Source organism: Herbaspirillum seropedicae (genome assembly GCF_001040945.1).
GTDB classification, from domain to species: domain Bacteria; phylum Pseudomonadota; class Gammaproteobacteria; order Burkholderiales; family Burkholderiaceae_D; genus Herbaspirillum; species Herbaspirillum seropedicae.
On sequence record NZ_CP011930.1, the window covers coordinates 1,817,991 to 1,873,909 of the forward strand.

Consider the following 55,919-nt stretch of genomic DNA (forward strand, 5'->3'; position numbering starts at 1 on the left):
CACCGTCCCCTTGCGCGCGAAGGGGGAGACCACCAGCGCCGGTACGCGCGTGCCCGGACCCCAGCGGTCGCCCTTGGGCGGGGCGACGTGATCCCACCAACCGCCGTTTTCGTCGAAGGTGACGACCACCACCATGTTCTTCCACTGCGGGCTGGCCTGCAGGCTCTTGATGATGTGGGCGATGTGACGGTCGCCGGAGGCGATGTCGGCATAGCCGGCATGCAGGTTGAGGTTGCCCTGCGGCTTGTAGAAGGTCACCGGCGGCAGGCGACCGGCCTCGACATCGGCCAGGAAGCGGTTGGTGCGGGCTTCATCACCCAGGCCGCCGTCGCGCAGGCGCTTGTTGCGCTCGGCGGGGTTTTCCGGACCCAGGTTCTTGAAGTAGTTGAAGGGCTGGTGGTGGTACTGGAAATTGGGGATCTTGGGGATGCCCTTGGAATCCTTGAATTCATCCAGCGTGGCCTGCCAGGCGCCGGCATACCAGGCCCAGTCGATTCCTTTCTTGTTGAGCTTGTCGCCGATGTGCTCGTGCGTCTGCGGCACCAGCACGCTGGGCTGGTTCGGTTCGGCATAGGCCGGGTTGTTGCGGTCGCGGCTCCAGGTCGGCCAGTACGGCGGGGCCATGGTGTTGACGGCGTAGCCGTCCGGGGTCAGCGCGCTGGGGCCGAACTTGGGCGGGCCTTGCAGGGCGCTGGTCGGGCTGCCTTCGGCGGGCACCAGTTCCGGCGAGAGTGGGTCATTGTTCTTGGTCTTGGCCACTTGCGTGCGCGAGACCGAATTCATCACGTTGGGATAGTAGGGCGCGGTGGCGCAGATCAGGTACTGGTGGTTGAGGAAGGAGCCCCCGAAAGCGCCCTGGAAGAAGTTGTCGCACAGTACGAACTCGCGCGCCACATCCCACAGGCGCAGGTGGTAGCGGGTGTCGGCATAGTGACCCATGGTGAGGCCGCCGGAATCGGCCCAGGCCACGAAGCCATCGTTCTTGCCGCCGTTGATCTGCATCTGGTTCTGGTAGAACACATGCCACAGGTCGCGCGTGACCAGGCCCAGCGGCAGGGCTTCGCCTTGCGGGCCCTTGAGGGCGTAGGGAGCGTTGGGCAGGTTGGTCTGGTACTGCTTGCCGGCCTCGTAGGTCACGCCTTCGACGGTCTGCTCCTGGTTCACCACGCCGCTCCAGGCCGGGGGCAGTTGCTTCAACAGGCTGCCATCGCGGTCACGCTGCTGGTAGTCCGAGGGCTTGAGCGCAGACAGCGGCTTTTCCAGGCCGGGGAAATCGGCGAAGAGGTTGTTGAAGCTGCGGTTCTCGGCGTAGATCACCACGATGGTCTTGACCTGTTCGCGCAGGGCGCGGTCCAGCGCGGCGGCCTCGGCCGGATTGCCGCTGGGCGGCGGTGCGCTGCCCTGGCCCTCGGTGGCGCAGCCGGCCAGCGCGCTGCCAGCGCCCAGGGCCGCCATGCCGCCCAGGAAGCGGCGGCGGCTGGGTTGCTGCAAAGGCTGGGTAGGATCGGAAGACGCAGGCTGGCTGCCGGCGATATCGTCGTCGTGCTTGCTCATGGATGGATTCCTGTCGGATATTGTTGTGGGGTTTGGCGCGTAGCGGGAGGCAGCATAGCGCGACCGTATGACAAGGATGTGTCTTTTTGATCAGTTGAGCAAGGTGCAAAGGCGAACAATCCTGCACCAAGAGACACTCAAACTGCGCCAGCTCCAGCGCTAGGATAGGTCATCCACATCGATGGGGGCCATCATGCTGATCAAAACGCTGGGTATCCTGCTCGTCTGCGCAGGCTTCATGAGCAGTACGTTTTTCTTCCTGGTGATGGCGTTGACGGCGCCCCTGCAATGAGCCGCAAGCAATGAGCAAGCCGCTCAATCCTGCTTGCGCAGCAGGACCGGCTTGCCCGAGCGGTTCACCGCGATGAACAGGGCCATGAGTCCCAGGAAGCCGACCAGCAACAGGCTGGCATTGACCGCCACGCGCAGGTAGCCCAGCGCATTGACGTCGATGAAGGGGTAGGGGTAGAAGCCCGACAGCGCCCCGCGCCACAGCGTGATGAACAGGTAGCCCAGCGGATAGGCCAGCCATAGCAGCGCCTTGCGCCACGAGGCCTGGAACACTGGCACGAAGAAAATCCAATAGACAATGGCCAGCAGCGGCACCACCGTATGCAGGCTTTCATTGACCAGCGCCCGGAAGCCGGTGGGCGTCCACAGCTGTCGCAGCAGCAGGTTGTAGGCGATGCCGACGAAGGCCAGGTAGGTCACCACCGCCGTGATCACTGCTGGCTGACGGAAGAAGCGGCTCAGCGGCGTCTTCAGCGACAGGGCCAGCGAGGTAAAGCACAGGGCGCTCATCAGGATGGTCAGGTTGGTGAGGTACATCGTCAGCCGGTCCAGCCCATCCAGCACACCGCCGCCGCGCGCCAGCAGGCGTGAGATGGTGATATCGGTCTGCGCCACGAAGGCGAACCAGCTGATGGAAGCGATCAGACATGCCAGGGCGCGCGCCGCGCTGGACTGGCGGCGCTCGGGATAGAGGCGCTCGGCAAAGGAATCCAGCGATTCCGGATCGGGGAACTGTTCGTGGTTCATGGTCAAGACATGGATGGCTGGAAGACCCCTGCTCACGCGCAGCAGCAAGGGCGGCGGCGGGGCGATAGCGCACATCATAAATCGGCTGGCGCGGATGTGCTTGGCCAATGACATTCCTTTTCATTGCTTACATTGCGTCACATGCTGTGACGCGAGCGCGTGTGCTCGCGTCTGTGTCGGCATGTGCCTGCCGCGGAGTGTGCGCATGCTCTTCCGTGCGGGGAAATAAGAGCTTGCGGGCATCCTCGCTTGATGAGAATGGAAGGGGGATTCGCGCTTCTCAAAGTCTAACTTTTATGCGCTCCGATCTCGGTGATGAAGTCAGCGAAAATAAAATGAAGAAGCGCTGGAATCCTTGTGGCGAGCGGCTTGCAGTCTGGTGGATGTCGCCATATGGCGACGCCATGGTGCGATCAACTGTTACATTTTTTTTAGTTACAAGCCTCGTAGAAATATAAATAATTTCGCATGGTTTCAACGCAGGAAAATGGTCCTTCGCAGAGTGCGTCACAGAGGCGCTGCGCTGTTACAAATTTCTGGTGAACTTTAGAAAAGGCATCCTGCCGAATCGCACAGGTTTCTTCGGAGACAATCTTTCCTTGTCTCCATGCGTCGCTCATCTGCGACGCCTTGAGCCTGTCGACGTAGCGACGCGCCGCTGAACATCCGGACCCACCCAGAAGGTCTTTCGGATCTGCACGGCAGCGCCAGCGGTACACGCATGCGCACCACATGCATGTGCCTGCTGGTCTGCCTGCGGCAGTTCCGATTCAAGCGCGCCGCCGTTTTCGTGCTTTCCGTTTTGCACGCTTATTTTTCGCGCGTAGTGATACGCACACGCACCCTCAATTTCAGGAGATCACATGCTTCGTTCAGAATCCCTCTTCGGCAAACGCGAAACCACTTCGACCAATTCTCCTTTCAGCAGCGCTTCCAGCAACGGCAGCACCTCTACTCCTACAGGTGGCAATGTGACCAGCGTGAACAAACCAGCCCAGTATCCCTCGTCGGTCTCCACTCCCGCTCCTGCGCAGGCGGCAGCGGAGGAGAGCGGCAGCAAGCTCACCGTGGGACCCAACATCAAGGTCAAGGGTGAGATCGAGGACTGCGACACCCTGGTGGTGGAAGGCAAGGTGCAGGCCACCATCAATTGCCGCGTCGTGCAGATCGCCGAGCGCGGCGCCTTCAAGGGTTCGGCCGAGATCGACCTGGCCGAGATCCGTGGCGAGTTCGATGGCGAGCTGACGGTGCGCCAGAAGCTGGTGATCTATGCCAGCGGCAAGGTCACGGGCAAGATCCGTTATGGCAAGCTGGTCATCGAAGAGGGTGGTCAACTGGCGGGCGACCTGCAGGTGGGCGGCGGTCACGAGCAGAAGGAGCTGCTGCAGAAGACGGCCTGAATCCTCCACCAGGGTGGGCGTTGAGGGCGGTGCGGTGCGCTGCCCTCAGGGTGTTTCCTGTCTGAAACTATGGGTGCGGCGTTGGAAACAGCGGGGAAGTTGCCGTTATCTGTCGTGATCATGGCGGCTTTGTTGCCTTGCTGGCATAGCTGCTGTTGCAGGCTCGGGAGGTGGATTTGTCCGCATCGCCCGGGCGTGCGACAATAGCGCCTTTCGTCCTCTTGACGGCCCGCGCGGGTCGGCGGCGGCGTCCTTGGTCGGCGCGGTCCCTGGGGACGCTGGCGTTTCTCAGTTCACTCTCATGGCTCACCCGGAATATATCCTTACCTTGTCCTGCCTGGACCAGCGCGGCATCGTGCATCGCGTCTCGGGCTTCCTGGCCGATCACGGCTGCAACATCATCGACTCGGCGCAGTTTGGTGATGCGCAGTCCAAGCTGTTCTTCATGCGGGTGCATTTCTCTTCGGAGGATGCGTCGGTGAGTGACGCTGCCTTGCGTGCCGATTTTGGTGTGCTGGGTGATGCGTTGCAGATGAACTGGCAGTTGCATGATGCTGGCAAGAAGCCGCGTGTGATGCTGATGGTGTCCAAGATCGGTCACTGTCTGAACGATCTGCTGTTCCGTTACAAGAGCGGTCTGCTGCCGGTGGAGATTCCGGCGATCGTGTCCAATCATACGGATTTCTACCAACTGGCGGCGAGCTACAACATTCCCTTCCATCATCTGCCGCTGGCAACGGGCGCGCCGATGGAGGTCAAGCGGGCGCAGGAGCAGCGCATCATGGAAATCGTGGAGGCCAACCAGATCGATCTGGTGGTGCTGGCGCGTTATATGCAGATCCTGTCGCCTGAGATGTGCGAGGCTTTGCGCGGGCGGGCGATCAATATCCACCATTCCTTCCTGCCTAGCTTCAAGGGCGCCAAGCCTTATTACCAGGCGCATGATCGGGGGGTGAAACTCATCGGGGCGACTGCGCACTTTGTTACGGGCGACCTGGATGAAGGTCCGATCATCGAGCAAGGGGTGGAACGCGTGGATCATTCCATGGGGCCGGATACCTTGACTGCTATCGGGCGGGATATCGAGTGTGTTGTGCTGGCTCGGGCTGTTAAGTGGTTTACTGAGCATCGCATTCTGTTGAATGGACATAAGACTGTGATCTTTAACTGATCCTTTCTGGTTTTTGCTTTTGGTTTTCGTTTTCGTTGTGTGGACGCCGTCTGGCCTTTTTGGGGTTGGGCGGCGTTTTGCGTTTTTGGGTCGTCTGCACGGGATTTCTTCCTGCGCTCTAGCTTAATGCTTATCTTTCTCCGGTCGTGAGGACGCGCCGGGAGCGGCCCGGCAGCCGCTCACTTTTCTTGTCTCGCCAAGAAAAGTAAGCAAAAGAAGGCGACCCCTAAGATCCAGCCCTCCTTCGGAGGGTTCCCGCCGCAGTGGAGCGAAAAGTGGGAAAAATAGAGTCGCTTCGCTCCGACTATTTTTCTGATCCACTTTTCGCTCCACTGCGGCGGCTGGCTCTAAGGGGAAAAACCTGAACGGGCTCGCCTTCGGCCTCGCACTTCTCCTACTCGCCTTCGGCTTTGGCTGGGGACGGTGCGCCTTCGATACGTCGCTTCGCGACTACTCAGTCCGAACGGGGGGAAATAATTTAGAAGAAAAACAAAGGCTGGAAAGCGAAAGAGAAAGAGAAGAGGAAGAGGAAGAGGAAGAGGAAGAGGAAGAAAAACTAAAAAGTACGGAAAGTATGTGATCGAAGAGAGTCGATGCGTCAGCGAGCCCCCGGCGATGCCGAAGGCGAGCCGGACCGGCCGTCCGCTTCTGACCCGCCGCGTCAGCGCGCATAAAAACGGATCAGAAAAATAGTCGGAGCGAAGCGACTCTATTTTTCCCGTTTTTATGCGCGCTGACGCGGGGACCCTCCGAAGGAGGGCGGGGCAGTAGCGGTCGCCTTCTTTTGCTTACTTTTCTTGGCGAGACAAGAAAAGTGAGCGGCTGCCGGGCCGCTCCCGGCGCGTTCTCCCGACCGGAGAAAGATAAACATTAAGCTAGAGCGCAGGAAGAAATTCCGTGCAGACTACCCAGGAGGGCAGCATCAAAAGAACCGCCAGCCAAGCCCCCCAGCAAGCAGCAAGCAAGCAGCAAGCAGAAATCAGCAAGCAGAAATCAGCAAGCAGAAATCAGGAAGAAGGATACTGCTCCCGCATCACCCGCTTGTTAAGCTTACCCACACTGGTCCGCGCCAACTCAGCCACAAACCGCACCCGATCCGGCACCCCATAACGCGAAATAGCCCCCGCCTCAGCAGCCGCCCGAACATGTTCCCGGATATCGTCCTCGCTGACCGCAGCAGCATCTTTCTTGAGCACCACCAGCGCCACAGGCCGCTCGCCCCACTTGCCATCCTGTATCCCGATGACCGCCGTTTCCGCCACCGCAGGATGGCGCGCAATGATGTCCTCGATCTGCAACGAAGAGACCCATTCGCCACCAGTCTTGATTACATCCTTGATGCGATCGGTCACCTGCAGATAGCCTTCGGCATCCAGATGCCCGATATCCTGCGTATGCAGCCATCCTCCCCGCCATAGCTCTTCAGAAGCCTCAGCCTGATGCAGGTAGCCCTGCGTGAGCCAAGGCGCCCGCACCACCACCTCACCGGTCGTGCTGCCGTCGCGCGGACAATCCTGCATCTCGCCATCGACCGTACGCAAGTCCACCAGCGGCAAGGGCCGTCCCGTCTTCACCCGGATCGCCGCTTCGCGCTCCCCGCCCAGCTCCTCGGTTGGCACCTGCGCCAGCGTCAGCACCGGGCAGGTCTCCGACATGCCATAGCCGGTGAAGACATCAATGCCGCGATCACGCGCCATCTTCGCCAGGCTGCCCGTCATCGCCGAGCCGCCGATGATCATCTTCCAGCCCGACAGGTCCGCCTCGCGCGCCTGTTCGGAGGTCAGCACCATCTGCAGGATGGTCGGCACGCAATGCGAGAAGGTGACCTTCTCCTCGCGGATCAGCCTGCAGATCGTGTCCGGGACATAGCGGCCCGGATAGACCTGCTTGACCCCGGCCATGGTGGCCACATACGGCAACCCCCAGGCGTGGACGTGGAACATGGGCGTCAATGGCATGTACACGTCGTCGCGATGGAAGCGCCCCTGCTGCGGCGCCAGCGCCAGGCCGGCGGTGGTGGCCAGGGTGTGCAGCACCAGTTGACGGTGGCTGAAGTACACCCCCTTGGGCAGGCCCGTGGTGCCGGTGGTGTAGAAGGTGGTGGCGCGGGCGTTCTCGTCGAAGTCGGGGAAGTCGCAGGCTGGCTCGGCCTGGGCCAGCAGTTCCTCATACTCGCCAGCAAAGCCAGGACCGCGCGGGCAGGGCGTGGCGTCGTCGGTGAGCCAGACACAGCGCGTGAGCGTGGTCAGCTCGCCGCGGATCTGCTTCAACAACGGCAGGAAGTCGGAATTGACCAGCAAGACGTCGGCCTGCGCATGATTGAGGGTATAGGCGATCTGCTCGGGAGAAAGACGCACGTTGACCGTCTGCAGCACGCATCCCATCATCGGCACGGCAAAGAAGCATTCGAGGTAACGGTTGCTGTCCCAATCCATCACAGCCACCGTGTTGCCCGGCTGCAGACCCATTTCCTTGAGCGCATTGGCCAGACGCTGCACGCGCTCGTAGAAGCCGGCATAGCTCAGGCGGCGCTGGCCGTAAATGATTTCCTGTCCGGAGGCGGTGGCCAGGGCGCTGTGCAGCAATTGCTTGATCAGCAGCGGATAGCCATAGGCGGACGGGGTCTGGTGGATGGCTTGGGGCATGCCGGGTCTCCTCTGTTGCGGCGTGGTCGCCTGTTGTCGGAATGAACCCCGATGATAACGCTAACGCTCCCAGAGGATGGTGGTCGGGACGACGAAATGTGCCAGGCCTGCCTGCGGCAAATCGTCGCCCCGCCGATGCGGCAGGCTCAGCGCTTCTCTTCCAGCGAGGTGACCGTCAGCGCGCCATCGATGCGGTCGGCCGTGAAGCGGACCTGCTCGCCTTCACGCGCCTGGCCGACGATCTCGGGCGCAGCCCGGAACACCATGGTCATGGCCGGCATCTGCAGGTTGGCAATCTCGCCGTGGCGGATGGTGAGCTTGCCGGCGGCGGCGTCGATCTTGCGGATCTGGCCGTCGACCTTGGGGGCGCTGTCTTGCGCCTGGGCCGCCGGCATGCTGAGGAACAGGGCGGCCAGAAGGGGAAAGAGGCGTAACATGGATTTTCCTTTTCGATGAAGTTAACGTAATTAATGATGACTCAGTGATGACTCAGTGATGACCCTGGTGGCCGCCCTGCATGCCGGGCTTGACGACTTCCAGCGTGGGCTTGCCATCGTCGCGGTCGGGTGCGCGGGCGGCGCTGGGAGCGGGGCCGTTCCAGGGGCGGGCGACCGTGCCGGCGGGGGCGCGGTACCAGCCTGGATCGCGGTAGTCGTCGCGCGCCAGCTGCTTGCGCACCTTGACGGTGCTGAACATGCCGCCCATCTCGATGGGGCCATACGGGCCGCGCCCGGTCATCATGGGCAGGGTGTTCTCGGGCAGGGGCATTTCCATCTCGCCCATGGAACCGCCCTTGTCGCCCATGGCCATGTAGTCGGGGATGAGCCGGGTGATCTTGTCGAGGACCTTGGATTGGTCCACCCCGATCATGGTCGGCAGGTCATGGCCCATGGCGTTCATGGTGTGATGGGCCTTGTGGCAATGCAGCGCCCAGTCGCCTTCTTCGGTGGCGTCGAATTCGATGGCGCGCATCTGGCCTACGGCAATATCGGTGGTCACTTCCGGCCAGCGCGCTGCGGGCGGCACCCAGCCGCCATCGGTGCCGGTGACGCTGAACTCATGGCCGTGCAGGTGCAGCGGATGATTGGTCATGGTGAGATTGCCCACGCGGATGCGCACGCGGTCGTTCTGCCGCACCACCAGCGGATCGATACCGGGGAAGGCGCGGCTGTTCCAGGTCCACAGGTTGAAGTCCAGCATGGTGCTGACCTTGGGGACCGATGCCCCGGGCGCGATGTCGTAGGCATTCATCAGGAAGACGAAGTCGCGGTCCACCCGCATGAAGCCAGGGTCTTTCGGATGCGTGACCCAGAAGCCCATCATGCCCATGGCCATCTGCACCATCTCGTCCGCATGTGGGTGATACATGAAGGTGCCGGCGCGCCTGGCGGTGAATTCATAGACGTAGGTCTTGCCCGGCGGGATGGCCGGCTGCGTCAGGCCCGATACGCCATCCATGCCATTGGGCAGGCGCTGTCCGTGCCAGTGCACCGAGGTGGCTTCGGGCAGCTTGTTGGTGACGAAGATGCGCACCCGGTCGCCTTCCACGACTTCGATGGTGGGACCGGGACTCTGGCCGTTGTAGCCCCACAGCCTGGCCTTCATGCCAGGCGCAATCTCGCGCACCACCGGTTCGGCCACCAGGTGGAATTCCTTGACGCCATTGTTCATGCGCCAGGGCAGGCTCCAGCCATTGAGGGTGACCACCGGCTGGTATGGACGGCCATTGGCGGGATGCAGCGGCGGCTGGGTGGCGGGGCTGGCCTGTAGCGGCGCTTCCGGCAGGGCGGCCGCGCCGGCGCGGCTGACCGCGCCTGCCGTCACCGCCAGGGCTGCGCCTTGCAGGAAACTGCGGCGTTGCTTGTCGGGTGTGCTCATGGTTGTTTTCCTTGTGTGGGACGGCCGCCCAGGGCCAGTTGCAGGCTGGCGTCGGCAATCCAGAAGTCGCGCTGGGCCTCGATGGCGGCGTTGACGGTGGCGGCTTGTTCGCGGGCATCGGCCAACAGGATGAAGACGCTGACGAGCATGCCGTTGTAGCGCAGCACGTTTTCATCAGCGATGCGCTGGCGCAGGGGCAGCCATTCATCCTGATAGCGCCGCGCCAGGGTGTAGGCATCCTGCCGCTCGCGCCAGGCCAGGCGCGCCTGGGCGCGCGCATCGAGGACGGCGGCGGCCAGCTTGTGGGCGCCTTGCAGGTAGATGGCTTCGGCCTTGGCCACGCGCGCCTCGCCCCAGTCGAACAGCGGGATCTCCAGCGAGATCTCGTAGCCGTTCTCGACCGGCTTGCCGCTTTCGGTGGTGCGCAGCGCGCCCAGGTCCAGTACGTTGACCAGGCGCGTGGCGCGGGTCAGACCCAGCGAGGTTTGCAAGCCCTCCAGTTCGGTGCGGGCGGCCTCGACGTCGAGGCGCTGTTGCAGGGCTTGCTGCTCGATGTCGTCCACGGCTTCCAACTGCCGGGGCAGGGCGGGCAATTGGGCCGGCAGCGAGAAGTCCGGGGCCAGGCCCAGCAGGCGGGCCAGGCTTTCCTTGTGCTGCGCAGCCAGGCGGCGGGCCTGTTGCAGGCTGGTTTGCGCCTGGCCGTAGAAGAACTGCTCGCGGGCGCTGTCAAGCTGGCTGATGTTGCCCAGCCGCGCCATTTGCGCCGCCAGCGCATGCGCTGCCTCGGCGGCGTCGGCCACTTGCTTCTGGTACTGCAAGCCCTGCTGCGCCGCCACCGCCTGGTAGTAGGCCTGCCGGGTCTGCGCGGCCACGCTCAGCACGCGTGAGGCCAGCGACAGACGCACTTGCTCGAAGCGCCGCTGTTCGATGCGCGACGCAGCCGGCAGGGTGAGCAGGCGCATCAGGCCCAGCGACAGGCTGCGTTCGATCTTGAGATCGTCACCGGCATGGCTGCGCTTGAAGGAAAAGCCGGGATTGGGCAGGCGGCCGGCCTGCACCAGGTCGGCCTCGGCCACGCCGAGTCCGGCGAAATCGGCTTGCAGGTCCGGATTGTTGATGAGTGCGATCTGCACAGCGTCATCGGCGCTGGCCAGTCGTGGCGTGCTGTTGGCGGGATCGTGCAGCAACTGGCGCACGTGCTCGCTGCTGGCCTGGGTTTGTTGCGGGGTGCGGTTCCAGGCCGGGGCCTGGCCCAGGCGCGTGCTGCTGGCCTGCTCGACCTGGCCGAAACCGCCGTCGGGCGACAGCTGGGCGCAGCCAGCCAGCAAGGCGCAGGCGGCCACGGCAGCGGCCCGCAAGGGACGTGAAACGTGGGGGATCATGGAATCCTCGTCTGATGGTGATCGTCATGCCATGCGCGCACTGTGGTCAGGGCGCGCAGGCTCAGGCGCACGCGGACGTGCGCAGGGCGATATCAGGCCAGGGCAGGGGGACGGTCGGGGTTTTCCGGCAGATAGCCGACGAAGCCGGAAGCCGGCAGCGCAATGAATTCGCGCGAGGGAAGATCGGGCGCAGGCGGCGCGCTCAGGGCCAGCGGCAGCAGGCCGCCGACGGTGCAGGCGGCGCAGAAGCTGCAGGAAGCTTGGGTGTGATGGGGCGGGTCTGGCTGGTGGGCGGTCTCGGCACTCTGGTCGGCAACGGTCTGAGCCGCCGCGCCATGATGTCCTTGCGGGGCATGATGCTCATGCTGCATCCCGGCGCTGTGCGCGGCGGGCGCGGCCGGTGCGGATGGTGCGTGATGCCGGGCCGACGACTGCACAGCCGGCGCGCAGGCCTGCAGCGCCGCGGCGAAACCCTGGACGGGAATGGCCAGCGCCAGCAAGCAGAGCAGGAAGAGTTTTGCGCGCAGCATTATGGGCGGCAGTATAGACCGTCCGGCTGGCGGCAATCAACCTGTCCCTCCATGCTCAAGCGGCGGCCTTGCGCTGGCGCAAGCCGCGCACCAGGCGCAGGCCGTTGAAGACCACGATCAGGCTGGCTCCCATGTCGGCAAACACCGCCATCCACAGCGAACTCATGCCCACCAGCGCCAAGCCCAGGAACACCGCCTTGATGCCCAGCGCGATGCTGATGTTCTGCACCAGCACGGCATGGGCCTTGCGGCTCAGGCGAATGAAGTCGGGAATCTTGCGCAGGTCGTCGTCCATCAAGGCCACGTCGGCCGTTTCCAGCGCCGTGTCGGTGCCGGCCGCGCCCATGGCGAACCCGATATCGGCCCGCGCCAGCGCCGGCGCATCGTTGATGCCGTCGCCCACCATGCCCACGCCGCGCACGCCGTGACGCTGGCTCAGTTCTTCGATGGCCTTGAGCTTGTCTTCCGGCAGCTGGTCGCCGCGGGCATCGCTGATGCCGGTCTGGGCGGCGATGGCCTGGGCGGTGTGGCTGTTGTCGCCGGTCAGCATGATGACCTCCACCCCCAGCGCGCGCAGCTCGGCCACGGCTTGCCTGCTGCTGGGGCGCACCGTATCGGCCACCGCCACCAGCAGTTGCGGCTGACCATCGAGGCACAGCACGGTGGTGGTCTTGCCTTGTTTCTCGAAGGCTTGCAGGCGCGCTTCCAGTTCCGGGCTGCACTGGCCCAGTTCGTGGACCAGGCGGTGATTGCCCAGGTGCAGCAACTGTCCGTTGATGCGTCCTTGCACGCCGCGTCCGGCCAGGGCGGCGAATTCGCTCACCTCCACGGTCGCGATCTCTTCCTGGGCGGCGATGGCGCGCGAGACCGGGTGGTCCGAACGGGCCGCCAGGGAGACCGCCAGTTGCAGCAGCGCCTGCTGGTCCGCCTGTGCCTGCAGCGAGACCACATCGGTCACGCGCGGCTTGCCGAAGGTGAGGGTGCCGGTCTTGTCCAGCGCCAGGGCGCGCAGCTGGCGGCCCTGCTCCAGATAGACGCCGCCCTTGACCAGGATGCCGTGGCGGGCCGCCGAGGCCAGGCCGCTGACGATGGTCACGGGAGTGGAGATGACCAGCGCGCAGGGACAGGCGATCACCAGCAGCACCAGCGCCTTGTACAGCCAGGGCTGGAAGGCCGCACCCGCCAGCAGCGGCGGCAGCAGCGCCACCAGCACGGCCATGACCACCACGGCAGGGATGTAGTAGCGGGCGAAGTTGTCCACGAAGCGCTGGGTCGGCGCGCGCTGGCCCTGCGCCTGCTGCACGCTCTTGACGATGCGCGCCAGCGTGGAGTCGCCTTGCGCCGCCGTCACGCGCATCTCGAAGGCGCCCTGTTCATTGATGGTGCCGGCAAAGACCGGATCACCGGCCTGCTTCTGTACCGGTATGCTTTCTCCGGTAATGGGCGCCTGGTTGATGCTGGTGCTGCCTGACAGCACCAGGCCATCCAGCGGTACACGTTCCCCAGGGGCGACCCGTACAGTGTCATCCACTGTCACGGTACGGGCCGGTACAGTTGACCAGACACCGTCCTCGCCGCGCCGCGTGGCCATGTCGGGCGTCATCGCCAGCAGGCCGGCAATGGCATTGCGGGCGCGGTCCAGCGACAGCGCTTCGATCATCTCGGCCAGGGTGAACAGCACGATCACCACCGCCGCTTCGGGCCACTGGCCGATGACGGCCGCACCGATGACGGCCAGCGACATCAGGAAGTTCATGTTCAGCGAGAAGTTGCGCAGGGCGATCCAGCCCTTCTTGAGCGTGCCCAGCCCACCCAGCAGGATGGCCGCGAGCGCCAGCCCGATCACCGGCAGCGAGCGCTCGTCGCCGCTGCTCCAGGCCAGCACTTCGGCGCCCAGCGCGGCTACGCCGGCCAGGCCCAGCAAGATCCAGCGCCGGGCCGGGATGCGGTAGGCAGCGGCTTGGTCAGGTGCGTCGCGGCCGGCCTCGGCGTCGAGCGAGTCGGATTTGACGGCGGGCAGCATGTCCAGCGCCTTGAGGGTCGCCACCAGCGGGGCGATGGAGGGCAACTGGTGTTGCACGGTCAGCTCGCGCTGGATCAGGTTGAATTCCAGCGTACCCACGCCGGACATCTGCGAGAGGCGTTCGCGGATCAGCTTTTCTTCGGTCGGGCAGTCCATCTTCTGGATGAAGAAGACCGCCTCTTCGGTTGCTCCCTCCAGGCGTGCGGCGGGGATGGGCGCGGACCTTTCCTGCTCGCTGGCGCATGCATGGCCGGCGCAGCAACTGGAGGTTGCGGGGGCGTGATGATGGTCGTGCTCATGTGCGTGCTCATGGCCATGGTCGTGATCATGCAGGTGATCGTGATCGTGCTTGTGCGAATGTTCCGCCATCCGGTGCTCCTTGTGCAGCCAATTGGGTTCAGGGGTATATTAAAAACCCTGAAGTAACTACAAGGTCAAGCGAGGATCATCATGGATACGCTCAAGATCGGCGAACTGGCCGCCAAGGCTGACTGCCCGGTAGAAACCGTCCGCTATTACGAGAAGGAAGCGCTCTTGCCCGAGCCCACGCGTTCCCAGGCGAACTACCGGCTCTATGGCGAGCGCCACGTCGAGCGCCTGCAGTTCATCCGTCACTGCCGTTCGCTGGACATGACCCTGGATGAGGTGCGGGAGTTGCTGCGCCTGCGCGATGCTCCCGAACAGGATTGCGGCGGCGTCAATGCCTTGCTGGACAAGCACATCGGCCATGTAGCGGAGCGTATTGCGCAATTGCAGGCGCTGCAGGCGCAATTGCGCCAGTTGCGCGCCCAATGCGAAGTGGCGCAGCCGGCGCGTGACTGCGGCATCCTGCAAGGCCTGGCCAGCCTGCCTGATGACCTCAAGCCGGCCAACCTGGGCAGCCATGGCGGCGGCTGCCACTAAAAACGCCGCGGCTCAGGCGGTCTGCGCCAGCCAGGCCATCACTTCCGTGATCACCTCGTCCGGTTTTTCCCGTTGCGGGAAATGGCCGGCGCCCGGGATCACCACACGCCGGTAGGCGTTGCTGAAGAGCTTTTCCTTGCCTTCGGAGGTGGCCGGATGGTTGGCGCCATCCTCGGCGCCATGCAGCACCAGCGTCGGCACCATGATGCGCGGAGTCTGCCGCAATTGTTCTTCCAGCGCCGCATAGGCCGGATCGCCCACGGCAAAGCCCCAGCGATGGCGATAGGAGTGCAGGCAGATGGCGACCCAGTCGGGATTGTCGAAGGACGCGGCGGTATTGTTGAACTCGCTCTCGGCAAACTTCCATGACGGCGACCAGGTATTCCACATGAAGCGGGCCAGGGCGCGCCGGTCCTGTTCCAGCTCGGCCGCGCCGCGTGGCGTGGCGAAGAACCAGTGATACCAGTAATTGCGCGATTGCTGCAGGCTCAACTGCTGCTCCGGCGTATTCGTGCCCCAGCCGACCGACAAGGTGATGCAGTGGCTGATGCGCTCCGGTGTTTGCGCGGCGGCGATGTAGGCGGCGCGCGCGCCCCAGTCGTGGCCGATGAGCGCGTATCGCTGCAGTCCCAATGCATCGACAAAGGCCATCAGGTCGCTGGCCAGCGCAGCCAACTGGCCGCTGCGCGGGGTGCTGTCGGACAGGAAGCGGGTCGGCCCGTAGCCGCGCAGGTAGGGGCGGATCACCTGGTACCCCGCCGCCCGCAGCGGGCGCAGGAAGGCGTCCCAGGTGCGCACATCATCTGGCCAGCCATGCAGCAACACCACCGGCGGCGCTTCGGGCGGGCCGCTGACTTCGAACCCTATGCGCAGCTTGTCGGTATCGATGAAGCTCAGATGATTGGTCTGGGGCATGGCAGGCGTTCTCCTTCGGATGGCGTGCGGACAAGTGCAACGGGCGAACTGACGTCGCCGCAGTTGGCATTCTGCCGTATTCCCGGCATACCTGTCTCGCAGGGCGGGAGTTCGCCTGCCGCCTTCAGTCGCCGTGCCTGCCGTGGACAGCACAACAGTCTGCATCCCCTCCCAGCGCCTCGAGGATGGGACAGTCGGGCCGGTTGTCGCCATGGCAACCCTGCACCAGCTGTTCCAGCGTGGCTTTCATACCCTGCAATTCACTGATGCGCTGCTCCAGTTCGGCGATGTGGGTCTGCGCCAGTTGCTTGACCTTGCGGCTGGGGCGCGACTGGTCCAGCCACAGGCCGATCAGGTCGCTCACCTGGGCCATGGAAAAGCCCAGCTGGCGGGCCTGCCGGATGAAGCGCAGCAAGTGCACATCGCGCTGCCCATAGACGCGATAGCCCGCATCGGTGCGGCTGGCGCGGGGGATGAGCCCGGTCTCTTCATAGTGGCGGATCATCTTGGCCGAGACGCCCGAGGCGCTGGCCGCTTCTCCGATATTCATGGATTCACTCCTTGGTGCTGACGGGCGCATGGGGCCGCCAGCGGCGCAGCAGCAGGGCGTTGCTGACGACGCTGACGCTGGAAAAGGCCATCGCTGCGCCCGCCAGCATGGGGTTGAGCAGGCCCAGCGCGGCCAGGGGGATGCCGACCAGGTTGTAGATGAAGGCCCAGAACAGGTTCTGGCGGATCTTGGCGTAGGTGCGCCGAGAGATGTCGATGGCGTCGGCCACCAGCCCGGGATCGCCGTGCATCAGCGTCACCCCGGCGGCCTGCATGGCCACGTCGGTGCCGGTGGACATGGCCATGCCGACATCGGCTGCCGCCAGCGCGGGCGCGTCGTTGACGCCATCGCCCACCATCGCCACCACCTGCGCGCCGCCTTGGCGCAGCGCCGTGACGGCCTCGGCCTTGTCGGCCGGCAGTACTTCGGCGCGCACTTCCTGGATGCCCAGTTCGCTGGCCACCTGTTGCGCCGCGCCGAGGTTGTCGCCGCTGAGCATGGCGCTGCGCACGCCCATGCGGTGCAGCGTGGCGATGGCGGCCTGCGCGCCGGGTTTGATCTGGTCGCCGAAGGCCAGCAGTCCCAGCACCTCGACCCCGCTGTCATTGCGCCGCGCCAGCCATGACAGGGTGCGCCCCTGGGCTTGCAACTGCTCGGCGCGCGCTTGCAGGGCCGGGGCGTGTGCCTGCAATTGCTGCATCCAGCGGCTGCTGCCCAGCATCAGTTGACGTCCCTCGACGACGCCTTCGATGCCCAGGCCGGCCACGCTGCGCACCTGTTCGGCCTGCCGGGCTGCCTGGGCCGACTGCGCAGCGGCTTCCCGCACGGCGCGTCCGAGCGGATGCTCGCTATGGGCTTGCAGCGCCGCCGCCAGCGCCAGCAGTTCATCGGGCTGCGTGGATGGAGTCGCTTCCAGCTCGAGCAGGCGCGGATGGCCGAGGGTGAGGGTGCCGGTCTTGTCGAAGGCCACCGCATTGACCCGGTGGGCGATCTCCAGTGCTTCGGCGTCCTTGATCAGGATACCGTGGCGCGCCGCCACGCCGGTGCCGGCCATGATGGCCGTGGGCGTGGCCAGGCCCAGTGCGCAGGGGCAGGCGATCACCATCACCGCCACGGCATTGAGCAGCGCCTGTTCCCAATTGCCCTGCACCAGGCCCCAGCCCAGCAGCGTCAGCAGTGACAGCAGCAGCACTGCTGGCACGAACACGGCGCTGACCTGGTCCACCAGGCGCTGGATCGGGGCCTTGGCCGCCTGGGCCTGCTCCACCATGCGCACGATGCGCGCCAGCACCGTCTCGGCGCCGATGGCCGTGGTCTCCATTACCAGCACCCCCTCGGCATTGATGGAACCCGCGGTCAGCGGGTCGCCGGCTTGCTTGGCTTGCGGGCGGCTCTCGCCGGTCAGCATGGCTTCGTCCAGATGGCTGCGGCCCTCGCGCACCACGCCATCGACCGGCACCCGCTCGCCGGGGCGTAGCACCACCAGATCACCTACGCGAACCTGGGCCAGCGGCACCTCGATGTCTTGCCCATCGCGGCGCACGCGGGCGTTCTCCGGACGCAAGGCGTTGAGCGCGGCGATGGCGTCGGCGGTCTGGCGCTTGGCGCGGCCTTCCAGCCATTTGCCCAGCAGCACCAGCGTGATCACCACGGCCGAGCTCTCGAAGTAGAGGTGGGGCATGGCCATCGCATGGCCGGGCATGGTGGGCAGGGTCAGCCATTGCCACAGCGACAGGCCATAGGCCGCGCTGGTGCCCAGCGCCACCAGCAGATCCATGTTGCCCGAGCGCGCGCGCAGCGCACCCCAGCCGGCGTGGTAGAAGCGCCAGCCCAGCCAGAACTGCACCGGCGTGGCCAAGAGCCATTGCCACAGCGGCGGCAGGCTCCAGTGCACGCCCAGCGGCGCCAGCAGCATGGGCAGCACCAGCGGCAGCGATAGCGCGGCAGATAGCGCTACCGGCCACCAGGAGGACAGGGCCGTTTTGGCGGTGGGGGCGGCCTCCTCGGGCAGGTGCGCGCGGGCGTGGTAGCCGGCCTTTTCGATGGCGGCGATGAGCTGCTCCGGCGCGACCGCGCCGGCAGTGACGATGCTGGCGCGCTCGGTGGCCAGGTTGACGCTGACCTCGGTGACGCCGGGGATCTTCTTGAGCACTTTCTCGACGCGCATCACGCAGGAGGCGCAGCTCATGCCTTCGATGTCGAGGCTGATGTCGGTGCGGGTGGCAGTGGAATCATTCATGCGAATTGTCCGGAAAGATGAAGTCGATGCCTGCATCATCATCCTTCCCATGAGGGTAAGGTCAAGCCCGATTGTCGCATGACGCATCCTGGCATGCAGTCGCGCTTGACCTTGCCATGGCGGGAAGGTTTAAGCTTCTGCCAATGTCATCTTCTCTTTTATGAAAGGAAACGCCATGAGCACCACCTTCACCGTCAACGACATGACCTGCAACCACTGCGCCGGTGTCATCACCAAGGCCGTCAAGGAGGTGGACGCCAATGCCAAGGTCGATATCACCGTGGCCGACAAGCGCGTGGTCATCGACAGCAGCCTGCCGGCGCAGCAGTTTGCCGAGGCCATCGAAGAAGCGGGTTATACCCCCGTTGCCGCCTGAATCATATCAATCCGTTCGGACTGAGTAGCCGCAACGCGGCGTATCGAAGGCGCTCCGGGAGGTGGCCGCAAGCGGCTACTCAGTCCGAACGGTAGGGAGGGGGAACGAAAACGCCGCTTACTTGCTCAGCAAGCGCATCGCCCCTTCCAGTCCATCCATGGTCAGCGGGAACATGCGGTCATTCATCAACTGGCGGATCAGGGCGATCGATTGGCGGTATTGCCACAGCCCTTCCGGTTCGGGATTGAGCCAGACGAAATGCGGGAAGGTGCTGGTAAAGCGCTGCAGCCATTCGGCGCCGGCCTCGGCATTGTTGTATTCCACCGCGCCGCCCGGCTGTACGATCTCGTAGGGGCTCATGGTGGCGTCGCCCACGAAGATGAGCTTGGTGTCGGGTGTGTACTTGCGCAGCACGTCCCAGGTCGGGAAGCGTTCGGCATGGCGGCGGCGGTTGTTCTTCCACAGGTAGTCATAGACGCAGTTGTGGAAGTAGAAGAACTCCATGTTCTTGAATTCGGTACGCGCCGCCGAGAACAGTTCTTCGGTGCGGGCGATATGGTCATCCATGGAGCCGCCCACGTCAAAGAGCATCAGCACCTTGATCTTGTTCTTGCGCTCGGGCTGCATGCGGATATCCAGGTAGCCGGCATTGCTGGCGGTGGCGCGGATGGTGTCGTCCAGCGCCAGCTCCTCGTCCAGTCCTTCACGCGCAAAGCGGCGCAGGCGGCGCAGCGCTACCTTGATGTTGCGCGTACCGAGCTCACGCTCGCCATCGTAATCCTGGTATTGGCGTTCTTCCCAGACCTTTACGGCGCTGCGCTGGCCGCCCTTGCCACCGATGCGGATGCCCTCGGGGTTGTAGCCGCCATGGCCGAACGGGGAGACGCCGCCGGTGCCGATCCACTTGCTGCCGCCTTCGTGGCGCTCCTTCTGTTCTTCCAGCAATTGCTTCAAGCGGTCCATCAGCTTGTCATAGCCGAACTTCTCGATGGCGGCCTTCTGCTCGGGCGTCAGATCGCGCTGCAACTGCTTGACCAGCCATTCCAGTGGAATCTCCGGGCGCTTCTCGAAGATCGTTTCGATGCCCTTGAAGTAGGCGCCAAAGGCGCGATCGAACTTGTCGAAGTGGGCCTCGTCCTTGACCAGCGTCAGCCGCGAGAGGAAGTAGAACTCGTCCAGCGAGGGCGAGATGACCTGCTTGTCCATCGCCTCCAGCAGGGTCAGGAATTCCTTGATCGAGACTGGCACGCCAGCCTGTTTCACGGTGTAGAAGAAATCGATCAGCATGGGTACGGCTTCAGCGGCCTAGCTTGAACTGCAGATGGCGGCGCACCGTGGGCCATTCCGATTCGATGATGGAAAACACCACCGTGTCACGATAGGAGCCATCCGGCATGCGCATGTGGTTGCGCAGCACGCCGTCCTGCTTGGCGCCCAGCCGGGCAATGGCGGCGCGCGATTGCTGGTTCATCCAGTGGGTGCGGAATTCCACGGCGATGCAGTGCATGTCTTCGAAGGCGTGGGTCAGCATCATCAGCTTGCACTCGGTATTGATGCCGGTGCGCTGGGCGCTGGCGGCGTACCAGGTGGAACCGATCTCCACGCGCCGATGCACCGAGTCGGCATTCATGTAGGTGGTCATGCCGCACAGCGCGCCGGTGTCGTTACGGCGGATCACGAAGGGCAGCATGCTGCCCTGCTGCTGCAGGTGCAGGCGGCGTTCGATCTCGGCGCGCATGTTCTCCGGCTTGGGGACGGCGGTGTACCAGAGCTTCCATAGCTTGCCGTCCGAGACGGCCGCGATGAGCGCATCGTGGTGCTCGGGATGCAGCGGTTCGATGGTGGCGAACTGGCCCTTGAGGGTGATCGGCGAGAGGAATTGCATGGCGGCTCCGGCAGGTAGGAGGGGGGGCAGGGTCAGCGATGGTTGCGCGACATGAAGACCAGGCGCTCGAACAGATGCACATCCTGCTCGTTCTTGAGCAGCGCACCGTGCAGCGGCGGCACTACCGCCTTGTTGTCCTGGCTGTGCAGGGCTTCGGGCGGGATGTCTTCGGCCATGAGCAGCTTGAGCCAGTCGATCAGTTCCGAGGTGGAGGGCTTCTTCTTGATGCCGGGCACGTCGCGCACCTGGTAGAAGGCGTCCAGCGCCCGCGCCAGCAGATCGCGCTTGATGTGCGGAAAGTGCACATCGACGATGCTCTGCATGGTCTCTTTGTCCGGGAACTTGATGTAGTGGAAGAAGCAGCGGCGCAGGAAGGCGTCCGGCAGTTCCTTCTCGTTGTTGGAGGTGATGACTACCAGCGGACGATGCCGGGCGCGCACCAGTTCGCGCGTCTCGTAGACGTAGAACTCCATGCGGTCGAGTTCGCGCAGCAGGTCATTGGGAAATTCGATGTCGGCCTTGTCGATCTCGTCGATCAGCAGCACCACCGGCTCGTCAGCGGTGAAGGCCTGCCACAGCACGCCCTTGACGATGTAGTTGTGGATGTCCTTGACGCGTTCTTCCCCCAGCTGCGAATCGCGCAGGCGCGAGACTGCATCGTATTCGTACAAGCCCTGCTGGGCCTTGGTGGTGGACTTGATATGCCATTGCAGCAAGGGCCGGCCCAGGGCCGCGGCCACTTCCTCGGCCAGCATGGTCTTGCCGGTGCCGGGTTCGCCCTTGATCAGCAGCGGACGTTGCAGGGTGAGGGCGGCGTTGACGGCCAGCTTGAGGTCATCGGTGGCGACGTAGTTTTCGCTGCCGGTGAATTTGATCGGGTTTGCAGGGGCGGTGGAATGATCTGGCATGGATGCTGTCCTTGTCAGTTGCTGGGGTCGGGGCGGCGTTTGGATGCGGCGTTGCAGCAGCAGGACCGCAGGTTTCCTCGAGTATAAGGGAAAACCCCGGCCCGCTGACTTCGCTTGAAATTGGCGAAACCGTTCCTATATACGGTTTTCCGCATGCAACAACTGACAGAACTGACAGCGCCCCGGCGCTCACTGCTCATGAAATTCCTTTTCTTCAAGATGCTGGTGGTGTGGAGACGAATGCGTCACGGCATGCAGGCGCGCTACATGGATCGCCAGGATGTCGGACGTCAGCTGGAGGTGTTGATGCGCCGCGCCGATCCGGCCTCCAGCTGGCATGAGCGGGCCAACTGGATGATAGACGTGGTCGAATGGCTGCGTCATCGCCCGGCGGTATCCTTCCTCGATCGCCGGGCCTGGCATCAGGTGCGCCGTGAGCGGCTGGCCATCCTGCTGGACTGGCTGGACCAGCACCGCGAGGTGCGCCGGGCGGTACAGAATGCGCTGCAAAAAACGTTGCGCGAAGCCACCGGCCCCGAACTCTTCTCTACCACCGGACTTCCCCACGAACCCGGCTTCTTCGGTGAACTGTCCGAACGCCTGGCGCGGCTGATCCTGCCCCGGCACCTGTCGCCCACCGACCTGTCTTCGCTCTTCACTGCCATGTTCCCCGACCCGGACGACGCCGTCTGGCTGCTGGAGCTGGACAATGACCTGCTGCAGCGCCTGTGGAAGCTCATGGCCGACGATGGCATCTCGCACATGTACTGGCAGCAGATCGAGGAAGCCATCACCTACCTGACCACGACGGTGGTGGCCGATGGCATCAGCCCGGCCTTCCGCCAGCGCCTGGAACCGAAGATGCCCATGCGCGCCACCCCCTTCCTGGCGTTGCGCCGCGAGATGGAAGCCTGGCTGCGCGCCCAGCCGGGCGACATGGGCGCCTTGCGCAGCGTGCGCATGCTGGTGGCGGTGTGCCATGCGCAGACCGACCGCATCTATGCCCACCTGGATGAATATGGCGTCTCGGTCAGCCTGGTCTACCGGGTCGAGCGCATGCGCGCGCATCTGCAGCGCATCGGGCGCCTGATCGACGTGCGCTCGGGCATGCCGGGGCCGGCGATCAGCCCGGCCGTGCCGGGGATGGCGGTCAAGCCGGGGGCGGGGCGGGTGCAACTGCTGCTGTGCGACCTGATCTCCGCCCACCATCATCGCGACTCGGTGCGCGGCCTGATGCGGCGCAGCTTTGCGCTGCTGGCGCGCAAGATGGTGGAGCGCAACGCCGACCACCGCGAGCAGGCCATTGCCCGCGATGCGGCGGGTTACCGCCGTGTGATGCGCGCCGGCCTGCTGGGCGGGGCGGTCATCGCCGCTACCGCGCTGCTCAAGCAAAGCCTCTCTACGCTGGGCGTGGTCCATTTCGTTGACGGGGCGCTAGCCTCCTTGAACTATGCCGCCAGTTTCCTCCTCATCGCCGCGCTCGGCGGCGTGCTGGCCACCCGTCAGCCTGCCGTGACCGCACCCGCGCTGGCCTCGCGCATGGGCGACCTGGATGCCGAGGGCATGCGCGATTTGATCGCCGAGTCGGGACGATTGCTGCGTTCGCAATCGGCGGGCATCTTTGGCAATTTGCTGGCGGTCGTGCCGGTGACGGCGGCGCTGTGTGCGCTGGGCTGGTTTGCGCTGGACCGCCGGCCCATGTCGCTGGAGGCCGCGCGCCAAAGCGTGGCCTCGCTGTCGCTGGTCGGCCCCACGCCCCTCTACGCCGCCTTGACCGGCGTGCTGCTGTGGCTGGCCAGCCTGGTGGCGGGCTTTGCCGACAACTGGTTTGCACTGCGCCGGGTGCGCGAGGTGGTCTCCAACCACCGGCGCCTGGTGCATGGCCTGGGGGCCTTGCGCGCCCAGCGTTGCGCGGCCTGGCTGGAACGCAATGTCGCCACCATTGCCGGCAGCTTTGCGCTGGCGCTGCTGCTGGGCATGGCGCCGGTGGTCGCGGCCTTCTTCAGCCTGCCGCTGGATATCCGCCATGTCACCCTGGCCGCCGGCACCTTGACGGCGGCCGCCTTCAGCCTGGGCTGGCAAGCGCTGACGACGCCGGCCTTCTGGCTGGCCGCCGGCGGGGTGGCCATCACCGGCTTGCTGTCGGTCGCCGTGGCGTTCGCCTGCGCGCTCGCGCTGGCCCTGCGTTCGCGCGATTTGCCACGACGCGCACGCAACGTGGCCATGCGGGCAGTGTTGCGCCGTTTCGTCGTGCGTCCCTTGTTCTTCATCTTGCCCGAGCGCGCGCATGCGGCAGTGCGGGATGAGTCCGACGAGGATGAGCAGGACGATGACGACGGCGGCGACGGTCCCGGCCCGGACCATCAGATGTCGCGCCTGGCTTCAGTTGAGCGTGATGACGAGGTGCAGTCTTCTGTACGTCGACATGTGGCCTGAAGTCGCCCCGGCGGCACTTTTCATCGCTTCGGATATTGCATTGCACACAACTGCGTCAGCAGGCCGCAGCCCGCGCCGGTTGGGCTGTTGCGGGCCATGGGCGCAGTTTTTTGACAGGGATGACGCTCGCGGTTTTATTGGTTAGAATCAAATCGTTTTTTGCGCAAGGCAGGGGGAGTGGAGAGACCAGCTTGAGCCGAAACATCGGTTGAGCCATAGCAGAACAGCCAAACCTGCAACACCAGGACAATCTAACAAGCACGATAAAGTTTGCCGCTGGTAGCAAAAGATGCGTTTCGTCGGGTGTCCGCCACGCAGCTGTCTGGGTGGGGCGGATGGCAAGTCCAATCACCTTACCCTGCTCACATGAAAAAACACCTCGTGTTTCTTGCCCTCGTCGGCGTAGTCGGCAGTGCGTCTGCGGCGGACATCGTCGGCAATGCCAAGGCTGCTGAAAACAAAGTCTCCATGTGCATCGGTTGCCATGGCATCCCTGGCTACAAGGCCAGCTATCCCGAGGTCTATCAGGTGCCGATGCTGGGCGGCCAGTCCGCCGCCTACATCGAAAGCGCCCTGCGCGCCTACCAGAAGGGGGAGCGCAAGCATCCCTCCATGATGGGGGTGGCCGCCAGCCTGTCGGACCAGGACATCGCCGACCTGGCCGCCTACTATTCGCAGCAGAAGTGAGGGGGAGCCACGAGATGAAGAAGAACCTGATCACCCTGTGCCTGCTGGCTGCGGCAACCCTGTGCACGCAGGCCGCCAATGCCGCTGACGTAGCCAATGGCCGCGCGCTGACCGAAAAGTACAACTGCGCTTCCTGCCATGGCAAGGACTACAACTCGCCCACCGAACCGGCCTATCCCAAGCTGGCCGGCCAGCATGCCGATTATCTCAAGCACGCCCTGACCGCCTACCGGCGCGGCAACACGGCCATGAACGGGCGCAACAACGCCATCATGTCAGCCCAGGCCAAGCCGCTCAGTGATCGCGATATCAACGATATCGCCGCTTATCTGCATAGCTTGCCGGGTAGCCTGGTGGTGCGTAAGTAGGCGCACCACCCAAGCACTGAAGCCACGCCGGCAGTTGTCTGCGGCGTGGCTTTTTTGCATGCGCGCCAGATTTATCCTTGCGCCCTGCGCTTGATATTCTCGATATAGGCCGCCCCATCCGGCGGCAGGCCGCTGCGCTGGGCATTCCAGATCATCTCGCCCAAGGCTTCCATGATCTCGTGATGCGCTTCGTGCTCGGAGCCGCGGCGCTGCGCCAGCAGCTGGAAGGCGGCGCGGATGCCCGGTGGCTGGTCGATCGAGATCTGCTCCGTGATCGACAGGTGCATCGACAGGTGCAGGAAGGGATTGGTCTGGCCGCGTTCGACCGAATAGTCCGCCGCCAGGGCTTCTTCCACGTCGCGCAGTCCCTCGTGGTATTCGGGGTGCTGCATGATCCAGTCGCGGGCGATGGCTTCCAGCGGGGTCAGGATCTCATTGCCCTGGTGCTTGCGGTAGGCTTCGCAGAAAAAACGACGGACATCGTGCTGGGACGGCGTGAACATGGCGGTGCAGAGGATCGGTGACAAAGCGGTATTGTACGCTGCAACGTCTGCCGCTTCAGGCATCCTGAAGCCTACCGCCACGTGAGAGCATTCCTGAAGTAATATTCTTGCCGTACAACAAGCATCCGAATAATCCATCCAGCCAGCACCGGCCGCACCGGGTCTACCGGTAGGGGGGGAAGAGGCCCGGTTTAGAGAAGGGATAGTGCATGCAATGTGTTGCAAGGCTGTTGGCTGCGCTGCTGGCGCTGGCCACACTGGGCGCGCCCGTCGGGGCGACAGCCCAGCCGCGCGCGCCGTTGCCGGACAGGCAAGAGACAGCGACGCTGGCCATCGGCTTTGCCGGCCCCTTGAGCGGACCTTCCGGGGGCGTCGGCAAGAGCATGCAGAATGGTGTGCAACTGGCGCTGGCCGAGGCCAACCGACGCGGCCTGCGCATCGGCGGCAAGTCCTGGCAGCTCAGGCTCATCGCCCAGGATGACCGCGCCGATCCGGCCACGGCCGAGTTCGTGGCGCGCTCCCTGGTGCAGCAGCAGGTCATCGCGGTGGTCGGCCACTGGACCAGCGGCACCAGCCTGGCGGCAGCCCCGGTCTATCATCGCGCGGGCGTGATCCAGGTCACGCCCTCGGCAATGAGCCGGCGACTCACGGCCATGTCCTATCCACGCATCTTTCGCACCATTCCCAATAACGAGAGCCTGGGCCGGCTGGCAGCCGGCTATGCGGTCGACAAGCTTGAGACCAGGACGATCGTGACCATCGATGACCGCACGCCCTTTGGCCAGGGACTGGCTGAGCAGTTTGCGCGCACGGCCAGCGAGCGCGGCGCCCAGGTGGTGGGGCGCTACTCGGTCAGCGACAAGACCTCGGACTTCAACGCTGCGCTGCTGGAGGCGCGCAAGCTGCAGCCAGACCTGATCTTCTTCGGCGGACTGGACTGGCAGGCCGGGGTGCTGGCCAAGTCCATCCGCCGCCTCAAGCTGCATGCGCGCCTGATGGCTTCACCCGGCACGCTGGGCCTGCCTTTCCTCATGCGCGCCGGGCCTGATGCCAATGGCGCGCTGGTGCTTGAGCCCGGCCCGCCGCAGGACAAGATGCCGGGCTGGAAGAGCTTCCGCCAGCGCTATAGCGAGAACTTCGATTCCGATATGGATCTGTACGCGGTATTTGCCTATGAAGCCGCGCAGGCCATCATCCAGGGCATCCGCCAAGCGGGCAGCGCCGATCCCGAACGCATTGCCGAGGCCATGCATCGCTTGCGTTTCGAAGGCGTCAGCGGGCCGGTGGCCTTCAATGAAGAGGGCGATCTCTTGCAGCCCAGCTTTACCATGTACGAGGTCAAGGACCAGCGCTGGCAACCGGTGGCGCGCTTCAACGGCTTGCCGCGCCAGTGAGGCGCGGGCTCAGACGCCCTTGCTCGGCAGCGGGGTCTTCTGCTTGAATTCGCAGAGGTCGGCAATGATGCAGTTCCAGCATTGCGGCTTGCGCGCGATGCAGGTATAGCGGCCATGCAGGATCAGCCAGTGATGGGCATCCTGGCGGAATTCGGGCGCGACGAACTTGATGAGCTTGCGCTCGACCTCGTCCACATCCTTGCCCGGCGCCAGCCCCGTGCGGTTGGACACGCGGAAGATATGCGTATCGACCGCGATGGTGGGATGGCCAAAGGCGGTATTCAAGACCACATTGGCCGTCTTGCGCCCCACGCCCGGCAGCGCTTCGAGCGCCTCGCGCGACTCCGGCACTTGGCCGCCGTGTTCTTCGATCAGGATGCGGCAGGTCTCGATGACATTCTTGGCCTTGGTGCGGTACAGGCCAATGGTCTGGATGTAGGGCATGAGCTGGTCCACGCCCATGCGGTAGATCGCCTCGGGCGTGTTGGCCACCGGGTAGAGCTTGCGCGTGGCCTTGTTGACCGAGACATCGGTGGCCTGCGCCGAGAGCAGCACGGCAATGAGCAGCTCGAAGGGCGTGGTGTATTCCAGCTCGGTGGTGGGGGTGGGATTGGCCTGGCGCAGGCGCTCGAAGATCTCGCGGCGTTTGGTGGGATTCATGCTTGCTCGCTGTCGGTCGGATGGCTGGCCTGTTCGGCCTGCAGTTTCTTCAGGCGCGCGCGCTCCATGGCGGCCTGGATGATGGCTTTCTTGCGGGCCAGTTCGGCCTGTTCCTCGGGCGTGCCGGCGGCGGCCGCTTCGACTTCCTTCAACTTGGCGGCGGCCTTGGCGGCCAGGCGGGCGTCGTTCTCTTCCTTGTCGCGACGCAGGCGCTGGGTGCGCCAGGCATGGCGCGCGCGGGCGGCGTCAGCCTGTTCCTGGCGCCAGGCCTGCCAGCCGGTACGGCCCGGCGTCACCTCGACCATGCTGATGCAATCGACCGGGCAGGGCGCCACGCACAGATCGCAACCGGTACAGAGTGCGTCGATCACGGTATGCATCTGCTTGGCCGCGCCGGCGATGGCGTCGACCGGGCAGGCCTGGATGCACAGGGTGCAGCCGATGCAGACGGCTTCATCGATCACGGCCAGGCGGCGCGGTTGTTCGCTGCCATGCTCCGGGTTCAGCGGGATCACTGGTCGCCCCAGCAGCTGCGCCAGCCGCGCCACCCCCTCCTGGCCGCCGGGCGGACATTGGTTGTACGAGGCGCGGCCTTCGGCGATGGCCTCGGCATAGGGGCGGCAGGCCGGATAGCCGCACTTGGTGCATTGGGTCTGCGGCAGCAGGTCTTCGAGTCGGTCGGCCAGCGAGGCGGACGAGGTGATGGCGGATGGCGGCACGTCGGTCAGGCAGTTCAGCAGAATAAGGGCGCTATTATCCGGCCAAACCGCCGCCAAGTCATGCCGGCTGCGCAAAGCAAAACGGCGCCGCCGTCGGAACGGGGCGCCGTCTGGCCGGGAACATCGCGCTTAGGCGTTGGCGCGGATGAATTCGCCGATCTTGGGACAGACGATCTCGCGCCAGCGGCGGCCCGAGAAGATGCCGTAGTGGCCGGCCTTGGGCACGGTGAAGTGCTGCTTGCGTGCCTTGGGAATGCTGCTGCACAGCTCCTGCGCGGCCTGGGTTTGGCCGGAGCCGGAGATGTCATCGAGCTCGCCTTCGATGGTGAACAGGGCGACCGACTTGATGTCTTGCGGGCGCACCAGCTGGCCTTCGATTTCCCAGGTGCCGCGGGCCAGGTTGAAGTCCTGGAAGACCACCTTGATGGTTTCGAGATAGAACTCGGCCGGCATGTCCAGCACGGCATTGTATTCGTCGTAGAACTTGCGGTGTTCTTCGGCCGAGGCGTCGTCGCCATCGCGCAGGTGCATGTAGAAATCCCAGTGGCTCTGGGCATGGCGGCGCGGGTTCATGGCCACGAAGCCGGCGTGCTGCAGGAAGCCCGGATAGACCTTGCGGCCAAAGCCGGGGTAGTTGGCCGGCACGCTGTAGATCACCGTGTTCTCGAACCAGGAGTAGGGCTTCTCGGTGGCCAGGTCATTGACCGCCGTGGGCGACTTGCGGGCGTCGATGGGGCCGCCCATCATGGTCATGCTCTTGGGCAGCATGGGGTCGTTGGCGCTGGCCATGAGCGAGATGGCCGCCAGCACCGGCACGGTGGGCTGGCAGACCGAGATCACATGCACATCCGGACCCAGCGTGCGGATGAAGTCTTGCACGTAATAGACGTAGTCATGCAGATGGAACGCTCCCTGCTCGACCGGCACCATGCGGGCATCGGTCCAGTCGGTGATGTAGACATCGTGTTCCTGCAGCAGGGCGCGCACGGTCTCGCGCAGCAGGGTGGAGTGGTGGCCCGACAGCGGCGCCACCACCAGCACGGTAGGCTGCTTGAGGGCCGTAGCCTGGCGCGCGCTGAGGTCCTTGCGGAAATGGATCAGGCGGCAGAAGGGCTTTTCTTCCACCACTTCCTCGACGATGCCCACACTCTTGCCATCGACCGGCACGGCGTCGATGTTGAACTGCGGCTTTTCGTATTCTTTGGACAAGCGGTACAACAGCTCATAGCCGGCTGCGATACGCTGGGAGAAGGGGGTGTGGGCAAGCGGCGAAACCGGGTCCGAGAAAAGCTTGGCTGAGGTCTCCGCCCATTGCATCATCGGGTTCAGAAACGCGCGATTGAGTTCATGCAGTTGATAAAGCATAGCTGACCTTTATACAAGCACCGGCTGGCTTTCCCTCCCGGACGACACGCCGGGCCAGGTGCGCAGCAAGCATGTGCCACAAACGTTTGGCGATGATCGTTGGCTGACAGAATTGTTTCGTTTTCATTCTGTCGATACTATCCTTGTTGCGACGCAATAGCATAGCACGCTTTGGCTGCGGTCCTGCTTGCTGGTAATACCACTCTCAAGCCCGCCAAAAAAAAGCCCCTGCACAGGGCAGGGGCTCTTCTGTAGGACGCGACCCAGTGGGTCGACCGCCCAGCTCAGTCGAAGACCGGGCTTTCCACGCCCAGGATCTTGTGCAGCTTGGGCGAGGTGGTGGTGTACTGCATGTGGATCTTCTTTTCCGGGAAGATGTAGGGCGCCGCGCCGAAGGCAGCCAGGGCGGCCTCGTGGAAGCCCGACAGGATCAGCTTCTTCTTGCCCGGATAGGTGTTGATGTCGCCCACGGCGAAGATGCCGGGGACATTGGTCTCGAACTTCTCGGTATCCATCACCTTCAGTTGCTTGCGCTCGATCTCCAGGCCCCACTCGGCGATCGGGCCCAGCTTGGGCGACAGGCCGAAGAACACCAGCAGCATGTCCAGCGGCAGGCGGCGGGTGACACCGTCAGCGCCGGTGACCTTGACCTCGGCCAGCTTGCCGTCCTTGATCTCGGTGCCGGTGACCTGGCCGATCAGCAGTTGCATTTCATACTGCTCGCACAATTCCTTCATCTTGGCCACCGATGCGGGTGCTGCGCGGAATTCTTCACGACGGTGCAGCAGGATCACCGATTCGGCCTTGCCCACGAAGTTCAGCGCCCAGTCCAGGGCGGAGTCGCCGCCGCCGCAGATGACGATGTTCTTGCCTTCGAACAGGGCCGGGTCCTTGACGCGGTAGAACACCTGCGAGCCTTCGAACTGCTCGATGCCCTCGACCTTCAGGGTGCGCGGCTGGAACGAGCCCACGCCAGCGGCGATGAAGATGGTCTTGGTGATGAACTTGGTGCCGGTGGAGGTTTCGACGTCGAAACGGCCGTCTTCGCGCTTGTTCACCAGGGTCACTTCCTGGCCCAGGTGGAAGGTGGGCGAGAAAGGCTCGATCTGCTTGAGCAGGTTGTCGGTCAGTTCCTGGCCGGTGCAGACCGGCACGGCCGGGATGTCATAGATGGGCTTGTCCGGATACAGCTCTACGCACTGGCCGCCGACGACCGGCAGGGAATCGATCACGTGCGCCTTGATTTCCAAGAGGCCAAGTTCGAACACCTGGAACAGGCCGACCGGGCCGGCGCCGATGATGACGGCGTCGGCATCGATGACACCGTTTGCTGCCGCAGTCTGGACATTGTTTTCCATGATTTCTTGATATTCCTGTTTCAGTAGATCAGATCAGTAGAGAGGCTTTTCACACTTGCGCGCTGCGCGAGGGGCTAACGGCGGTACCGTATGGCGGTGGGATCGGCCAATGAAGATGCAGCCGGCTGGCGCCGCAGGCGGCGCAGCCCATGTGGCCGGCAGGGTCTTTGCTGCCGGTCAAATACAAACGGCTGCGCATCTGGCTTGGGCAAGGACGCTGCCAGGCTGGATGCGCAACCGCAATTCTGGCCGGGTCCAGGCCCGGCCGGTTTGATCGACCGCAGCGATCAGCGCTGCAGGTATTGCAGCTTGTCGGTCTTGTCCTTCCATTCCTCGGCTTCGGGCAGCGGCGCCTTGGTCTTGGTGATGGAGGGCCAGCTGCGGGACAGTTCGGCGTTCAGGGCAATGTACTGCTGCTGGTCGGCCGGCACGTCTTCTTCCGCGTAGATCGCGTTGACCGGGCATTCGGCCACGCACACGGCGCAGTCGATGCATTCGTCAGGGTCAATCGCGAGGAAATTGGGGCCTTCGCGGAAGCAATCCACCGGGCAAACATCCACGCAATCCGTATAGCGGCAACGGACGCAGGAATCGGTGACAACGTGGGTCATAACTGTCCTATCTGTAAAATTTCTTCAAACCGATGGCTAACTGCGCCGCAATTGATGGCAATATGGCACGGTTAAAATCTTGTTGCGGCTGGTCAACCCACCCTCGACGTTCAGTCGACGAGCCGAGCGCCTGCATTTTTGGGCAATCCTCCGCCTTGTGGGCGCCGTCGGAATGCCGCTGTGCAACCCGCCGCAAAGCCTTGTATTTTAAGGTAATTCGATTTTTCCCACAAATGAGGCTTATACAGATTACGTATAAGTAAATAAACAAGCTCGCGATTAGGCCAGCCGCCGCCAGGGGCGTCCGAAGGGCCGGCGATCCCGCCGGCATGCCGCTTCGTGGAAGCGACGGTCTGGTCAGAGCGACAAGATGATAAGGATGTCCGGCGTGAACGCTGCCCATCGCAAGCAATCCCTTCATTCCCCGCGCTCCCGCTGGACACTCCTGCTGGGCCTGGCCGCCGCGCTGGCGCTGCCCTGGGGCCCGAGTCATGCCGCCGAGGCCATCCGCATCGGCGAGATCAACAGCCGTCACCGGCTGTCCACCGCCGGGCAAGCCTACCGCAATGGCCTGGCGCTGGCCCTGGAGCAGATCAATGCCGCCGGCGGCGTCGGCGGCCGCCCCTTGCAACTGGTCGTGCGCGAGGACGACGGCGATGCGGACCAGGCCGCCCGCAATGCGCGCGCACTGATCAGCCAGGACCATGTGGAAGTGCTGACCGGCTCCATGCTCTCCGACGTGGCCCTGGCCGTCTCGCGCGAGGCGGCCCGCGGCCGTACCGTGCTGGTGGTGGGCGATGCGCTCTCCGACGCCATCACCCTCGACAAGGGCAACCGCTACACCTTCCGCGTGCGCCCCTCGACCTATATGCAGGCCGCCATGCTGGCCGAGCAGGCCGCCCGCCTGCCGGGGCGGCGCTGGGCGGTGGTGGCGCCCAACTATGAATATGGCCAGAGCGCCGTGGCCAGCTTCAAGCTGTTGTTGAAGCAGGCGCGTCCGGATGTGGAATTCGTCAGCGACCAGTGGCCGGCCCTGGGCAAGATCAAGGCGGACGACGTCGCCCGGGCGATCCGCCAGTCACGTCCGGATGGCATCTTCAACGCCACCTTTGGCGAAGACCTGCAGAAGTTCGTGCAGGCCGGCAACCGCCAGCAGCTGTTCGAGGGCGTGCGGGTAGTCTCGATGGCCTCGGCCGGCGCGCCAAGCCTGGACCCTAGCCAGAGCGAAGCCATCCGTGACTGGCTGGCCATCGGCTATCCCTGGGACCAGGTCAGCCTGCCCGAGCACCAGCGCTTCCTCGAGGCTTACCTGAAGCGTTTCAGCGAACGCCCGCAATTGTCGGCCGTGTTCGGCTATACCACCATGATGGCCATTGCCGCCGGTCTGAAGAAGAGCGAGGGCGGCGATGGCGAGGTGCTGGTCGAGGCCATGCGCGGCCTGCAGTTCGGCTCGCCGCTGGGGCCGGTCAGTTTCCGCGCGCTGGACCAGCAGGCCTCGCTGGGCGCCTTTGTCGGCCTGGTCTCGCAGAAGGATGGGCGCAGCAGCATGCGCGACTGGCGCTATCTGGATGGCGCGGCCTACCTGCCGCCGCCGGCCTATGTGCGCAGCCGCCGTCCGGCCTCGGCCTCGAAATGACCCGCCCAGGCCGCAAAGCCCCCGCAGCAACCGGGGCTTTGGTCTGACCGATCTCGGTTAAGATAGCGGGCGCGACGCCCGGCGGCGTCGTCCCGGCATCGCGCGGTGCAGGTGGACTATCAACATGGCAGCATGCGGCCAGCCGCATCCGGATTTCATGATCATCACTTCCTTACTCGATACCGACCTGTACAAATTCACGATGATGCAGGTGGTGTTACACCATTTCCCTGGCGCGCAAGTCGAATACCGCTTCAAATGCCGCAACGAGAACGTCGACCTGCGGCCCTACGTCGATGAGATCCGCGCCGAGATCGCCGCCCTGTGCCGGTTGCGGTTCAAGGAAGACGAGCTGAACTACCTGCGCAGCCTGCGCTTCATCAAGAGCGATTTCGTCGATTTCCTCGACCTGTTCCATCTCAACGAAAAGTACATCACGGTCCAGCCCGACCCGGCCGGCAATGGCGAGATCGAGATCAGCGTCAAGGGACCGTGGCTGCACACCATCATGTTCGAAGTGCCAGTGCTGGCCATCGTCAATGAAGTGTATTTCCGCGCCACCCAGCGCTCGCCGGACCTGGAAGAGGGCAGGGCGCGGCTGCGCAAGAAGATGTCGGTCATCACCGACGACCCGGAACTGGCCGGCTGCAAGATCGCTGACTACGGCACCCGCCGCCGCTTCTCGCGCAGCTGGCATGCCGAAGTCATCGACGAGATGAAGCAGCACATGGGTGATCACTTCGCCGGCACCTCCAACGTGATGTACGCGATGCAGCACGACCTGACCCCGCTGGGCACGATGGCGCATGAATACCTGCAGGCCTGCCAGGCGCTGGGGCCGCGCCTGCGCGACTCGCAGACCTTTGCCTTCGAGATGTGGGCGCGCGAGTACCGGGGCGACCTGGGCATCACGCTCTCGGACGTCTATGGGATGGACGCCTTCCTGCGCGACTACGACATGTATTTCTGCAAGCTCTTCGATGGCGCACGCCACGATTCGGGCGACCCGTTCGAATGGGGCGAGCGGCTCATCCAGCATTACCGCGACAATCGCGTCGATCCCTCCAGCAAGGTGCTGGTGTTCTCCGACAGCCTGGACTTCGACAAGGTGCGCGCCTTGTACCTGCGCTTCAAGGACCGCGCCAAGGTGGCCTTCGGCGTGGGCACCAATCTCACCAATGACCTGGGCTACACGCCCCTGCAGGTGGTCATGAAGATGGTCCGCTGCAATGGCCAGCCAGTGGCCAAGCTGTCGGACACGCCGTCCAAGAACATGTGTGATGACCCGGCCTATGTGAATTATCTGCGGCAGGTGTTCCAGATCAAGGCTTGACCGGATTTGAACGATACCTGAAAGTTTTTCCACCCGGACGTTTTTGCGCCTGGGCGGCATGTCGGCTGCTATAGTGTGACTCCTCGTGATGGCCTGCTCCGGCAGATTGTCGCGAGGAGTTTCTCCATCTGCATGCCTTCAGGACGACATTTGCTGACCCGAATCCCTGCCCCTTTCCTGTTTGCCCTCTGTGCCTTGCTCCTGCCGCTGCCGGGGTGGAGCGCCGAACTCGACGGCGCAGGCCTCTCCCTGGCCTGGGCCATCCCCTTTGCCGGTGTGCTCTTGTCCATCGCCGTGCTGCCGCTGTTGATGCCGGCCCTCTGGCATCATCATTTCGGCAAGATCGCCGCCGCCTGGGCGCTGGCCTTCCTGCTGCCGTTCGCGGCCCTGCATGGCGCGCATGCGGCGCTGGCCATCAGCGTGCATGCGCTGGTGGCCGAATACCTGCCCTTCATCATCCTGCTGACCGCGCTCTTCACCGTGGCCGGCGGCATCTGCGTGCGCGGCAACCTGCATGGCACGCCCGGCCTCAATACCGGCTTGCTGGCGCTGGGCACGCTGCTGGCCAGCATCATGGGCACCACCGGCGCGGCCATGCTGCTGATCCGCCCCCTGATCCGCGCCAATGACGACCGCAAGCACACGGTGCATGTGGTGGTGTTCTTCATCTTCCTGGTCGCCAATGCGGGCGGTTCGCTCACGCCGCTGGGCGATCCGCCGCTGTTCCTGGGCTTCCTCAAGGGCGTCGATTTCTTCTGGACCGCGCGTCACCTGCTGGGGCCGATGGCCTTCCTGTGCGGTGCGCTGCTGCTCATCTTCTATGGGCTGGACCGCCACTTCTACCTCAACCGCGAAGAGCGCCGTCCCCTCGATCCCACGCCGGACTCGGCATGGCAACTGGAAGGGCGCGTCAATTTCCTGCTGCTGGGCGCAGTGGTCGGGCTGGTGCTCATGAGCGGGTTGTGGAAGCCGGGTGTGGCTACCGAACTGATGGGCGCGCCGCTGGAGTGGCAGAACCTGCTGCGTGACGGCGCCTTGCTGGGGGTGATCCTGGTCTCGCTGTGGCTGACGCCGAAGTCGGCGCGCTCCGGCAATGAATTCGGCTGGGGGCCGATGCTGGAAGTGGGCAAGCTCTTCGCCGCCATCTTCCTGACCATCGCTCCCGTGATCGCCATGCTGCGCGCAGGCGAGCAGGGCGCTTTCGCTGCCGTGGTGCGGGCCGTGACCGGGCCCGATGGCAAGCCCGACGATGTGATGTATTTCTGGATGACGGGTTTGCTGTCCTCCTTCCTGGACAATGCGCCGACCTACCTGGTGTTCTTCAATACCGCCTCCGGCGATGCGCGTGAGCTGATGGGGCCGCTGGCCTCGACCCTGGCGGCCATCTCCGCCGGCGCCGTCTTCATGGGAGCCAACAGCTATATCGGCAATGCCCCCAACATGATGGTCAAGGCCATCGCCGAGGAGCGCGGCATCCGCATGCCCAGCTTCTTCGGCTACATGGCATGGTCGGCGGGGATTCTGGCGCCGCTGTTCATTGTCATGAGTTTCCTGTTCTTCTGACTGATTCAGATTGATTCCGAGTGATGTTGTGCTGCACCTTTCCGACAACGAAACCTAGATAACGAGACCCGCATGAAACCCAAGATCTTCGTCGCCCGCGCCGTCTTCCCCGAAGTCCTGGCGCGCCTGGAGCAGCATTTCGAGGTCGAATCCAACCAGGACGACCGCATCTACAGCGCCGCTGAACTGCAGGCCAAGGCGCAGGGCAAGGATGGCCTCTTCACCACCCCCAGCGAGCCGGTGACGGCGGCGCTGTTTGCCGCCAACCCGCAGTTGAAGGCTGTCTGCAACATGGCCGTGGGTTACAACAACATCGACGTGGCCGCCGCCACCCAGGCCGGTGTGATGGCGACCAATACCCCCGACGTGCTCAACGAAACCACCGCCGACTTCGGCTGGGCGCTGATGATGGCCGCGGCGCGCCGCATCACCGAGTCGGAACACTTCCTGCGCGCCGGCAAGTGGAAGAAATGGAGCTATGACAGCTTCGTCGGTCCCGACATCCATGGCGCCACGCTGGGCATCATCGGCATGGGCCGCATCGGCCAGGCCATTGCCCGCCGCTCGCTGGGCTTCGATATGCAGGTGCTCTACCACAACCGCTCGCGCCTGGCGCCGGAGCTGGAAGCGCGCGCCAACCACGCCCGTTACGTCAGCAAGGAAGAGCTGCTGCGCCAGGCTGACCACGTGATCCTGGTGTTGCCCTACTCGAAAGACACCCACCACACCATCGCCGCAGCCGAACTGGCGCTGATGAAGCCGACCGCTACCCTCACCAACATCGCCCGCGGCGGCATCGTCGATGATGCGGCGTTGATTGCCGCGCTGCGCGAAGGCCGCATCGCTGCCGCCGGCGTGGATGTGTTCGAGAATGAACCAGCCTTCAAGCCGGAATTCCTGGATCTCAGCAATGTCGTGCTCACGCCCCACATCGCCAGCGCTTCCACGCCGACGCGCCTGGCCATGGCCAACTGCGCAGCCGATAACCTGATTGCGGCCCTGTCGGGCCAGCGTCCGCCCAACCTGCTCAATCCGGACGTCGTCAAGGGCTGATCCGGCGGCATCACCCGCAAAGAAAACGGGCGCACCCGCGTGGCAGGTGCGCCCGTATCTTGTTTCTCTATGCTCGTCTGGCGGGCGGCAGGATGGCGACCCACCCCGAGTGCATCAACCCTTCAGTTCATTGAAGATGTCGATGTATTCCTGTTGCGCTTCGGCCTGCGGCTTGCCCTTCAAGGCGGCCCAGGCGTCATACTTGGCGCGGGCCACGAAGTCGGTCATGCCGGGACGTTCGCCCTGCACGTCGCCGTTGCTGCCTTGCTTGTAGAGACCGTACATCTTCAGCAGGGTCATGTTGTCGGGACGCTCGGGCAGGCTCTTGGATTCGGCCACGGCCGCTTCGAACTGTTCTTGCAGGGTGCTCATCTCTCTCCTCCCCAGGGCTCAGACGGCCAGCAGTTCGACTTCGAAGATCAGCGTGGCGTTGGGTGGGATCACGCCGCCGGCGCCGCGTGCGCCATAACCGAGGCTGGCCGGGATGATCAGCTTGCGGGTGCCGCCGACCTTCATGCCCTGCACACCTTCGTCCCAGCCCTTGATCACGTGGCCTGCGCCCAGCGGGAAGGCGAACGGGTCATTGCGGTCCTTGCTGGAGTCGAACTTGCTGCCGGCGCTGCCGTCATCGTTCTGCAGCCAGCCGGTGTAATGCACCGTGACATGGCTGCCGGCCTTGGCTTCGTCGCCTGCGCCAATGTTGATTTCTTCATATTGCAGCCCGGAAGCTGTCGTGATCGTGGACATCATGTTCCTTTCGGTGAGGGGATTGCGTGGGTGCGGCCGGTGCTGCCCTGGTGTGTGCTGACCATTCCTGACAGCGCAGGATGTTGCTCCCGGGCATTGTCCGCAAACGCAGGCGTGACGCGGACTGAGCCGGGCTGTCAGGCCTGCGGTGGCGGCTTGCGACCGGAACGGCAGGCAGTGTAAACCAAAAAACTAGAAATTTTTCATATTGCGTCAGTGGGCTGTCAGCGGGAAGCACACGGGCCGCGTTAACCGCCGAGGACGTGCCTCGTGCACGATGAGATCAGGCATTTTTGTGTAAAGTTCGTCATGTTGCGTAGAATCCGCCAATATTTTTCCCTTACCCTTCGCGCAGCATGCGTCTCGGCCGTCCTGGCCGTCTCGGCACACGCCAACGTGGTCGTGGTCCTCAATTCGGGCGATGCCTCGGTCTCCTTGCTGGACGAGACCGGCGAAAAGGAGCTTTCGACCTTCTCGGTGGGCAAGGAACCGCACCACCTGATGGCCACGCCCGACAACAAATCGCTGATCGTGGCCAGCGCCACCGGCAACCAGCTGCTGTTCCTGGACCCCAAGACCGGCGCGGTGCAACGCAAGATCCGCGACATCATCGATCCCTACCAGATCGGCTTCACCCCTGACCAGAAATGGTTCGTCGCCACCGGCCTGCGCCTGGACCGCGTCGATGTCTACAGCTATGACGGCCAGGATCTGAAGCTGTCCAAGCGCATCCCGCTGCCCAAGACGCCCAGCCATATCGCCTTCGACAACGCCAGCACCACCGCCTTCATCACCCAGCAGGGCAGCGACCAGATCAGCGCCATCGACCTGGCCACCCAGCAGGTCAAATGGACGATGCCGGTGGGCAAGCTGCCGGCCGGGATCATCATGACGCCGGACAACAAGTATCTGATGGTCGGCATCATGGGGGCCGACTATGTCGAGGTGATCGACTGGCGCACCCAGAAGATCGTCAAGAAGATCAAGACCGGCGTCGGCGCGCACAATTTCCGTGGACAAGGCGACAAGCGCTTCGTCTACGTCTCCAACCGCGTCGCCAACACCATCAGCGTCGTCGACATGACCACGCTGGAAAACGTCGGCACCATCAAGGTGCCGGGTGGTCCGGACTGCATGGAAGTGACTTCCGACGGCAAGACCATGTGGGCCACGCTGCGCTGGGTCAAGAAAGTGGCGGTGATCGACCTGGCCAGCCGTTCGGTGACCAAGGTGATCCCGGTGGGCCGCTCGCCGCACGGCATCTATCTCCATAACCGCGCGCCCGATCTCTGATCCCTCTCCATGAAGCAGCGATGAAGCAGCGATGAAGCAGCCTCTCCCCAGAAAGTCCCTGCGCGGCCTGTGCCTGTTCGCCCTGCTGGCGGCAGGCCAGGTCCTTGCGCAACCGGCCACGCCGCAAGAGTCGGCCTGCAAGGGCAGGATCTACCTGACCTTCGATACCGGCAGCCAGTCCCAGGCCGAACTGATCGAGCAGACCCTGCAGCGCCACCACATCAAGGCCACCTTCTTCCTCGCCAACGAAAAGACCATCCACGGCGACTATTCCCTCGATCCGGGCTGGGCGCCGCTGTGGAAGCGGCTGGCCGGCGAAGGGCATGCCTTTGGTACGCATACCTTCGACCATGTCTATGTGATCCGCGACCTGCCCGAGGGCAAGATCGAAGTGCGTCCGCAGTTCGGCGCGCAGGCCGGCAAGAAGCTGCAATGGACACCGGCCCAGTATTGCGAAGAGATGAAGCGGGTCGACCAGCGCTTCCAGGAGCTGACCGGGCGCAAGCTCGATCCGCTGTGGCGCGCGCCGGGCGGACGCCTGACACCCAATCTGCTCAAGGCCGGCCAGGCCTGCGGCTATGCCCATGTGGCCTGGGCGCCGGCGGGATTCTCGGGCGACGAACTGCCCAGCGACAAATTCCCCAACGAGATGTTGCTGAAAAAGGCGCTCGATGGCCTCAAGGATGGTGATATCTTCCTGGCCCATATGGGCATCTGGTCGCGCCAGGACCCGTGGGCGCCGGCTGTGCTGGAACCCCTGATCACCGGGCTGGAGCACAAGGGCTTCTGCTTTGCCACCTTGCGCGATCATCCGGCCTACCGCCACCTGTTCACCGTCGGCAAGGAACGCTGAGGAGCGCCCCGGGTCCAAGCGGCGCAGGCCGCCAGGGGAGGGCGCCAGCGTATCATTGCAGTACCGCAGCACTGCACCATCGTCTCTGAGCTATCCATGATCCAGACCATTTCCGATCTTTTTGCCGCCGTCCAGGGCTGGCTATTCCAGACTCTCGTGCAACCGCTGGTGTTCTTCATCGGCATGGGGGAATTCGTCGAAGAAGCCTTTACCGGCACCGAATTCGTCCTGGTGGGCCTGTGCGAGCTGGTGATCCTCTTCCTCATCCTGCGTCCGCTGGAGTCGGCCATCCCGGTGCATCCCATCACCGATCCGCGCGCGCGCTGGAACGATTTCATCTATACCGTGCTGCAGCGGCTGGGCGTGATCCCCATCGTGGCCTTCCTGCTGCTCGATCCGGCGCTGTCCTACCTGTCCGAGGCGCTGCACCTGGAAGGCTGGGGCAGCTTCAACCTCGACCAGATCTGGCCGGGCGTGACCGACCAGGCGCTGGTGAGCTTCTTGCTCTACATGGTGGTGCTGGACCTGTGTGAATATGTCTATCACTGGGCGCAGCACAATGTGCGCTGGATGTGGGCGCTGCACAGCCTGCACCATAGCCAGCAGAACATGAACCTGTGGAGCGATGACCGCAACCACATGCTGGACAACCTGTTCCACGACATCATCTTCGGCCTGATCGCCGTCTTCATCGGCGTGGAACCCTCGCAGTACATCCTGCTGGTGTCGCTCTCGCGCATGCTGCAGAGCCTGCAGCACGCCAACGTACGCATCCACTTCGGCCGCATCGGCGAATACCTGCTGGTGTCGCCGCGCTTCCATCGCACGCACCACGCCGTCGGCCTGGGCCATGAAAGCCGGGGCCGCAACTCGCTGGGCGGGCACAATTTTGCCGTGCTGTTCCCGATCTGGGATGTGCTCTTCCGCACCGCCCACTTCAGCCAGGGCTTTGCCATGACTGGCGTGCGCGACCAGCTGCCGCCGCCGGCCGGCAAGGGACGCGACTATGGTCGCGGCTTCTGGATGCAGCAATGGCTGGGCGTGAAGCGCATCGTTGAGTTCAGCCGCCGGAAAGTGCGCTGATGCGCTTGTTCATCGCCTCCTTCGGGCGCGCCCTGCTGGCGCAACTGCACATCCGCATGCTGTGGCTGACGGTGCTGCCCTTCGTGGTGTCGCTGGCCTTGTGGGCGCTGTGCCTGTGGCTGGGACTGCAACCCGTGATCGACTGGTTGCAGGACTATTTCGTCTCGCACGGCATGTTCGGCGAGATCGGCGGCATGCTGGCCTGGTTCGGCATGGGTGCGCTCAAGACGGTGCTGGTGCCGCTCTTGGCCATGTGGACCCTGCTGCCGCTGATGATCATCACGGCCCTGGTTTTCGTGGGCCTGTTCACCATTCCCGCCATCGCCCGCCACATCGGTGCGCGCCACTACCCCATGCTGGAGAAGCGCTATGGCGGCAGCGTGGCCGGTAGCCTGTGGACGTCGCTGTGGTGCTTTGCGGTCTTCACGGTGCTGTGGATTTCCACCATCTGGGTATTCCTGATCCCGCCGCTGGCCCTGGTCATCCATTCCCTGCTGTGGGGCTGGCTGACCTATCGCGTCATGGCCTACGACACCCTGGCCGACTATGCCAGCGCCGAGGAGCGGCGCGCCGTGCTGCATCTGCATCGCTGGCCGCTGCTGGCGGTAGGCACCGTGGCTGGTGCGCTGGGCGCTGCGCCCACGCTGCTGTGGCTGGGCGGGGTGTTGTCGGTGATCCTGCTGCCGGCGCTGGCGGCCTTGGCGATCTGGCTGTATGTGGTGGTGTTCGTCTTCACCGGCCTGTGGTTCCAGTTCTATTGCCTGGAAGCCCTGTTGCGCCATCGTCGTGGCCAGGCGCCGGACGGGCCGCAAGGCGAGATCAAGGACGTGACGCCACGTTGACGCCGGTTTGAGCTGCCTGCAGCGGCGCCGGGCTGGGTGGTCCGATCCGCGCCCGGCCTGAATCGGGCATAATCGACGGCGTGTTTCATCAACTTTCGGGCAGACAGACTCATGGCATTCGGACTCATCATCATCGGCGACGAGATCCTCTCGGGCCGCCGTGTCGACAAGCATTTTCCCAAGGTATTGGAGCTGCTCTCGCAGCGCGGCCTGCAGTTGTCGTGGGCAGAATACGTGGGCGACGACCGCGAGCGCATCACCGCCACCCTCAAGCGTACTCTGGCCAGCAATGATGTCGTGTTCTGCACCGGCGGCATTGGCGCCACCCCCGACGACCATACCCGCCAGTGCGCTGCTGCTGCCTTGGGCGTGTCGCTGGCGCTGCACCCCGAGGCCAAGGAAAAGATCCAGGAACGCATCGCCGACATGGCCCGCGAGGCGGGATCGACGCCCGATTTCGACGCCCCCGAGAATCAGCACCGCCTGAAGATGGGTGAGTTTCCCCAGGGCGCTTCCATCATCCCCAATCCCTACAACAAGATCCCCGGCTTCTCGCTGAAGAACCCGGGCGGGCAGGGTGCGCACTATTTTGCGCCGGGTTTCCCGGTGATGGCCTGGCCGATGTTCGAATGGGTGCTCGATACCCACTACGCCGACCAGTTCCACCGCCAGGCCTGGGCCGAGCGCTCCATGCTGGTGTTCGAAGCCATGGAGTCGACCCTGACGCCGCTGATGGAAGCGATCGAAGCGCAGTTCCCGCTGGTGAAGGTCTTCAGCCTGCCGCATGTGGGCGATGAAAAGACCCGCCGCCACATCGACCTCGGTGTCAAGGGAGACCCGGCCCAGGTCGAGCCCGCCTTCGAGAAGATGCAGGAAGGCCTGCGCAGCCTGCGCGCCGAGTACCAGATCAGCGCCTGAAACGGCCCGGCCGCGCTGGCGCCAGACAAAAAAATGCCCCGGTCCGGCCGGGGCATTCCATTCTCGTCGCCGCCCTGCACAGGCAGGGGCGGCGGCGCAGCGCAGAATTACTTGCGGGCGCCGCGGGTCACTTTGGCGCCAGCCTGGGACATCTGTTCCACGGCGTTGGTGACATTGGCTTCCAGCACTTCGGCGGCTTGCTTGGCATTCTTGGTGAACTGCTCGTAGCCGGCGCTCATGTTGCCGATGGCCGACTTGAGCACGGACACAGCCTGCTCGGAACCGGCCGGTGCGTTCTTGGCGACTTCGTCGATCATCGCCACGACCTTGCGGTTGACTTCGGCGATCTGGGCTTCGGCAGCCTTGGTCAGTTCAGCCTGGGTGCTGGAGAAGATGCCGCTGAGGTGACGGCCATAGGCGACCGACTTTTCCAGCGTCGGCTGGGCGTGGGCGCTGGTCAGTGCGAAGAATTCCTGCGGGTCCTTGGCCGCGAACAGCTTCTGGGCGGCGGCTTGGCTTTCTTCCAGGGTGGAGCGGGCTGCCTTCAGGTTCAGGTCCACCAGTTTTTCCACGCCTTCAAAGGTCTTGCTGGCCAGCTGGCTGAACAGGGCGATTTGCGCTTCTGCGTTGGCTTTGGCTGCAGCGGAAAATTGCTCGGTGTAGGTCGTCATGTTGAAACATCCTTCTCTTTAGTTGGTTGATGAACAAGGCAGCGCGACAGTGAACACTTACGGACCGATCTCGACGAACAGGTGGATTCCGATGTCATTTCTTGTTGAAATATGATGCATTGCACAAGCGAATTCTAGTTTAATCGTGCATAAAGTCAAAGCTTTCATCACATGGGAATGGCGAAAAGCAGTGGAAAGTTGATCCACGTCTAATCAAGGACTTAGGTGATTTTTTGAGAGGCATTCCAAGACAGATAGACTCTGCTGCAAGGAACTGGATTCTGGTTATCAATCCCGTGCGCGCAATCGTTTGCGCACCGCATCAAGGCAGTTTTGTTGCAGTGCGGCAAGCTCTGCCGAGAAAAACGAGAGTGTTGTGTGAAAGCCTACTACAGCGATCATTTTGTATTACCCCTGCCACCCGGCCACCGTTTCCCCATGGTCAAGTACCGCATGATCCGCGAAGGGGCGGCGCGCACGGTGCCAGGCCTGGAATTCCATGAAGCCATGCCAGCTTCGGACGGTGAGCTGGCCCTGGCGCATCATCCGGATTACATCGGTCGCGCCAGCCGTGGCGAGCTGACGGCCGCTGAGCAGCGCGAGATCGGCTTTCCCTGGTCGCCCGAGATGGTGGAGCGCTCGCGCCGCTCCTCGGGGGCGACCATTGCCGCCTGCCGCGCCGCCTTCAGCGAGGGTGTCGCCGTCAACCTGGCCGGCGGCACGCATCACGCCTACGGCGACCACGGCGCGGGGTTTTGCGTCTTCAATGACGCCGCCATCGCCGCGCGCCTGATGCAGGCCGAACGCCGCGCCGCCCGCGTCGCCATCGTCGATCTGGATGTCCATCAGGGCAATGGCACGGCAGCGATCCTGGCGCGTGACGATTCGGTGTTCACCCTGTCGTTGCATGGACAGAACAACTATCCCTTCGAGAAGGAGCAGAGCGACCTGGACGTAGCGCTGCCCGATGGCGTGGGCGATGAGGACTACCTGTGCGCCTTGCAGCAGGCGCTGGCGACGCTGCAGCAGCGCTTTGCCCCGCAATTGCTGATCTACCTGGCAGGGGCAGACCCCCATGAGGGCGACAGGCTGGGCAAGATGAAACTGAGCCTGGCGGGACTGGCCGCACGCGACCAGGCCGTGTTTTCCTATGCCCGCGAGCACGAAATCCCGGTTGCGGTTACGATGGCGGGCGGTTACGGACGGGAGATCGAACAGACCGTGGCCGTACACCTACAAACGATAAGACTGGCCAGCCTCCACGCCGCGCGCTGGAGCAGCCGACAAGCTGAACCGGGCCCAGCCCCGATGATGGAAAACAAGAAATGATGCCTTCCCCCGCTGGCGCAAGCCGGCCCCGCCAGCTCCTGATGAGCCTGGTGCCGTTGTTGTTCGTGCTGATCTGGAGTACCGGCTTCATCGTCGCCAAATTCGGCCTGCCCTATGCGCCGCCGCTGACCTTCCTGCTCTTGCGTTTCACCGGCGTGCTGCTGGTGCTGCTGCCGCTGGTGCTGTTGTTCCGCGCTCCCTGGCCGCATGGCCGTATCCGTCATGTGGCTGTGGCTGGCGTGTTGTTGCAGGCGGGTTACCTGGCCGGCGTGTGGTGCGCCATCAAGATCGGCATGCCGGCCGGCTTGTCGGCCCTGATCGTCGGGCTGCAACCCATCCTGACCGCCTTCGCCGCGCCCTTGCTGGGCGAGTCCGTGCGTGGACGGCAGTGGCTGGGACTGGCGCTGGGCCTGTGCGGGGTGGGGCTGGTGGTGGCCAACAAGATCTCGCTCATCGGCCTGTCCACGGCCAGCATCGCCCTGTGCGTGTTTGCCTTGCTGTGCATCACGGCGGGCACCTTGTACCAGAAGCGCTATTGCGCGCACTTCGACCTGCGCACAGGCACCGCGATCCAGTTCATGGCTTCCATCGTGGTGGTGCTGCCCTTGGCGGTGGCCGTGGAAGGACTCGACTGGCGCTTGAGCAATGTGGCCTGGACCCCGCAGTTCATCGGTGCGCTGTTGTGGTCGGTGCTGGCCCTGTCCATCGGCGCGATCTTTCTGCTCTTTGCGCTGATCCGGCGCAGCGCCGCCACCAGCGTCACCAGCCTGCTCTACCTGACGCCGCCCACCACCGCCGTGATGGCCTGGCTGATGTTCGGGGAAGCGTTCAGCCTCATCGGCGCGCTGGGCATGCTGGTGGGGGTGATCGGCGTGGCCTTCGTTGTGCGCAAATAAGCGTGCGCAAATAATTCAGTCCGCCGCCGGCATCAGGGTCACCAATTTCAGGTCGGGCCGATTGGCCACGCGGAAGTTGACCTGCAGATAGCGCAGTTCTGTTCCCTGGGGCGTACGGAAGCGGCGCTCGCCGCCCTCGCGCGCCACCACATCCTGCAAGCGCCAGGCGCGCTGGAACAGGGCGTTGCAGGCCGACAGCTCATCCACCAGCCGCTGCACTGCCGGATCGTCCAGCAGGGCCGCGCAATCAGCGCGGAATTCCGCCACCAGCCGGTGCGCCCGCTGCTCCCAGTCCACCGTCAGACTACGCGCCTGTTCGCTGGCGAACATGAAGCGCAGCAGGTTGGGGCGCGTGCTCCTGTCCTCCAGCCAGCCGCCGAAGAGCTTGCGCGCCGCCGGGTTCCAGGCCACGGTGTTCCAGGTCCGGTCCAGCAGATAGGCGGGTGCGCGGAACTGGCTGACGACCTCCAGGATTTCCGGCGCGATGCTGCTTTCTTCATGCTGGTCCGGGGCGGCCGGATCTTTCTTTCCCGCCAGTTCAAACAGGTAGGTGCGCTTGGCGCGCGGCAGTCGCAAGGCATCGGCGATGCGCGCCAGCGCCTGTGGCGAGACCGACTCGGTGCGCCCCTGTTCGATCCAGGTGTACCAGGTCACGCTGATGCCGCACAACTGCGCCACTTCTTCACGTCGCAGTCCGGGCGTGCGGCGGCGGCCGGCCAGCGCCATGGCCGGCAGGCCCGCATCGGCAGGGGCCATCTGCTGGCGCTGGGTCTTGATGAATTCGCCAAGGGCGCGGCGGGCGAGATCGGGTTCCATCGATGGGGCAGGGTAGTGGTCAGGGTAATAGTATAACTACCCAACTTGTAACAGCATAGAGAAGCGCTAGACTGGTTGCTCATCCACTGCATCACCCTTCACCCCCTCATCACGTATCAGGAGCCCCGCCATGCGCAGCCATCAGCAAGTCGTCACCGAACAGTTCGGCAGCACCGCCGCCGCCTACCTCAGCAGCACCGTCCACGCGCAGGGCGCCGATCTGCAGGAATTGGCCGCCATCGCCGCCGCCATTCCGGCCGCACGCGTACTTGACCTGGGATGTGGCGGCGGCCATGCGAGCTTCGCGGTCGCACCGGTGGTGGAGAAGGTGATCGCCTATGACCTCTCGCCGGCCATGCTGGACGTGGTTGCCACCGCAGCAGCCGAACGCGGCCTGGCCAACCTGGCGGTGCGCCAGGGTAGCGCCGACCGGCTCGACTTCCCCGACGCCAGCTTCGACCTGGTTTGCACCCGCTTCTCGGCGCATCACTGGCGCAACCTGCCGCAGGCGCTGGCCGAGGTGTTCCGGGTGCTCAAGATGGGCGGGCGCTTCATCGTCATCGACACCGCCGCCCCCGCCGATGTGCTGGCCGATACCTATGTACAGTCCATCGAGTTGTTGCGCGACACCTCGCACGTGCGCAACATCAGCCTGCGTTCCTGGCGCAAGCTGCTGGCCCGGGCCGGCTTTGGCGTCTCCAGCGACAAGACCTGGAAGCTGCGCCTGGAATTCGACAGCTGGGTGGCCCGCATGCGCACCCCGCAGCAGAACATCGTGGCCATCAAGGCCCTGTGGCAGGCGGCTCCGGAAGAAGTGCGGCAGTATTTCGCCCTGGACGAGGCCGGGTCGTTTTCCATCGATGTGGCTATGCTGGATGCCTGCAAGCTCTGAGCGGGTGTGGGCCCGCCCATTGGCGGCGGGCTTTTTCGTTTTTCTTGCGCGCTTTAAGACCCTCCGGCGTCAACGGCCCAGCCGACCCCTTCGTTATCCCTTCATTCAATCTACCGTAAAAGCGCATATCTGCGACCTATATTGCCTTCTGTTAAAGCCTTGGACGGGCCAGGCGTTACGGTAGACTGATTCATGTCGAAGTTGGTGTAAGTGAATTTTCTCGAGAAAAATCAAAAAATATCGAGAAAAAATTTAAAGCAAAAGTAGGAAAATCTGAGGTGAGCGGGGGGCGCAAGCACCTCTCAGAAATGTAGAAAGCCGATTAAGTGATTGCGCTAACTACTTAATTCTCTTGCGAAAATTCTGCTTTTTGCTACACTGCCAACGTTTCTTTTGTGGACTATCGGGTAAATTGGGGGGAGATCCACCTATGATCAAATCAGCGCTGGCCGTATTGACATCGCTACTTTTCATCCACGCTGGTTTGGCGCCCGCCGCCGCGCAGACTGTCAACAACACCGCCAAGAAGCCGGTCAAGAAGGCCGTGGCCAAGCGTGCCGCCCAGCCGGTCAGCCGCACCGTTGCCAAGGGATCGCTGAACAACCGCGAAAAGCTGGTGCGCAAGGTGACCGTGGTCAAGGGCAAGCGCCAGGTCAGCTACCAGCGCGTCTCGGCCGCTCCTTCGGTGCCGGTGGTGCCGCCAGTGATGACTGCGGGTGACATGGCCGGCCTGAACCTGACCCCCGACCCGTTGGCCCTGCGTTCCAACGTGGCGCTGGTGATCGACCAGGCCAATTCGCAAGTCCTGTTTGAAAAGAATTCCGGCGTGGCCCTGCCGATCGCCTCGGTGACCAAGCTCATGACCGCGCTGGTGGTGGTGGAAGCGCGCCAGAACATGGAAGAAGTGCTCACCGTCACCGATGACGACGTAGACCGCGAAAAGCACAGCAGCTCGCGCCTGCGTGTGGGCGCCACCCTGAGCCGTGACGACATGCTGCACATCGCCCTGATGAGCTCGGAAAACCGCGCCGCCTCCGCGCTGGGCCGCAACTACCCGGGCGGCCTGCCGGCCTTCGTGGCGGCCATGAACGCCAAGGCGCGCTCGCTGGGCATGATGGATACCCGCTATGTCGATTCGACCGGCCTGTCCAGCCAGAACGTGGCCAGCGCCCGTGACCTGGCCAAGCTGGTGGTGGCGGCCTACAACTATCCCATCATCCGTCAGTACTCCACCGATCCCAAGTACATGGTCGAGCCCAGCGGCCACGCCCTGCAGTACAACAGCTCCAACCGCCTGACCTCCAACAAGGAATGGGATATCGGCCTGCAGAAGACCGGTTTCATCAACGAGGCGGGGCATTGCCTGGTGATGTATACCCGCATCGAGGGGCGTCCCATCGTCATGGTCTTCCTCGATTCCAAGGGCCGCCTCTCGCACGTGGGTGACGCCGCCCGCATGCGCAAGTGGCTGGTGGATGACCAGCCCAGCAACCTGACCCGCATGAAGATGGTGCGCGCCGACGAGGGTTGATGGAGGCGGATGGCCTTGCCTGCAAATGCTTGAATGAAAAATGCCGTTCAGTGATGAACGGCATTTTTGTTTGCGCTTCAGAAAACCGTTCGACCTGAGTCGGCCACGCGGCGGTAGCGAGGGGGACGCTGACCGATGCGCGACGACCGCCGCGCCTTCGATACGCCGCTGCGCGGCTACTCAGGACGAACGGGATGGGAATGTACTCAGGACGAACGGGATGGGGATGATTGGGTGGGCAGTGGAGGGCGGATGCGTCGTAGAGAAACTGCTTGTATTTCAGAAAACCGTTCGACCTGAGTAGGGCCGCGAGGCCCGTATCGAAGGCGCGCCGACCGATGCGCGACGACTGCCGCGCCTTCGATACGCCACTGCGCGGCTACTCAGGACGAACGGGATGGGAATGTACTCAGGACGAACGGACTGCGTGAGCTGAAGCGTGTTCAACTCCGGTCCTGACGATACCCCAGCGCCGAGGAAATCTGGCTGGCCGTGCTGACCAGGTCTTCCACCCATTCATCCTGCAGCCGGTCGGCCGGGGCCGAGATCGACAGGCCGGCCACCAGCTTGCCGCTGTCGTCACAGATGCCGGCGGCCATGCAACGTACCCCCAGCTCCAGTTCTTCATTGTCGCGTGCGTAGCCCAGCGCACGCACCATCGACAGTTCGCGCTCCAGCTTGGCCAGATCGGTGATGGAATTCTTGTTGTGGCCCGCCAGCCCCGTACGGGTGGCATAGGCGCGCACGTTCTTGGGGTCGTCCACCGAGAGGAACAACTTGCCCGTGGAGGTCAGGTGCAAGGGCGCCCGGCCACCGATGGCGCGCACCACCTGCATGCCAGACCGTTCAGAAAAGGAACGGTCGATATAAACGATTTCATCCGCCTGCCGCACCGACAGGTTGATGGTCTGGTGGGTCTTGCGATGCAGTGCGCGCATGAAGTCCAGCGCCGCTTCGCGCACCGACAGCCGGCTCTTGACGATGTTGCCCAGCTCCAGCAGGCGCATGCCCAGGCGGTAGGTGCCGGGCTCGACGCGGTCGACAAAACGCTTGACCACCAGGTCATTGAGGATGCGGTGGGCGGTGGAAGGGTGCAGGTCGGTGGCGGCGGACAATTCCTTCAGGCTGACCGGATCAGGGTAGGCCGCCAGGGCGTCGAGCAGCGATACCATGCGCTCGATGACCTGGATGGAGATGTGTTGTTCTGTCTCGCCTGCTTCTTTTTTCATGACGCCGCCTGGTGCGTTGCAATATCGCGTTTATACCACAATGTGAAAACAACAAAAAGTCCGTTCGTGCTTTTCCTTGTCGGCGGGAGGCCCGGAGCGCTGGCGCCAGCATCGCTCCAACCAAGCCTTTGGTTATAAAGATTGTCTGCCTTATTCTGAGGCCATGTGCTTGCATATCTGTTTTTCGCATATCGAGAGACGAAACTATTCGTTCTTTTTGCAGGGCAGGCTCATTAACCTGTGTGCTCCAAAACAACAGAACATTCGGGAACGGATATGCTGAAGAACATCATCAAGTCGGTCGCTGTCGCCCTGGTGCTGGCCCAGGCCGCCCATGTGGCGCAGGCGGCAGACGTCTCGCTGCTCAACGTCTCTTACGACCCGACGCGCGAACTCTACGCTGACTACAACAAGGCCTTCGCCAAGTACTGGAAGGAAAAGTCGGGCGACAACGTCACCATCAAGGCTTCCCATGGCGGTTCCGGCAAGCAGGCCCGTTCGGTCATCGACGGCATCGATGCCGACGTGGTGACCCTGGCCCTGGCCTATGACATCGATGAAATCTCGGAAAAGGCCAAGCTCTTGCCGGCCGACTGGCAAAAGCGCCTGCCGCACAACAGCTCGCCCTATACCTCCACCATCGTCTTCCTGGTGCGCAAGGGCAATCCCAAGGGCATCAAGGACTGGGGCGACCTGATCAAGCCGGGCGTCTCCGTCATCACCCCCAACCCCAAGACCTCCGGCGGCGCCCGCTGGAACTACCTGGCGGCCTGGGCCTATGCCAAGCAGAAGGGCGGTAGCGACGACGCCGCCCGCGACTATATTTCCAAGCTGTTCAAGAATGTGCCGGTGCTGGATTCGGGTGCCCGCGGCGCCACCATCACCTTCGTCGAACGTGGCATCGGTGACGTGCTGCTGGCCTGGGAAAATGAAGCCCTGATCTCCCTCAAGGAATGGGGGCCGGACAAGTTCGACATCGTAGCGCCGTCCGTCTCCATCCTGACCGAGCCGCCAGTGGCCGTGGTCGACAAGGTGGTCGACCGTCGCGGCACCCGCAAGGTGGCCGAGGAATACCTGAAGTACCTCTATTCGGAGCAGGGCCAGGAAATCATCGCCAAGAACTACTACCGCCCCATCGATCCCAAGATCGCCGCCAAGTACGCCTCGCAATTCCCGAAGCTGAACCTGGTGACCATCGACAAGGATTTCGGCGGCTGGCAGAAGGCCCAGAAGACCCACTTCGCCGATGGCGGCACCTTCGACCAGCTCTACGCGCCCAACAAGAAGTGACCTGAAACCCTGGCGGGAACCGGCGCGCCGGTTCCCCTCCCTCCCCGTACAAGCACACGACATGACTATCCTGTTATTGGCCGGCAGCCCCTCTGCGCCTTCCCGTTCCACTCGTCTGCTGCATCACGTCGGCGACAAGCTGGCCCAGCTAGGACATCGCTACGCCCGCCTGGAGGTGCGTGACCTGCCGGGCCAGGCCATCCTGCGCGCCGACTGGAACGACGCCGAGGTCAAGGCGGCGCTGGCCACCGTCGCGGAGGCCTCGGCCGTGGTGGTGGCCACGCCGGTCTACAAGGCCGCCTACAGCGGCATCCTCAAGGCCTTCCTGGACCTGCTGCCGCAATTCGGCCTGACCGACAAGCTGGTGCTGCCGCTGGCCACCGGCGGCAGCCAGTCGCACATGCTGGCGCTGGACTATGCGTTGCGCCCGGTGCTCTCTTCGCTCAATCCCAAGCATGTGCTGCCCAGCATCTATGCCACCGAGGCGCAAGTGACCTGGAGTGAAGAAAAAGGCCTGGTGCTGGACGCCCCCATCGAAGCCCGCGTCGATGAAGGTGTGGCGCAGCTCTCGGCCAGCCTGCTGGCCCTGCACAAGGCCGCGCCCGAGCAATTCCGCGAGATTCCCTTCTCGCAACTGCAATACAGCGTTTCCTACTGAAGAACAGCGCCGGAGTGAGTCCGGCACGGCGATCCGCACCGACAAGAGCACCGGCTGGTACAGCGGATGGCCGCTTGCATGCCTGAATTTCTGGAATCTGGAGAAAACCATGTCCGCCAACAAGAACAAGACTGTCCATCAAGCGCGCCGCCGCGCCATCCAGCGCCTCTCGGCCATCGCCCTGGGTGCGCTGACCATCGCCCTGGGGGCCTCGCCCGTCCAGGCACAGGAAACCAAGCTGCTGCGCATCGGCTACCAGAAAGCCGCCAATACCCTGGTGCTCCTGAAAGCCCATGGCACGCTGGAAAAACGCCTGCAGCCGCTGGGCGTGGAAGTGAAGTGGGCCGAATTCGCCGCTGGCCCCCAATTGCTGGAGGCCTTGAACGTGGGCTCGGTCGATTTCGGCTATGTTGGTGAAGCGCCGCCGGTGTTTGCCCAGGCTGCGGGCGCGGACTTTGTCTATACCGCCTATGAAATTCCTACGCCTGATGCCGAAGGCCTGCTGGTGCAAAAGAATTCGCCCATCAAGAGCGTGGCCGAACTGAAGGGCAAGAAGATCGCCTTCAACAAGGGTTCCGACGTGCACTGGCTGGTGGTGGCGCTGTTGAAGAAGGCCGGCCTGCAGTACAGCGATATCCAGCCGGTCTACCTGGCCCCGGCTGACGCACGCGCCGCCTTCGAGCGCGGCGCCGTGGATGCCTGGGCGATCTGGGATCCGTTCCAGGCCGCGGCCGAAAAACAGGTCGGCGCACGTCGCCTGGCCACTGGCGTGGGCGCGGTCAATCACCACCAGTTCTTCCTGAGCGCACGGCCCTTTGCGGCCAAGAATCCGCAGGTCGAGAAGATCCTGCTGGAAGAGATCAGCCGCGAAGGCGAATGGGTGCGCACCCACACCGCGCAGGCCGCGGCCCAGCTCGCGCCCATCCAGGGCCTGGACGCCGACATCATCGAGACCGGCCTGAAGCGCTATGCCCATGTCTACAAGCCCGTCGATGCCCAGGTGCTGGCCGAGCAGCAGAAGATCGCCGACGCCTTTTATGAACTCAAGCTCATCCCCAAGCCGCTCAAGGTCAGCGACGCCGTCCTCAAATAAGGCTGCCACAGGAGTCCTAGCATGAACGTTTTCTGGTTTATCCCCACCCATGGCGACAGCCGCTACCTCGGCACGTCCGAAGGCGCTCGCGCGGTCAGCCATGACTACATGAAACAGGTCGCCGTGGCCGCCGATACCCTGGGCTACGACGGTGTGCTGCTGCCCACCGGTCGCTCGTGCGAAGACGCCTGGGTGGCCGCCGCCAGCCTCATCGACGCCACCCGCCGCCTGAAATTCCTGGTAGCCGTGCGTCCCGGCCTGATGGCGCCCACGTTGGCCGCGCGCATGGCCGCCACCTTCGATCGCCTCTCCGGGGGCCGCCTGCTGATCAATGTAGTTACCGGCGGTGATCCGGTGGAGCAGGAGAGCGATGGCGTCTTCGGCAGCCATGCCGAGCGCTATGAGATTTCCGACGAATTCCTCAAGATCTGGCGCGACGTGCTGACCAAGACCCGCAGCGGCGAACCGACCCATTTCCAGGGCAAGCATCTCAGCGTCAAGGGCGCCAAGGCGCTCTATCCGCCGGTGCAGCAGCCGTATCCGCCGCTGTATTTCGGTGGTTCTTCCGACGAGGCGATCGACCTGGCGGCCGAGCAGGTCGATGTCTACCTGACCTGGGGCGAGCCGCCCGCCGCCGTGGCCGAGAAGATCGCCCGCGTGCGCGAACGCGCCGCCAAGGCAGGCCGTACGCTGCGCTTCGGCATCCGCCTGCACGTGATCGTGCGCGAGACCAATGAAGCCGCCTGGCGCGCTGCCGATGAACTGATCAGTCGGCTCGATGACGAGACCATCGCCAAGGCCCAGGCCAACTTTGCCCGCATGGATTCGGAAGGGCAGCGCCGCATGGCGGCCCTGCACGGCGGCCGCCGCGACAAGCTGGAAGTGAGTCCCAACCTGTGGGCTGGGGTCGGCCTGGTGCGAGGCGGCGCGGGCACGGCGCTGGTGGGCGATGGCCCGACGGTGGCCGAACGGCTCCAGGAATATGCGGCGCTGGGCATCGATACCTTCATCCTCTCGGGCTATCCGCACCTGGAAGAGTCCTACCGGTTTGCCGAACTGGTGTTCCCTCTGTTGCCGCGCGGGCAGCGCGAAGGCGGCAGTGGCCAACAGCTGCCCGGCCCCTTCGGCGAGATCGTTGGCAATACCGAATTGCCCAAGGCCGCGCCGGTGCGCGTGTCAGCCAGTTGAGGCGGTCATGACGAGCGCATCCAATCCGGTCGCAGGCAGGGTCGCCGGGCCGCAGGAACAGGCCAAGCCCAAGGCCGCCAGGAAGTCGTTCCAGCCAAGCCATGCCTGGATCGGCTGGCTCTTGCCGCTGCTGCTGCTGGTGTGGTGGGAAGTGGCGGCGCAGGCGGGCTGGCTGTCCAGCCGCATCCTGCCGGAACCGCTGGCCGTGCTCAAGGCGGCCTGGGAACTGTCCGCCTCGGGCGAGTTGTGGCGTCACCTGGCCGTCTCCAGTGGCCGGGCGGCCTCCGGTTTTGCGGTCGGCGCCGGTCTGGGCCTGATCCTCGGACTGCTTTCGGGCAGCCTGCGTTCGGCCGAGCTGCTGCTGGACACCACCTTGCAGATGGTGCGCAACATTCCCGCGCTGGCGCTGATCCCGCTGGTGATCCTGTGGTTCGGCATCGATGAGACGGCCAAGCTGTTCCTGGTGTCGGTGGGGGTGTTCTTCCCGGTCTACCTCAACACCTTCCACGGCATCCGCTCGGTCGACCAGGGCTTGATCGAGATGGCCAAGAGCTACGGCCTGTCGGGCTGGCCGCTGTACCGCGACGTGATCCTGCCGGGCGCCTTGCCGGCCATCCTGGTGGGCCTGCGCTTTGCGCTGGGGCTGGTGTGGGTGTTGCTGATCGTGGCCGAGACCATTTCAGCCCAGGCCGGTATCGGCTACATGACCATGAATGCCCGCGAATTCCTGCAGACCGATGTGGTGCTGGTGGGCATCCTGCTGTACGCCTTGCTGGGCAAGCTGGCCGATACGGCGGCGCGCTGGCTGGAGCGGTTCTGGTTGCGCTGGCATCCGGGCTATCAATGAAGCTGCATGAGACCGAGTCAGGAGAAGAGCATGCGTAACGACGCACAGGAAAACCAGCAAGTCCGCCGCGCCGCCGGGCGGGGCGTGGGCATCAGGCTGCGCGCCTTGTCCAAGGCCTTCAGCGGGCGCACGGTCTTGCATGAGATCGATCTCGATATCGCAGCGGGCGAATTCGTCGCCATCGTCGGGCGCAGCGGTTGCGGCAAGAGCACGCTGTTGCGCCTGGTGGCGCAGCTGGATGCAGCCAGCTGCGGAGAGCTGATCTATGAACACGGCGGCAGCGGCCAGCCCGAGGTGCGCATCATGTTCCAGGACGCCCGCCTGCTGCCGTGGAAGCGGGTGCAGGCCAATGTGGCCCTGGGCCTGCCTCGGCAGGCAGCGCCGCAAGCCTTGCACGCGTTGCGCCAGGTCGGACTGGATCAGCGCGCCGGTGAGTGGCCTGCCGTGCTCTCGGGCGGCCAGCGGCAGCGCGTGGCGCTGGCGCGTGCGCTGGTGCATGACCCGCAGTTGCTGCTGCTGGACGAACCCCTGGGCGCGCTCGATGCGCTCACCCGCATCGAGATGCAGACGCTGATCGAATCGCTCTGGCGCGAACGCGGCTTCACCGCCTTGCTGGTCACCCACGATGTGCAGGAAGCCATCGCCCTGGCTGACCGCGTA

Annotated in this window: 52 protein-coding genes (2 of these 52 cut by a window edge); 27 read left to right on the plus strand and 25 right to left on the minus strand. The window is 64.0% G+C overall.

All coding sequences use genetic code 11. The features are described 5' to 3' along the window. Together ACP92_RS07920 and ACP92_RS07925 are read right to left on the minus strand one after the other, a co-directional pair. Window positions 1–1,554, minus strand: the 5' portion of a protein-coding gene (locus ACP92_RS07920; RefSeq protein ID WP_048348517.1) for an acid phosphatase. It extends 159 nt beyond the left edge of the window; only the first 1,554 of its 1,713 coding nucleotides appear in the window; the start codon lies at window positions 1,552–1,554; its stop codon lies off the left edge, out of view. A 315-nt stretch (window positions 1,555–1,869) separates the two neighbouring features. Beyond that, window positions 1,870–2,592 carry a Pr6Pr family membrane protein gene (locus ACP92_RS07925; RefSeq protein ID WP_013233602.1) on the minus strand — a complete coding sequence of 241 codons (723 nt, stop codon included), beginning with the start codon at window positions 2,590–2,592 and terminating at the stop codon, window positions 1,870–1,872. A gap of 863 nt (window positions 2,593–3,455) precedes the next feature. Between ACP92_RS07925 and ACP92_RS07930 the strand changes: the two genes are divergently transcribed. Further along, window positions 3,456–3,992, plus strand: coding sequence for a bactofilin family protein (locus ACP92_RS07930; protein WP_013233605.1), 537 nt, complete (start codon window positions 3,456–3,458; stop codon window positions 3,990–3,992). 301 nt (window positions 3,993–4,293) lie between these two features. Continuing rightward, complete coding sequence (gene purU / locus ACP92_RS07935) at window positions 4,294–5,163, plus strand: formyltetrahydrofolate deformylase (protein ID WP_013233607.1); 870 nt, start codon at window positions 4,294–4,296, stop codon at window positions 5,161–5,163. Window positions 5,164–6,170: 1,007 nt separating this feature from the next. Here purU and ACP92_RS07940 read toward each other — a convergent pair. The 6 genes from ACP92_RS07940 to ACP92_RS07965 all read right to left on the minus strand — a co-directional run bounded on the left by ACP92_RS07940 (window position 6,171) and on the right by ACP92_RS07965 (window position 13,990). Then, window positions 6,171–7,808, minus strand: coding sequence for a fatty acid--CoA ligase (locus ACP92_RS07940; protein ID WP_013233613.1), 1,638 nt, complete (start codon window positions 7,806–7,808; stop codon window positions 6,171–6,173). Between the two features lie 146 nt (window positions 7,809–7,954). Beyond that, window positions 7,955–8,245 (minus strand): copper-binding protein, encoded by a 291-nt coding sequence (locus tag ACP92_RS07945; RefSeq protein WP_013233614.1) that lies wholly within the window; start codon window positions 8,243–8,245, stop codon window positions 7,955–7,957. Between the two features lie 52 nt (window positions 8,246–8,297). Beyond that, the gene (locus tag ACP92_RS07950; RefSeq protein ID WP_013233615.1) at window positions 8,298–9,686 is read right to left on the minus strand and encodes a multicopper oxidase family protein; all 1,389 of its coding nucleotides are present in this window, start codon (window positions 9,684–9,686) and stop codon (window positions 8,298–8,300) included. Continuing rightward, window positions 9,683–11,068: a TolC family protein gene (locus tag ACP92_RS07955; protein ID WP_013233616.1), complete on the minus strand. Its 1,386-nt coding sequence runs from the start codon at window positions 11,066–11,068 to the stop codon at window positions 9,683–9,685. Before ACP92_RS07955 ends, ACP92_RS07950 begins: the two co-directional genes overlap by 4 nt. A 92-nt stretch (window positions 11,069–11,160) precedes the next feature. Continuing rightward, on the minus strand, window positions 11,161–11,598 hold the full coding sequence (locus ACP92_RS07960; protein ID WP_216666070.1) for a hypothetical protein: 438 nt from the start codon (window positions 11,596–11,598) through the stop codon (window positions 11,161–11,163). A 55-nt stretch (window positions 11,599–11,653) separates the two neighbouring features. After that, window positions 11,654–13,990: a heavy metal translocating P-type ATPase gene (locus tag ACP92_RS07965; RefSeq protein ID WP_013233618.1), complete on the minus strand. Its 2,337-nt coding sequence runs from the start codon at window positions 13,988–13,990 to the stop codon at window positions 11,654–11,656. Between the two features lie 81 nt (window positions 13,991–14,071). On the opposite strand from ACP92_RS07965, the gene cadR reads away from it, so the two are divergent. Then, window positions 14,072–14,524, plus strand: a complete 453-nt coding sequence (cadR, locus tag ACP92_RS07970; RefSeq protein WP_013233619.1) for a Cd(II)/Pb(II)-responsive transcriptional regulator — start codon at window positions 14,072–14,074, stop codon at window positions 14,522–14,524. A 12-nt stretch (window positions 14,525–14,536) separates the two neighbouring features. Here the strand turns inward: cadR and ACP92_RS07975 are convergent, their stop codons facing one another. The 3 genes from ACP92_RS07975 to ACP92_RS07985 form a co-directional block, all read right to left on the minus strand. Then, on the minus strand, window positions 14,537–15,439 hold the full coding sequence (locus tag ACP92_RS07975; protein WP_013233620.1) for an alpha/beta fold hydrolase: 903 nt from the start codon (window positions 15,437–15,439) through the stop codon (window positions 14,537–14,539). Between the two features lie 124 nt (window positions 15,440–15,563). Then, complete coding sequence (gene cueR, locus ACP92_RS07980) at window positions 15,564–15,989, minus strand: Cu(I)-responsive transcriptional regulator (RefSeq protein WP_013233621.1); 426 nt, start codon at window positions 15,987–15,989, stop codon at window positions 15,564–15,566. Between the two features lie 4 nt (window positions 15,990–15,993). Further along, window positions 15,994–18,228, minus strand: a complete 2,235-nt coding sequence (locus ACP92_RS07985; RefSeq protein ID WP_013233622.1) for a heavy metal translocating P-type ATPase — start codon at window positions 18,226–18,228, stop codon at window positions 15,994–15,996. A 175-nt stretch (window positions 18,229–18,403) separates the two neighbouring features. Here ACP92_RS07985 and ACP92_RS07990 point away from each other — a divergent pair, with 175 nt between their 5' ends. Continuing rightward, the gene (locus ACP92_RS07990; RefSeq protein WP_013233623.1) at window positions 18,404–18,604 is read left to right on the plus strand and encodes a heavy-metal-associated domain-containing protein; all 201 of its coding nucleotides are present in this window, start codon (window positions 18,404–18,406) and stop codon (window positions 18,602–18,604) included. Between the two features lie 117 nt (window positions 18,605–18,721). Here the strand turns inward: ACP92_RS07990 and ACP92_RS07995 are convergent, their stop codons facing one another. The 3 genes from ACP92_RS07995 to ACP92_RS08005 are packed head-to-tail and all read right to left on the minus strand — an operon-like array spanning window position 18,722 to window position 21,397. Then, window positions 18,722–19,891 (minus strand): vWA domain-containing protein, encoded by a 1,170-nt coding sequence (locus ACP92_RS07995; protein ID WP_013233624.1) that lies wholly within the window; start codon window positions 19,889–19,891, stop codon window positions 18,722–18,724. Between the two features lie 10 nt (window positions 19,892–19,901). Next, complete coding sequence (locus tag ACP92_RS08000) at window positions 19,902–20,489, minus strand: GNAT family N-acetyltransferase (RefSeq protein WP_013233625.1); 588 nt, start codon at window positions 20,487–20,489, stop codon at window positions 19,902–19,904. 32 nt (window positions 20,490–20,521) lie between these two features. Then, window positions 20,522–21,397, minus strand: coding sequence for an AAA family ATPase (locus ACP92_RS08005; RefSeq protein WP_013233626.1), 876 nt, complete (start codon window positions 21,395–21,397; stop codon window positions 20,522–20,524). A 198-nt stretch (window positions 21,398–21,595) separates the two neighbouring features. On the opposite strand from ACP92_RS08005, the gene ACP92_RS08010 reads away from it, so the two are divergent. The 3 genes from ACP92_RS08010 (at window position 21,596) to ACP92_RS08020 (ending at window position 24,888) form a co-directional block, all read left to right on the plus strand. After that, on the plus strand, window positions 21,596–23,833 hold the full coding sequence (locus tag ACP92_RS08010; protein WP_041311668.1) for a site-specific recombinase: 2,238 nt from the start codon (window positions 21,596–21,598) through the stop codon (window positions 23,831–23,833). A gap of 366 nt (window positions 23,834–24,199) precedes the next feature. Continuing rightward, entirely contained in the window at window positions 24,200–24,520 is a 321-nt protein-coding gene (locus tag ACP92_RS08015) for a c-type cytochrome (RefSeq protein WP_013233630.1), read from the plus strand. 14 nt (window positions 24,521–24,534) lie between these two features. Then, window positions 24,535–24,888 (plus strand): c-type cytochrome, encoded by a 354-nt coding sequence (locus tag ACP92_RS08020; RefSeq protein WP_013233631.1) that lies wholly within the window; start codon window positions 24,535–24,537, stop codon window positions 24,886–24,888. Between the two features lie 71 nt (window positions 24,889–24,959). On the opposite strand, the gene ACP92_RS08025 is transcribed toward ACP92_RS08020, so the two are convergent. Further along, window positions 24,960–25,391 carry a DUF1841 family protein gene (locus ACP92_RS08025; RefSeq protein WP_013233632.1) on the minus strand — a complete coding sequence of 144 codons (432 nt, stop codon included), beginning with the start codon at window positions 25,389–25,391 and terminating at the stop codon, window positions 24,960–24,962. Between the two features lie 209 nt (window positions 25,392–25,600). Here ACP92_RS08025 and ACP92_RS08030 point away from each other — a divergent pair, with 209 nt between their 5' ends. Further along, window positions 25,601–26,785, plus strand: a complete 1,185-nt coding sequence (locus ACP92_RS08030) for a branched-chain amino acid ABC transporter substrate-binding protein (protein WP_013233633.1) — start codon at window positions 25,601–25,603, stop codon at window positions 26,783–26,785. 9 nt (window positions 26,786–26,794) lie between these two features. Here ACP92_RS08030 and nth read toward each other — a convergent pair whose 3' ends face one another. The 5 genes from nth to fdxA all read right to left on the minus strand — a co-directional run bounded on the left by nth (window position 26,795) and on the right by fdxA (window position 31,498). Continuing rightward, window positions 26,795–27,445 (minus strand): endonuclease III, encoded by a 651-nt coding sequence (gene nth / locus ACP92_RS08035; protein WP_013233634.1) that lies wholly within the window; start codon window positions 27,443–27,445, stop codon window positions 26,795–26,797. Beyond that, entirely contained in the window at window positions 27,442–28,164 is a 723-nt protein-coding gene (gene rsxB, locus ACP92_RS08040) for an electron transport complex subunit RsxB (RefSeq protein WP_013233635.1), read from the minus strand. Before rsxB ends, nth begins: the two co-directional genes overlap by 4 nt. A 129-nt stretch (window positions 28,165–28,293) precedes the next feature. After that, entirely contained in the window at window positions 28,294–29,529 is a 1,236-nt protein-coding gene (locus ACP92_RS08045) for a polyhydroxyalkanoate depolymerase (RefSeq protein ID WP_013233636.1), read from the minus strand. A gap of 284 nt (window positions 29,530–29,813) precedes the next feature. Then, complete coding sequence (locus ACP92_RS08050; RefSeq protein ID WP_013233638.1) at window positions 29,814–30,887, minus strand: NAD(P)/FAD-dependent oxidoreductase; 1,074 nt, start codon at window positions 30,885–30,887, stop codon at window positions 29,814–29,816. A gap of 287 nt (window positions 30,888–31,174) precedes the next feature. After that, a complete protein-coding gene (gene fdxA / locus ACP92_RS08055) occupies window positions 31,175–31,498 on the minus strand; it encodes a ferredoxin FdxA (RefSeq protein ID WP_013233640.1) in 324 nt (107 codons plus the stop codon). 388 nt (window positions 31,499–31,886) lie between these two features. Here fdxA and ACP92_RS08060 point away from each other — a divergent pair, with 388 nt between their 5' ends. From ACP92_RS08060 to ACP92_RS08075, 4 genes are all read left to right on the plus strand, one after another. Further along, window positions 31,887–33,134, plus strand: a complete 1,248-nt coding sequence (locus ACP92_RS08060) for an ABC transporter substrate-binding protein (RefSeq protein ID WP_420809673.1) — start codon at window positions 31,887–31,889, stop codon at window positions 33,132–33,134. A 157-nt stretch (window positions 33,135–33,291) separates the two neighbouring features. Then, window positions 33,292–34,467, plus strand: a complete 1,176-nt coding sequence (gene pncB / locus ACP92_RS08065) for a nicotinate phosphoribosyltransferase (RefSeq protein ID WP_041311670.1) — start codon at window positions 33,292–33,294, stop codon at window positions 34,465–34,467. 132 nt (window positions 34,468–34,599) lie between these two features. After that, window positions 34,600–36,030, plus strand: coding sequence for a sodium:proton antiporter (locus tag ACP92_RS08070; RefSeq protein WP_013233644.1), 1,431 nt, complete (start codon window positions 34,600–34,602; stop codon window positions 36,028–36,030). A 72-nt stretch (window positions 36,031–36,102) separates the two neighbouring features. Further along, window positions 36,103–37,083, plus strand: coding sequence for a 2-hydroxyacid dehydrogenase (locus tag ACP92_RS08075; RefSeq protein ID WP_013233645.1), 981 nt, complete (start codon window positions 36,103–36,105; stop codon window positions 37,081–37,083). Between the two features lie 114 nt (window positions 37,084–37,197). Here ACP92_RS08075 and ACP92_RS08080 read toward each other — a convergent pair whose 3' ends face one another. Next, the gene (locus ACP92_RS08080) at window positions 37,198–37,455 is read right to left on the minus strand and encodes an acyl-CoA-binding protein (protein ID WP_013233646.1); all 258 of its coding nucleotides are present in this window, start codon (window positions 37,453–37,455) and stop codon (window positions 37,198–37,200) included. Window positions 37,456–37,473: 18 nt separating this feature from the next. Next, window positions 37,474–37,830: an FKBP-type peptidyl-prolyl cis-trans isomerase gene (locus ACP92_RS08085; protein ID WP_013233647.1), complete on the minus strand. Its 357-nt coding sequence runs from the start codon at window positions 37,828–37,830 to the stop codon at window positions 37,474–37,476. 309 nt (window positions 37,831–38,139) lie between these two features. Here ACP92_RS08085 and ACP92_RS08090 point away from each other — a divergent pair, with 309 nt between their 5' ends. From ACP92_RS08090 to ACP92_RS08110, 5 genes are all read left to right on the plus strand, one after another. Further along, complete coding sequence (locus tag ACP92_RS08090; RefSeq protein WP_013233648.1) at window positions 38,140–39,123, plus strand: YVTN family beta-propeller repeat protein; 984 nt, start codon at window positions 38,140–38,142, stop codon at window positions 39,121–39,123. A 31-nt stretch (window positions 39,124–39,154) separates the two neighbouring features. Then, window positions 39,155–39,976 (plus strand): polysaccharide deacetylase family protein, encoded by an 822-nt coding sequence (locus tag ACP92_RS08095; protein WP_013233649.1) that lies wholly within the window; start codon window positions 39,155–39,157, stop codon window positions 39,974–39,976. Between the two features lie 96 nt (window positions 39,977–40,072). After that, a complete protein-coding gene (locus ACP92_RS08100; protein WP_013233650.1) occupies window positions 40,073–41,059 on the plus strand; it encodes a sterol desaturase family protein in 987 nt (328 codons plus the stop codon). Further along, window positions 41,059–41,901, plus strand: a complete 843-nt coding sequence (locus ACP92_RS08105) for an EI24 domain-containing protein (RefSeq protein ID WP_013233651.1) — start codon at window positions 41,059–41,061, stop codon at window positions 41,899–41,901. The genes ACP92_RS08100 and ACP92_RS08105 overlap by 1 nt, the downstream gene beginning before the upstream one ends. A 111-nt stretch (window positions 41,902–42,012) precedes the next feature. Further along, entirely contained in the window at window positions 42,013–42,819 is an 807-nt protein-coding gene (locus ACP92_RS08110; protein ID WP_013233652.1) for a competence/damage-inducible protein A, read from the plus strand. Window positions 42,820–42,926: 107 nt separating this feature from the next. On the opposite strand, the gene ACP92_RS08115 is transcribed toward ACP92_RS08110, so the two are convergent. Next, window positions 42,927–43,490: a phasin family protein gene (locus ACP92_RS08115; protein WP_013233653.1), complete on the minus strand. Its 564-nt coding sequence runs from the start codon at window positions 43,488–43,490 to the stop codon at window positions 42,927–42,929. A gap of 438 nt (window positions 43,491–43,928) precedes the next feature. Between ACP92_RS08115 and ACP92_RS08120 the strand changes: the two genes are divergently transcribed. Both ACP92_RS08120 and ACP92_RS08125 read left to right on the plus strand, forming a co-directional pair. After that, window positions 43,929–44,819, plus strand: a complete 891-nt coding sequence (locus ACP92_RS08120; RefSeq protein ID WP_216666074.1) for a histone deacetylase family protein — start codon at window positions 43,929–43,931, stop codon at window positions 44,817–44,819. Then, window positions 44,816–45,715 (plus strand): DMT family transporter, encoded by a 900-nt coding sequence (locus tag ACP92_RS08125; RefSeq protein ID WP_013233655.1) that lies wholly within the window; start codon window positions 44,816–44,818, stop codon window positions 45,713–45,715. The genes ACP92_RS08120 and ACP92_RS08125 overlap by 4 nt, the downstream gene beginning before the upstream one ends. 15 nt (window positions 45,716–45,730) lie before the next feature. Here the strand turns inward: ACP92_RS08125 and ACP92_RS08130 are convergent, their stop codons facing one another. After that, complete coding sequence (locus ACP92_RS08130) at window positions 45,731–46,531, minus strand: helix-turn-helix transcriptional regulator (protein WP_013233656.1); 801 nt, start codon at window positions 46,529–46,531, stop codon at window positions 45,731–45,733. Between the two features lie 130 nt (window positions 46,532–46,661). On the opposite strand from ACP92_RS08130, the gene ACP92_RS08135 reads away from it, so the two are divergent. Together ACP92_RS08135 and pbpG are read left to right on the plus strand one after the other, a co-directional pair. After that, window positions 46,662–47,423 (plus strand): class I SAM-dependent methyltransferase, encoded by a 762-nt coding sequence (locus tag ACP92_RS08135; protein WP_013233657.1) that lies wholly within the window; start codon window positions 46,662–46,664, stop codon window positions 47,421–47,423. A gap of 430 nt (window positions 47,424–47,853) precedes the next feature. After that, a complete protein-coding gene (gene pbpG / locus ACP92_RS08140; RefSeq protein ID WP_013233658.1) occupies window positions 47,854–48,954 on the plus strand; it encodes a D-alanyl-D-alanine endopeptidase in 1,101 nt (366 codons plus the stop codon). A 443-nt stretch (window positions 48,955–49,397) separates the two neighbouring features. Here the strand turns inward: pbpG and ACP92_RS08145 are convergent, their stop codons facing one another. Next, a complete protein-coding gene (locus ACP92_RS08145; RefSeq protein ID WP_013233659.1) occupies window positions 49,398–50,183 on the minus strand; it encodes an IclR family transcriptional regulator in 786 nt (261 codons plus the stop codon). A 276-nt stretch (window positions 50,184–50,459) separates the two neighbouring features. Here ACP92_RS08145 and ACP92_RS08150 point away from each other — a divergent pair, with 276 nt between their 5' ends. The 6 genes from ACP92_RS08150 to ACP92_RS08175 all read left to right on the plus strand — a co-directional run. Continuing rightward, on the plus strand, window positions 50,460–51,473 hold the full coding sequence (locus ACP92_RS08150) for a sulfate ABC transporter substrate-binding protein (protein WP_013233660.1): 1,014 nt from the start codon (window positions 50,460–50,462) through the stop codon (window positions 51,471–51,473). 61 nt (window positions 51,474–51,534) lie between these two features. Then, window positions 51,535–52,131, plus strand: coding sequence for an NADPH-dependent FMN reductase (gene ssuE, locus ACP92_RS08155; RefSeq protein ID WP_013233661.1), 597 nt, complete (start codon window positions 51,535–51,537; stop codon window positions 52,129–52,131). Window positions 52,132–52,240: 109 nt separating this feature from the next. Then, on the plus strand, window positions 52,241–53,224 hold the full coding sequence (locus tag ACP92_RS08160; protein ID WP_013233662.1) for a sulfonate ABC transporter substrate-binding protein: 984 nt from the start codon (window positions 52,241–52,243) through the stop codon (window positions 53,222–53,224). A gap of 21 nt (window positions 53,225–53,245) precedes the next feature. After that, the gene (ssuD, locus tag ACP92_RS08165; protein WP_013233663.1) at window positions 53,246–54,412 is read left to right on the plus strand and encodes an FMNH2-dependent alkanesulfonate monooxygenase; all 1,167 of its coding nucleotides are present in this window, start codon (window positions 53,246–53,248) and stop codon (window positions 54,410–54,412) included. Between the two features lie 7 nt (window positions 54,413–54,419). Beyond that, window positions 54,420–55,259, plus strand: a complete 840-nt coding sequence (ssuC, locus tag ACP92_RS08170) for an aliphatic sulfonate ABC transporter permease SsuC (RefSeq protein ID WP_013233664.1) — start codon at window positions 54,420–54,422, stop codon at window positions 55,257–55,259. A 30-nt stretch (window positions 55,260–55,289) separates the two neighbouring features. Then, window positions 55,290–55,919: the 5' portion of an ATP-binding cassette domain-containing protein gene (locus ACP92_RS08175; RefSeq protein WP_041310463.1), read on the plus strand. It continues 204 nt past the right edge of the window; 630 of the gene's 834 nt are visible here — the first part of the coding sequence; it begins with the start codon at window positions 55,290–55,292; the stop codon falls past the right edge of the window.

Coding starts and splice junctions, on each gene's coding strand:
- pncB (WP_041311670.1), top strand. CDS start 33,292: ATGATCATCACTTCCTTACTCGATACCGACCTGTACAAATTCACGATG.
- ACP92_RS07960 (WP_216666070.1), bottom strand. CDS start 11,598: ATGCTGCGCGCAAAACTCTTCCTGCTCTGCTTGCTGGCGCTGGCCATT.
- ACP92_RS07990 (WP_013233623.1), top strand. CDS start 18,404: ATGAGCACCACCTTCACCGTCAACGACATGACCTGCAACCACTGCGCC.
- ACP92_RS08085 (WP_013233647.1), bottom strand. CDS start 37,830: ATGTCCACGATCACGACAGCTTCCGGGCTGCAATATGAAGAAATCAAC.
- ACP92_RS08125 (WP_013233655.1), top strand. CDS start 44,816: ATGATGCCTTCCCCCGCTGGCGCAAGCCGGCCCCGCCAGCTCCTGATG.
- ACP92_RS07975 (WP_013233620.1), bottom strand. CDS start 15,439: ATGCCCCAGACCAATCATCTGAGCTTCATCGATACCGACAAGCTGCGC.
- ACP92_RS07965 (WP_013233618.1), bottom strand. CDS start 13,990: ATGGCGGAACATTCGCACAAGCACGATCACGATCACCTGCATGATCAC.
- ACP92_RS07955 (WP_013233616.1), bottom strand. CDS start 11,068: ATGATCCCCCACGTTTCACGTCCCTTGCGGGCCGCTGCCGTGGCCGCC.
- ACP92_RS07985 (WP_013233622.1), bottom strand. CDS start 18,228: ATGAATGATTCCACTGCCACCCGCACCGACATCAGCCTCGACATCGAA.
- ssuE (WP_013233661.1), top strand. CDS start 51,535: ATGACTATCCTGTTATTGGCCGGCAGCCCCTCTGCGCCTTCCCGTTCC.
- ACP92_RS08090 (WP_013233648.1), top strand. CDS start 38,140: ATGTTGCGTAGAATCCGCCAATATTTTTCCCTTACCCTTCGCGCAGCA.
- ACP92_RS08145 (WP_013233659.1), bottom strand. CDS start 50,183: ATGAAAAAAGAAGCAGGCGAGACAGAACAACACATCTCCATCCAGGTC.
- ACP92_RS07930 (WP_013233605.1), top strand. CDS start 3,456: ATGCTTCGTTCAGAATCCCTCTTCGGCAAACGCGAAACCACTTCGACC.
- ACP92_RS08095 (WP_013233649.1), top strand. CDS start 39,155: ATGAAGCAGCCTCTCCCCAGAAAGTCCCTGCGCGGCCTGTGCCTGTTC.
- ACP92_RS08010 (WP_041311668.1), top strand. CDS start 21,596: ATGAAATTCCTTTTCTTCAAGATGCTGGTGGTGTGGAGACGAATGCGT.
- ACP92_RS07950 (WP_013233615.1), bottom strand. CDS start 9,686: ATGAGCACACCCGACAAGCAACGCCGCAGTTTCCTGCAAGGCGCAGCC.
- fdxA (WP_013233640.1), bottom strand. CDS start 31,498: ATGACCCACGTTGTCACCGATTCCTGCGTCCGTTGCCGCTATACGGAT.
- ACP92_RS08150 (WP_013233660.1), top strand. CDS start 50,460: ATGCTGAAGAACATCATCAAGTCGGTCGCTGTCGCCCTGGTGCTGGCC.
- ACP92_RS08000 (WP_013233625.1), bottom strand. CDS start 20,489: ATGCAATTCCTCTCGCCGATCACCCTCAAGGGCCAGTTCGCCACCATC.
- ACP92_RS08075 (WP_013233645.1), top strand. CDS start 36,103: ATGAAACCCAAGATCTTCGTCGCCCGCGCCGTCTTCCCCGAAGTCCTG.
- ACP92_RS08030 (WP_013233633.1), top strand. CDS start 25,601: ATGCAATGTGTTGCAAGGCTGTTGGCTGCGCTGCTGGCGCTGGCCACA.
- ssuC (WP_013233664.1), top strand. CDS start 54,420: ATGACGAGCGCATCCAATCCGGTCGCAGGCAGGGTCGCCGGGCCGCAG.
- cadR (WP_013233619.1), top strand. CDS start 14,072: ATGGATACGCTCAAGATCGGCGAACTGGCCGCCAAGGCTGACTGCCCG.
- ACP92_RS08050 (WP_013233638.1), bottom strand. CDS start 30,887: ATGGAAAACAATGTCCAGACTGCGGCAGCAAACGGTGTCATCGATGCC.
- ACP92_RS08025 (WP_013233632.1), bottom strand. CDS start 25,391: ATGTTCACGCCGTCCCAGCACGATGTCCGTCGTTTTTTCTGCGAAGCC.
- ACP92_RS07945 (WP_013233614.1), bottom strand. CDS start 8,245: ATGTTACGCCTCTTTCCCCTTCTGGCCGCCCTGTTCCTCAGCATGCCG.
- ACP92_RS08130 (WP_013233656.1), bottom strand. CDS start 46,531: ATGGAACCCGATCTCGCCCGCCGCGCCCTTGGCGAATTCATCAAGACC.
- pbpG (WP_013233658.1), top strand. CDS start 47,854: ATGATCAAATCAGCGCTGGCCGTATTGACATCGCTACTTTTCATCCAC.
- ACP92_RS08005 (WP_013233626.1), bottom strand. CDS start 21,397: ATGCCAGATCATTCCACCGCCCCTGCAAACCCGATCAAATTCACCGGC.
- purU (WP_013233607.1), top strand. CDS start 4,294: ATGGCTCACCCGGAATATATCCTTACCTTGTCCTGCCTGGACCAGCGC.
- ACP92_RS08015 (WP_013233630.1), top strand. CDS start 24,200: ATGAAAAAACACCTCGTGTTTCTTGCCCTCGTCGGCGTAGTCGGCAGT.
- ACP92_RS07940 (WP_013233613.1), bottom strand. CDS start 7,808: ATGCCCCAAGCCATCCACCAGACCCCGTCCGCCTATGGCTATCCGCTG.
- ACP92_RS08045 (WP_013233636.1), bottom strand. CDS start 29,529: ATGCTTTATCAACTGCATGAACTCAATCGCGCGTTTCTGAACCCGATG.
- ACP92_RS08115 (WP_013233653.1), bottom strand. CDS start 43,490: ATGACGACCTACACCGAGCAATTTTCCGCTGCAGCCAAAGCCAACGCA.
- ACP92_RS08120 (WP_216666074.1), top strand. CDS start 43,929: ATGGTCAAGTACCGCATGATCCGCGAAGGGGCGGCGCGCACGGTGCCA.
- nth (WP_013233634.1), bottom strand. CDS start 27,445: ATGAATCCCACCAAACGCCGCGAGATCTTCGAGCGCCTGCGCCAGGCC.
- ACP92_RS08105 (WP_013233651.1), top strand. CDS start 41,059: ATGCGCTTGTTCATCGCCTCCTTCGGGCGCGCCCTGCTGGCGCAACTG.
- ACP92_RS08135 (WP_013233657.1), top strand. CDS start 46,662: ATGCGCAGCCATCAGCAAGTCGTCACCGAACAGTTCGGCAGCACCGCC.
- ssuD (WP_013233663.1), top strand. CDS start 53,246: ATGAACGTTTTCTGGTTTATCCCCACCCATGGCGACAGCCGCTACCTC.
- ACP92_RS08070 (WP_013233644.1), top strand. CDS start 34,600: ATGCCTTCAGGACGACATTTGCTGACCCGAATCCCTGCCCCTTTCCTG.
- ACP92_RS07925 (WP_013233602.1), bottom strand. CDS start 2,592: ATGAACCACGAACAGTTCCCCGATCCGGAATCGCTGGATTCCTTTGCC.
- cueR (WP_013233621.1), bottom strand. CDS start 15,989: ATGAATATCGGAGAAGCGGCCAGCGCCTCGGGCGTCTCGGCCAAGATG.
- ACP92_RS08100 (WP_013233650.1), top strand. CDS start 40,073: ATGATCCAGACCATTTCCGATCTTTTTGCCGCCGTCCAGGGCTGGCTA.
- ACP92_RS08020 (WP_013233631.1), top strand. CDS start 24,535: ATGAAGAAGAACCTGATCACCCTGTGCCTGCTGGCTGCGGCAACCCTG.
- ACP92_RS07995 (WP_013233624.1), bottom strand. CDS start 19,891: ATGCTGATCGATTTCTTCTACACCGTGAAACAGGCTGGCGTGCCAGTC.
- ACP92_RS08110 (WP_013233652.1), top strand. CDS start 42,013: ATGGCATTCGGACTCATCATCATCGGCGACGAGATCCTCTCGGGCCGC.
- ACP92_RS08160 (WP_013233662.1), top strand. CDS start 52,241: ATGTCCGCCAACAAGAACAAGACTGTCCATCAAGCGCGCCGCCGCGCC.
- ACP92_RS08080 (WP_013233646.1), bottom strand. CDS start 37,455: ATGAGCACCCTGCAAGAACAGTTCGAAGCGGCCGTGGCCGAATCCAAG.